Origin of the sequence: Thalassomonas sp. RHCl1 (assembly GCF_947387555.1) — a bacterium.
In the GTDB taxonomy this organism is placed as follows: domain Bacteria; phylum Pseudomonadota; class Gammaproteobacteria; order Enterobacterales; family Alteromonadaceae; genus Thalassomonas.
The window spans coordinates 807,400-865,070 of sequence record NZ_CANDNZ010000002.1; the positions used below are offsets into that span (position 1 = coordinate 807,400).

The window sequence follows — 57,671 nt, forward strand, 5'->3', positions numbered from 1 at the left end:
AATAACTGACTTCTGAGCATCATCAGGCCGTCAATAACCTTTAAGCCCTTATCACTTGCCCTGTGCAATAAGCCATTTGGAAATTGATTGTAAACAAAATCAATATAAATCATTTCCTTGTGCAGACAGTCCGGATCGAAAGTCATATCTGAGTCTTGCTCGAAAGGTATGGTATTGACCAGCACATCAAAGGCGTCAAGTTGTAAATCGGTAAGGGATAAGCAAGGTAAATGAAGTAATTTGTGCGCCAGGGCCGCCCTTTGCACCCCGCGATTAAATAACGTCACCTCCGCCCCTTGCTCATACAAGGTTTGTGCAACAATTCGTCCCGAGCAGCCACACCCGAGCACGGCTACCCGTTTACCTGATATCTCAACGTTATGCTGCTCCAGCAACAGTGTCAGGCCGACATCATCTGTAGTATCCACCTGAATTTGGTCATTATCGACTTTCAAGACATTGGCTGAGCAGGTACGTTTGACCAGCTCCCTGCTGGCAGGATAATTCTGGCTGATACTGCCTTTAAGCGGCGCCGTTACCGTTAAACCGCGCAAGGGTAAGTTGATGGCGGCCAATCGCGAAATATAATTGTCTAAAGTCTGCTGGCTGTGAATGTTAAAATGCAAATAAATTGCCGGATATTGCAAGGCCCTCAAACCGGCATTGTGGGTCAAAGGAGAAAGGGAGTGCTTAATGGCATCACCTATAATGCCGTAAACACCGTTGATATCCTCGGGCAAGGTACTGAGACAATAATTTTTCTCCATCGCTATTAGCGACAACAAAGAGCTTGGCTGCAAGTTGGCAAAAATAACCCTGGCGCCTTTATAAAAGGCACAAATGCGGCTCCAGCCCTCCTGTTCGGCTTCATCATATGCCGTGACTTTATCGCTATCGTTATAATGCAAAAACTCCAGCGCCGTTAACCCTTCGGGGCAGATAAGGCGATAGATAAAAGCATCAAAGTCGCTGTCGCTACGATATTGCTGGGCGAGGGTTCTATAACCTTTGGTCTGCCGTGCGGGTATGCCGGTATCCGGGTGTTTGGCAAGCGTCGATATCCTGCGGGTAATGATGCGCTTCTCGGCCGGGATCAAATTCAGCAGCGGAGTGACCAGATCAAATTCGGCATCAAGTTCAAAAAAGTCCACTCTGTCCATGACTTTAATAATATGGCTCTGCAGTGCGAATAAGGACAGCTGGTCATGGGCACAGGTAAGATCTTCTTTTGCCCGGATAGACATAGAAAGTTTCACTGCCGCTTGCCCGTGTGTGCCTTTGACTAAATCACTTAGGCGGCGAATATCTTCTTCGCTGGCAAGGCCATCGGTAAAGTGAACAATATCACAGTGGGATAAGGCCAGTTGGCGGGATTTTTCATCCGCTAAAAAATGCGATACAGAGGTTTCAGCGATAATCGTCCTTGTTGACATCTACTTCCCTTATTATCTGTTTATCGACCGTAAAATAAGATCGAATTTTTAAGTCAGGTAAATAACCCGCTGGTTGACCACACGCAATGATCACCAATGGATTATGATGAAATGTAGATGAGAATTTTTATTAGCACAAGTAATCGGCAAGGTTTACAGGATGTAAATAAGGCGTGCTAGCCTGAAATAGCGTCTGAGTTTATCCCGCTGATTATCACCAGGGCTTTCACCAAATGAAACAAACAATCACAGGTGAAAGCGCTAGTTTTATTTTCCGGTGCAACACCGGCTTAAATAATATTCACTCCCGTTACCTGTTCCAGCGCCGCCATCAAGCCCCATCCGCCAAAACCTTCGGTTACCGCAAAAACAATATCGTTTTGCCCGGACTTTAACGGCAGGAATACACTGTCAAATAAGCCTACCGTGCCGTAGAATCTGTCGTCCTGACTTTTAAAAGTATGATCGCTGTGGCTCAGGGCTTGACCATTAACAAAAAGGGTCAACCTGTCGCTAAAGCCATATTGTAGCCTGAGCAAACGTGCCTGATCTGAAGCAAGGGTTAGTTTCACGAGCAAGGTATTTTCAGTTTTAGTCCGCCCGGCAACCCTGGCCAGATTTGCCATACCCAGCTCATTCACTGGTAGCTGTGTCCAGTTTTGCCTGTTTATCAGGGAAGGCTCCAGCATGCCTTTTGCTTCAACGTCATCACTTGCTACCGCCATGGTAGCAACGGAAAAAACAGACACCAGGTTTTCAGGTAACGGCTTAAGCGCGACAGCAGTGCCCCTGGTTTTTACCTGCTTTTGATGGCTGATACGAATATTGGATAAGTAATAATCATCCAAGGATCCCTGGAAGGAAATCCCCCCGGCAATATCGCCATGGGCCAGCTTTTCAATATGCAGCACCGGCTTTTCACTATTGATATAAACATCCATTTTTTCCCCGCTGACCACCAGCTTGACCCGGTTCCAGTTATCATAGTGATAACTCACCGCTGCACCATAACGGGCGCCGGTATAAAGCTGCCAGGCAAAAATATCGTTAAATGAAGGGGTATATTGGTTTGCCGAGCTTGTACCCGAAGCATTTGGCCTGAGATAAAAAACTTCGCTATTGCCCTTTTCGGATTCGCGAAAATGTATCCCGGGAAACCCCCTTTTATTACGTATGCGGATATCGAATTCAATCACACCGTTATGGAAGTTTTCTCCGATGAGTTTTACCCTGGCCCTGTCCGAGACTTTGATGCTGGGTCGTCCCTGATAATCAACAAACCTGGCTTGGTCCTTTGAAAACTGCCAATGCTGGTTATCCAGAGGGATAACACCGGCGAACAATTTACCGGAGAAAAGCAGCAAATTGGCAAAAACTAACATTAAAAAAGATTTCATATTTTCCTCACTAATCAAGACTAAAAAATGGATAAGCAGATAGTAAAAGCCAGTGGCAGGACAAAACAGGCCAATTAAGTAAAAAAAACCGGCAAACTTTTACATAAGTTTTACAAAGGCTGCAGATAAAACTTTGTTATAGTGGCGCAAGCCAAAAGTGTGAGTGAAGTGGAGTTCCCTTGAATAGAAAACCCCGGTTATTGATAGTCGAAGATGAAATCAGCATACTGCACGGTTTAACCGACCTGTTTGTTTATCATGGCTTTGAGGTGGCAACCGAGCAAGATGGCAACAGCGGGCTGGAACAGGCGCTCACGGGAGGGTTTGACTGCATTATTCTTGATGTGATGCTGCCGGGACTGGATGGTTTTAGTATCTGCAATGCCATCAGGAAAGCCTCCAGAGAACAGCCCGTGGTGATGCTCACGGCAAAAAGTTCGGAAGAAGATATCATCAACGGCTTGACCTTAGGGGCCGACGACTATATTGCCAAGCCTTTTTCCGTACAGGAGCTGGTCTTGAGAATTAAGACCATTTTACGGCGCAGCGGCTGGCACGAGGAAAGCGACACGCTGGAACTCGGGGAAAATATTATCATAGATGTCTGCAATTTATCCGGCACTGTCTATGGAAAACAGCAGGTATTCACCCGGCGTGAAGTGGATATCCTCAGTTTATTGTATCGTCGTAAACGGCCTGTGCCGCGCAGCGAATTATTAACAGCGGTATGGGGCTACAGCAAATCCGCCGAGCCGGATACCCGCACCGTCGATATTCATATTGCCAAACTGCGTAAAAAAATTGAATTAAATGCTAAACAGCCAAAAATCCTGGTAACCTTTCGCGGCGAAGGTTACAAACTCATGCTTTAGGCCAGCCCGCTGGAGACAATTCTTGATATTTGCCAAAAAACATATCGCCATCTTTCAACAAAACATCAACCATTTACGCCTGGTGGTAACACTGTTTTTCCTGGGGCTGGTGATCCCTTTAGCCATCATTATTTCATACGGCTACCAACAATTTGAAAGTGAAATGTATTTTCAGTACCGCTGGAAATCTTCCAACGCCCAGGCGCAAGTCAACAAAATACTCAAACAAAGAATCAAGGCACAGGAGCAGCTGTCCCAGGAAAGTTATAACTTCTATCAATGGCTGGAAAGCCCGGTTGACCTGTCCTGGCGTAAGGCCTTATCTCCCCTGGCCACCCCGGAAAACTACCCCAAAGATATCGGCTTTATAGGGTATTTTCAAATCGATACAACCGGTACTTTAACAACCCCATTGCTGCCTTATTCCAGCCGCGGAGAAATCGCGACAGAAAATAGCCAATTGCAATGGGATGAAATAGAGCAGCGCCTGACCAGCCAAAGCAGGATAAAACAGCTGGTACAGGCAAGCGGCCTGTTACAGGCAAAGCCGTTGCCGGGCACAGAACAGCTGTGGCCTGAAGATGAAGAGCACCAGGAAGAAAGTCAGCTCTCATCCGGGCAAGAGATAACAGCAAACCAGGAAGCTTTTCAGTTAACCAGTCTGGATGGTGAACACCTGGTTTTCTACCGTAATATCTGGTTAAGTCAGCAAAGGCTCATTCAGGGGTTTGTTGTCAATAAAAGTCAATTTTTACAGCGCCTGCTGCTTGATTATTTTAACCTGGCCCGTTATGAAAATACCGTACTACTGACAGTCACCACCAGGAGCGATGAAAACGCAGACAAGCAATATTTTACCTATCAAATCGACCAAGCCGGTCAGTCAGGGATCCGGGCTTTAACAGCAAGCGATTCCGCCATGATCGATGAGCTAAAAAATACCAGGCTTTACCAGGGAGCTTTAGCGGGACTATTCCAGGATATAGAGCTGACCTTTAGCACAGATACCCTGCCGCTTGGGCCCGCTTCTGTTTATGTATGCTTTTTTATCGGCCTGTTATTTTTGATCATTATCACAGGTTGCCTTGGCTTTTACCATTTAGGCTTAAAGCAAATAGCCCTGGCAGAGCAGCGTATGAATTTTGTCTCCTCCGTCAGCCACGAACTGAAAACGCCGTTAACCTCGATTTTGATGTATTCTGAGATGCTCAAATCTGAGATGGTGACCGACAAAGACAGGCAAAGTGTCTATCATCATTTTATCTTTGATGAAAGCGAGCGCCTTGCCCGGTTGATCAACAATATCTTGCAATTATCCCATATCAGTCGCCAACCGGCCCGGGTAGCGCTGGAATATATCAAAATTGATACCCTGGTGGATATGATCAAATCCAAGCTGGACTCACTGCTGAGAAAGCATGATTTTCAATTAACCGTCTCCCTGGATAAAGGGTTAACCGGCGGTGCACGCCTGAGTGTCGACAGTGATGCCTTTACCCAGGTGATGATCAACCTGGTGGACAACGCGGTAAAGTTCTTTAATACCGCCGAAATTGACGATAAGCAACGCCGCGGCATAGCGCTGAATTTTATCTGCAGCAAAGCGGATAAAATCCAGCTGGAAATCCGCGATTTTGGTCCCGGCATTTCCCCCGACCAGCAAGATAAAATCTTCGAACTCTTTTACCGCTGCGGCAATGAACTTACCCGCACGACACCGGGCACAGGTATCGGCCTGGCGTTAGTCAAACAACTGGTTTTGGCGCAGCAGGCCAGCATTACTCTGATACCCAAAGAAATCGGGGTAGCTTTTGCCATTGACTTCAATGCCCGGTATTAACGGAGTTTTCTAAAGACAAGTTTCTCACCAGCAAGCCAGGTCGGTAACCCTATCATCCGCCTGGAGACAGCGCCCGGTCCAATAATGCCCGATCACTGGCCATTTTTGCCTGCTGATAATTGATAGCGGCCCAGTGTTTTGCCTTGTTGCTGTCGGGGTGAACATCCAGGTAATAGCGTGCAAGCTGCGCGCCATGATCGTTTTCGCGGCGGCTTTCTCTTAACTTCACCCGCTCGGCCATCAGCGCTTGCCATTGGCTGTTGTTTGCTGTTTGTGTCTTGCTGTTTTTTTCGGCAATCGCCAGGCGCAGCAATATGGCATCAGGCAAACTCTGGGTTTGTGCTTGAATGGCTAAAGCGGGAAGCCTTGTTAGCAGTAAATCATCATGTCCCAGCGCCAACTCAATATCTGCCCACAAGGCGATCAAACTCACCGGTGCCCGGGAAAGGGCTATCCCCCTCAGGTGTTGCTGCGCAGCCAGGGGCCGGTTTAACCTCAGTGCCATCTCCGCCAACACCTGATTTGCCCACAGCAGTATCGCTTGCTCCGGCTGTTTGTCTTTTGCCAGTAAATTTATCAAACTTTGATAATTTTGCTTAAGTCGGGCCTGCTGCCCCAAATCTTGGCTGTCAGCATCCAGGGCACAAATGGCAACAGCTGTGAGTGCGATATGCCCGGTTAAGGCCAGACAGCTTTGTTTGGCCTTATGATAAAACCCCTGTACCATCAATATATTAGCCTGAAGCAAACGGGCATTGGCCTGCTCGGGCGCCTGTTCCAGCAAGGCAGTCAAAACATCAAGCGCCTGAGAAAATTTATGCTCGCGCTGCAATAACTTGGCATATAAATAAGCACTTTTGATACCCGGCTCCTGGTGATAATAGCTGTGTATCTGGCGTTTGATCTTAACAGCCATCCACTCCGACTGACCAAGCAGCTGCCCCCGTTCAAGTAACACTGCCAGCTCTGCCAGGGACAGCATTTCCCGGGGGCTGCCGGTGACGGCCCCGGCGGAACTCCCCCAGCTATGCTCGGCATCGGCGGCAGGAATATAGCCGTGGCCCTGGATTAACCGGCTATAACAAATAATGCCTATCAAGACATAGCCGCTTAAGATAAGACATAACTTTTTCATATCAATTCCTCTGTGCATTTGGCCGTCCCTGGCCGGTTGAAATTAACGGCCAACTATCAAGTGTTAAAAAACAAACAAGTCCGCATAAAAATCGCTCGAGTCGATATCATAAGTAAATATCCGGCCGTTGAGCTTTACAGGCACATCGTTTGCCTGCTGCGCAAAGGCATCACGGCTAAAACGGGAGAAATCCACCATGAGCGCGGTAATGGTGATGCTTGCCTTGGCCGTCACCTCAGGATTTACCCCGTCACTGACACTAAAAATAAAGCTGTCACTGCCTGTCGTTTCCTCATCGGGGCTGTAGCTAAAACTACCGTCTTTTGCCAGGGTTACCCGACCTAAAGCAGGACCTTGCACCAGGGTAAAACGTAACGTCTGCCGCTCGGGATCTTGCGCCACCAGCTTATCCCGGATCTCCCTCTCGGTTTGCGTACTAAAGGCTTGCGCCATCACCTCGGGCGCCAGGTTTACCGGCTCATCCGAGGCACCTTTCTGATTTTTGCTACACGCAGATAACAGCACCAGGGCAAGAGATAATGCCAGCAGTTGGTATGACTTACTGCTGGTTATACTTTTAAGATAAATCATGAGCTGCTCCTTACCTTGACCCCGGAACGGGCTCGGCTAAATAGGGAAAACGTGTTTTCATCATACCGGCATGACCGGGAGCGCCATCGGTAAAAGGCGCCAGGCCGACACTGGCATCAGAAGGCGTACACAAGCCCAGCTCAACCGCTGTGCCATTAACATCAATCGGATAACACAAACGACCCATGATCACACGCAAGGCGATATCAACCACGTCATCTCCCGGGCGGCGGCCATTTGGAAAACCCGACAGATCGCCGTCAATAACCCCCAGCGGAGATTGCTGATTTGCTGCTATCGAAGGGATTTGGGTATTGAGCCTTAACATTTCCGACGGGGTGATCTCAGCGAGCTGGTTAACCCCGAAAAAACCGGTTAAAAACGCGGTGACTAAGTCATTGCGGGGAAAATTTGTCGGTGCCAGAGTGGCGATGTCCGTGCCTAACGTCTGGTTTACGGCATCTTTAAACAAGATATTTAACAATTCCGCCAGACTGGGATGGGTGACATAATCAACAAACTGGCCATCGTTTTTCGGCTTGGCGCTGGAGAAACGATCTTTATCTTTTAAGCCAATCACTAACTCATTCACCAGCGGCGCTCCCAGGCGGGAAACCTGGGTTTTTGCACCGCCGCTGATATCGGGCCGGGCAAAGGTCGCCCTGGGATTTAAAATGCGTACCTGAGGCATCCGGGCACTGGTCCAGGCGCCGATACTGCCGTTGCCCTTACCGGTCAGGCAAGACTTAGGGACTTCAATGGCAAGGGAGGTAACGTTTTTATCGATTAAATCATCGTTATCCGCAGACTGGGTGATGCCACCGGGAAAGCCGCCGCCGTCACCGGTACCGGGCGCGCTGTCCCCTTCTACCGGCACGAAATTCACCAAATCAAAGATTTTTCCCAAATTAACGACAAAGGGATCTTTTCTTTGCCCGACAAAGACCTTCGCCGCGCCGTCGCAGCCGGGAATATCCAGCGGGTAAATAAATTGCTCGGCATAAGCCTGATAGCCCCCGGCAGCGCCAAAGGTTTTAAAGCCGATATAATCCAGCGGCTTATAAAAGAAATCCTGACTATTTTCCGGGTTAGTCAACGGAGTTGACTTGCCCTTTTCGCCGTAACGTATGCTTAATTGATAGGACTCGATAAAATTTGCCGCGCTTTGATCGGCAAAACTGATTGCACCGATATTTTTTAACGGCACCGCCACGGTTTTCAGATTATCTTCATCACCTATGGTTAATGCCAGGCCCTGCTCGTTTGATGAAGGAACTGCTGGCAAAGCATTGTTAAATTCAAAGGCAAAAGTGATATCTTCAATGGCATCACCGTCGTTATCAATATGTATGTTATAAACCGCATCTGCGTCCATGGCGAAATAGTTGGGGCCGCCGTAGGCATCCTGCAAAGGGATATAGTTTGCGATCAGGGTCACATAATCCTCCCGGCCGGCTTCATAACTGTTAAAAGCAAAAAAGTCCGTTGAGTCCAGGGTCGGGAAGCGGCTGATATTAGGGGCTTCGCGGTGACTGGAAGCCTGCACTTGCCCGGCAATAAACCCGTTACTGATAAGAGCACCGGCAATAACAGCGCCGGCAAAGGCCCCGAAGGCAATTCCCCGAGACAAGCTTGAATAAAAAGTTTTCATGACGGTTTCCTTTTTAGCTGATGGCGTCATAACTAGTTACGCGGCAAAAAGAAAAGCGGATGCACAAAAAGATATTTTTAAAAGAGAATAAACGGTTGACGGAAAAAGCAGCTCCGGCCCTGTTTCAGGCCGGAGCAAAACGATTTTACAGGGAGATCAGTGGAGTGGTATACAATACTTGACTCGGCGCTCCCGTTGGTGAGCCGCCCAGCGGTTCCAGGCTTACCGCCAGCAAGCTAATATCATCGGCGCTAAATTGTGGTTTTTTCACTAATATACGGCTGCCGGTTTTTGGCAATAAACCTAAAGAGACCGGGTTATCCTGTCCCTTTAATACCATCCACAACTCATAATCTTTGTCGCTATAAACCGTCAGGAGGGAGCTTGCCTTGATATTAAGTTGCGCTTCTTTGACATCAATCAGCCATAACACTTGTTGTTGCTCATTTTGTACTAAAGCCACCTGTTCACTTTCAACCGGCACACTTGGCTGCAACAGGAAAACAAGCAGCACCAGGCTTGCCGCCACGGCAGTAATGGCAACCCCTTGCCACAAACGAGCAAGCGCAGGAAATAGCTTAACAGGCTCGGCTTTAACCGCTTCACTTACCCCGACTTGATGCGGATCAATGCGTTGTGAAATGTTCTGCCACACCTTAGGGTTAGGAGGCACGGCAGTGATGCTATTGCCCATTTGATTTAGCTGGTGCTCCCACTGCCAGGTTGCCTGGCGTACCCGGGGGGAAGACAACATCAGGCGCTGGAACCTTTGCCGGGCACGCCCGCGTAAGGTCCCCAAGACATATTCGGCACTGAGCCTGTTAATCAGCTCGGGATCCTCATAATTCATAGGGATAAACACCTCTGCAGTTGTAGCAGGCCACGGCGGATCCAGCTTTTAACCGTACCTAAGGGAGAATGAATATATTGCACGACTTCATGGTGACTCAAACCTTTAAAATAAGCCAGGTGAATCGCCTGTTTTTGCTGCTGCTCCAGGGCCTGCATACAGTCGGCAAGTTTGCTGTGCTCTTCATAACTAAGCTCATCCTCAAAGTTATTTGCGCCATGCTGACTGCTAACTTTGTGATTCACACCTTCCTCATCCAGCGCCAGCTCTTTTCTGACGTTTTTCTGGCGTAACATATCCAGGCAGCGATAACGTACAATACTGGTCATCCAGGTCATTACCGCCCCCTTCGCCGCCTGGTATTCTCCGGCGTTATGCCAGATTTTAACAAAAGCATCCTGCAGCGCTTCTTCGGCATAAGCCCTGTTGCCAAGGATCTTTAAACAAAGGGCAAATAATTTACCTGCCGTGGCCTGATAAAGGGCTGAAAATGCCTTTTTATCTCCCTGTGAAGTGGCGCTGAGCAGGGAAAAATACTCTTGTGGATCCATTTGGCTCCCGGGTATTGCAGATTTGCCTCAACTAATCTAGAAAATTATAGCCATGTTTTTCAGGGCGGTTGGATAATTGGTAAAATTTCGGCTTTAAGGGAGATAGTAAAAAAACAGAAATGATGATCAGCCGCCGCCCCGGAAAATAACGGGAGCGGCGTATGTTTAAACAACTTCAGTCAGTGCTTGTTGTTTTCAAGTTGCGATTCAGGCTGAGGCAATAACTTTTGATACTTTTCAGCTAAGGGATAATCCGGATTGGCGGCGACAAAAGCCGTTAACTGCTCAACAGCCTTTGCCTGTTCGCCGGCTGCAAGCAGTTGATCTATCTCGGCTAACCAGGCGGCAATACGCTTTTGCTGTAGCAAATCATGGCTTGCTGCTGTTTTTTGCGAAAAGCTCATTGAAGTTGCCTTAACTCCCAGCTGCTGACTGTCCTGCTTTGCTTTATCCTTACTTTGCATTTTTGCCGGGCGATCATAGACTTTCGTGGCTCCGGTTCTTTGAGCCGGGGCTGTAAAAGCCTGTACCTCGGGCACTTTTGCCGCAGCCTCCTGGCCTGCCCCGGCAAATTCGGCTTTTAGCCGGACTTTATCCAATTGCGTATCGGCCGCAGGTAATAACTGCTCAATCTCGGGCTGTGAGCGCAAGCGACTTTGTGCCCGGGTCTCAATTTGTCTTGCTGACGGTTTTTCATCCAGGACAACACTTTCTTGTTGCTGCTCTATGCTGTCTCTGGCCTGCTCAGCACCTTGATAGCTTTCAACTTGTTCAAACCCCCCCGTCTCTTTTTGGGCTTGTGCCGCAGAAGAAGCCGGTGCTGATTGCAATGTTTGTTCAGCTTGCGGTGTGACATGATCATAGTCACCTGACTGGGGGCCGTACCTTTTTGGCACCAATTCCTGACGCCAGTCTTGCAATAACACTACACTGCCCACCAGCACCACAGAAGCCGCCATGGCCAGCGGACCACTGCGGGCCTTAATTCGCTCAATTAAACTGACAGGTTTAACCTCGGCTTCAGCCATTAACACATCTTTATTTCTTGCCAGATGTAAAATGGTATTATCCAGCTCCGCCGGTGGCTGTTCTTTCGCCATTTTCCGGTACAAGTTGCTAATTTCCTGCTCAGCGCCTGCCCTGTTATCACTTTCATGGTTATCTTTCATCAGCGGCCCCCTGCATTTTACCGGCAATACATTCACGCAACTTTTGATAGCTATACCTTAATCGGCTTTTAATGGCCTCTTGCGATACTTCAACAATTTCAGCGATCATCGCGGCGCTAAAACCCCCTTCTTCTTTTAACATAAAAACATCCAGCTGCTTGGGCGGTAATAACGACAGGCACAGTTTTAAATAGCCGAGTTGCTGTGCCTGTTCGCTTTGCTGCCGGGGATCTTGCCCTTCGGCGATAACCGCCTCTGGCATATTTTCTTGCGCCGGGCTGTTAAACTTATTGGCTGTTTTTAAGGTGCGGCTATGATCTACCATACGGTTATAGGCAATACGGTACAGCCAGGTAGTAAATTTCGCACTGGGCTGATAGCCTTCGCTTGCTTTTATTACCCGGCTCCAGACATCCTGGTATAAATCTTCCGCCAGGCTTTTTTCACGGCACTGACGCAGGAAATAACGGTATAAGGGTCCCTTATGCCGGTGGTAAAGCATATCAAAGGCAGCTACCTGCCCCTGTTGATAACATGCCATAAGCTCCTCGTCGTCGAGTGACTCCAGCGGGTGTTCTGTAACCTCATTTTGCATTAAATTTTTTGCCTTACCTTGCCTTTTCAGCCCTGCCTGAAATGTTTGCATCCCCTGTAAAACCTGCATCATCACTTATTGCCTGTCGCTGATGCCTTTATCTGTCAATGCCTGCGTCGTACGCACCAGTTGTAAAAACTCTCCGCGATAACCAAAGTTATCCGGGCCTTTAGCACCGTTTACCAGGGTAATGACCTCATTATATCCATAATTTTCAGTAAAATGCCCGCCTTTTAGTAATTGTCCAAAGGCGGCAACCGCACCGGCAAAACGAAAATCATCACTGGCCCGGGACAAGTCTTTTGCTGCGCTTTTAAAGGTAATGGCATGTTCAAGCAATTTACTTGAGCCGCCTTCCGGTGCTTTATAACGCAGCCTCAGGTAGGCAACTTCATCCCCGCTACCGGGCACTGTGATTTTGGCATCGGCGGCTTTAGTTTTGCGGTAACGCAAATCGTCGATACGCAACGCCTCACTACCCACCATGGTCAGCTCATACAGGGCGGTCACCGTATGGCCGGCGCCGATTTCACCGGCATCTATTTTGTCATTATTAAAATCTTCGCGTTTTAACAGCCGGTTCTCGTAGCCGATCAAACGGTATTCAGCGACAAACTCAGGATTAAATTCCAGCTGGATTTTCACATCTTTGGCAATGGTTTGTAAGGTCGAGCTGATTTCATCCACCAGCACTTTGCGCGCTTCGTTTAAGGTATCTATATAGGCATAATTGCCGTTGCCGACATCCGCCAGTTGCTCCATTAACATGTCGTTGTAATTACCTGCGCCAAAACCTAAGGTGGTCAAGCCGATCCCCGCTTCACGTTTGCGGGCGATCAAATCTTTTAAGGTTTCAATATTAACGGTACCGACATTAAAATCGCCGTCTGTGGCCAAGATCACCCGGTTGACACCGCCGGTAATAAAATATTGCTGCGCCAGCTGGTAGGCCTGCTCTATGCCTGCCGAGCCATGGGTTGAGCCCCCGGCGCGCAACTTATCCAGGGCCATGGCGATTTTGGCTGTTTCATTGCCTTTGGCATTTTCCAGCACCACGCCGCTGGCACCGGCATAGACAACAATGGAAATACTGTCGTTTTCGTTAAGCTGCCGGGTCAGCATTTTCAGGGATTTTATCAGTAAGGGTAATTTGTTTGCCTGGTTCATCGAACCGGAAACATCCAGTAAAAATACCAGATTGGCCGCCTTAATCTGGCTTTTATCCAGCTCATAACCTTTAAGGCCTATGCGCAATAGCTGGCGTTTTTCATTCCAGGGGGCCGGCGCCATTTCTGTGGTCACGCTAAAAGGTGCTGCCTTGGTATCCGGCACAGGATACAAATAAGAAAAATAATTGATCAGCTCTTCTACCCTGATAGCATCCCCCGGCGGCAACCGTCCCTGATTGATCATACGGCGCATATTGCTGTAGCTGCCGGTATCAACATCAATGGAAAAAGTCGAGACCGGGGTTTCATCTACCCTGAAAACGCCGTTTTCATCCATCTTGGCATAATTTTCCCGATCAACATCGCCAGGAAAGCCCGGACCGGGTAATGGTGGCCTTGGCATACTGGCGGGACCGCGATATTCCATGGTGGTGACCAGACGTTGTGCCTGGCTGCGTTTAACTTTTTTATCCGCATTCGCTTGAACCGTGTCAACGGCCGCTATTTCAGCAACCGATGCCTCGGGTGTTATCTCAACGGGAGGTTGTGGCTTGGCTTGCTCTGTTTTCGCCGTTTGTCCACCAACCTGCTGCGTCTGGGTTGTTTCTTGCTGCTCATTTTTTGCCGGTTGCTCCTGATAGGAACAACCGGTTGCCAGCAAAGTGCTCAAAATGACTGCGGGAATGCAGCTGCCAGATGCTTTATCTGAGCCTTTATCTAGAAATGATACTTTCATAATTTTTGCTTCTTCTTGATAACTGATACCCCTATAAACGAAACAAAAAAGTAAAAGGGTTAAAAATTTTGATAAAAAACTTATTTTTTATTTTTCTCCTTTTTTTGTCGCTTATTTATCAATAATGCCGCCCTAAGTTATTAACAAGCAAAATGATTAACCGATTGGATCAAATAACAAAGAGTTTGGGTTTATTTAATGGCAAGCACGAGGTAACATGCTTTTGTAGATACTTTGTTGTTCTGGCATAAACAAATTGTTAGCTGTTCACTCGCAGAAGTGGCTGATAAACGCCGGAACCAGAAGTGCCTGTAGCCAAAAATAAAAATAGCTTGGCTGTAGACACCAGAGGAATATCCTATTCATCCGTTATCCAGGTAAACACGTACTTTTCGGAGGGCTTAAACAGACTGTTTTAGGGCAAAGGCTGTAAAACATTTGTATGGATACCAATATGTTGCAAACTAATAACAAGAAATACGATACAAAACTGATCAATGCGTTAATTCCCATTACCTGTAAGAACAAGCTTGAATCTACTTTGATCAGTTTGACGCCAAAAGAAAATAAAAGCACCCGCTTTTTGATCAAAATGGAGCTGGCACGGTTAAAAACCGCTTGTGTCCGCGCCATAGATTTACGCCGTAAAACCAAAGAAGCGTGCGAAGATTATGTTTTTGCCGACATCACCCATTACCTGGATCAAAAATCCGTCAGTATTTTTGAATATCTGATCAAACAATATGGCGGCGAATACACGATTGGTGTCTATGAAGCCGTGCTTGCCGCGGCAACGGATCCTTCCAGTGCCAATGTCTTGCAGGAGCTGGAGCAAGCTTCACAAAATTTCGAACGTTTTGATGTTGAGCATTTATATTTTGGCGACTACCGCACCCGCAACGAAGACCGTATCCACTTTCGCTCTGAAATCCTGCTGGCCGTAGATGAGCAGGAATTGACCACTTTTACAGCAGATATTTCCACCGTCGGTATCCGCTTTTTATTGCCGGAAGAGGCCAAGCTCGCCAAAGGTCAGGAATTTAAAATACAGTTTGCCGAAATAGCCAAAAATTATGTCGGCGAAATATTGGAGAAGTTTGTCAATTATAAAGTAGTCTCTGTTGACAGCAATGACGAAAAAACCTGGATACGGGCCTTGCGTACCAGCTCTAATGCCAAGCTGGATGAGTTTTTAACCACTTTTATCAAGTCTCAAAAAGTATTTAACCGGGTAGACGCCTCGGATCTTGAGCCGGTATTGCTAAACAAGGGTTATGAAAAACTTTATATGCCAAAAAGCAGCGCCCTGCCGCTATTTTTCAATGGCCAGGGGCAGCTCAATTATATCCTTTCTTCCGAGCGGAACCAGGAAGCATTGGACTACTGGCATAACCAGAACAAACAAAACATTTTACCCTTCGCTTTAACCCCCAAGCGCATTAAACTGCTGCTGCAACAAAATAAATCAGGCATTACCACGGCTTTGTACGGTTTTACCCTGGTAAAACAAAACAGCCGCCTTTATTTTGTCGCCACCGAACAAGAGCTTGAGCAAACCGGGCTGTTACCCGCCTTTATCGCGTTGGGATTAAAATATAAAAGCCTGCGCGTATTTAAACTGCAGCTGGCCATTATCAGCAGCCGCTTTGACCAGTTGGGGCTTGAAGCCGACGGCCTGGCGCCGATAGCCAAAGAAAGGCTGCAAAAGCTGCGTTTTTGCGGCGCCATCACAGATATCACCCACGACGAGATGCTGGCAGATTATCAGGCAAAAGCTTTTAGCGCCAGCTCGAAGGATTTGCAGCAATTACGCCGCTTTATGGTGGCGGGTCAGTCAGGAGCGACGGATATTATTCCGGTGAAATTTATTTCCAAGCGCAAAGAAGCCCGTTACGACTACAAAATGCAGCTAAGGGTTATTAAAAATGACAGCCGCTATATCGGCTACAGCAAAAATGTTTCGGTGCGCGGACTGCAGGTGGAATTAGAGTCCGCCATTACCGCCAAATCGGGAGATTTGCTGACCATAGAACTGCCGGGAAAAACACCGGAAGATGGCAGCTCCCGTCCGTTTGCTATAGTGGCCATCAATGAATCAAAAACCATTTTGCATTTAAAATCCGCTTCGCTTGAACACAATATCGATAACCAGAACTTCTTCCACCTGCTTAAAGATTATGTCGACCAGCAAGTGGATAAAACCCCGACCAAAAACAAAGGCCTGTCGGAAGGTTTATGCCGCTTGTACACCAAACACGGCCAACTTAACCTAGTGTTTTTATCGAAGCAAAAAAGCCGTTACCAGGCCTCGCGTTTAGCCACTCACAGGAATAAATCGCCATTAAACCAGCTATTGTCGGTATGCTCGGCGAAAAGCATCGCGAAAAACAAAGCACAGGCCAATAAAAGCGCTGAGCCGGTAAAAAAGAGGACAAACGAGGCATTGCCCGGCCAGGCCAATACCGATTTTAACCTTTACCCGATTTTAAATTCACCGCTCAATGACATCATGCAGTCGACCCAGTTTAAATGCCTCAGCCATAAGCACCAGCCGTTAACAGCCAGGTTATTTATTTTTGTCGATAACAAAAACAAGGATGAAATCAAAATCATCAGCAAGTTTTCATCGGAGCTGACCTCCCCTAAGCTCAGGGAGATCTTTTTAAGTAATGCCCGTACCCGCGGCGAAGTCTATGTGTTGCAACTTGAGTTGTTAAAAACGCCGGAAGTTGACTGCCAGTTTATCGACGACCGCATTGCCGGATTAAAGACCTATTCCCGCTATCGCATCGACGGTATCAAAGACGAGTTGGCTAAAGTGGAAGGCGTACTCAATATTGTCGATATTACCGCTGAAACCTTGCAGCGCATGGCCTTAAAAACACAGCCGAAAACAGCGGCAAGAAACCCGAGTTAAGGGAAAATTTGGCTGAGTTCCTACTGTTCCTTGAAGTAAAAGGTTCGTTACACTGTTGATACCGACAAGGTAGTTATCGGTATCAACAGTGTGACAGGAATACATTTTACTTATCAAGGAAGATTATATGAAACCAGCAAAACTTGCTATCTGGCTGCTCGGATATGCTTTAGCGGCCCCGGGACAGCCATGGGCTCAAGAAGTGCGTGCCTTGTCAGAGAGTAACATACAAGCGGTCAACGTAACCCCCGACGGCACGTCTTTTGTTATCCTCCATCCGGGAGATCATAACGGTGACGGCAGCGTACGTTTATGCTTAACCCCGGGGCGCAGCGATTGCGACTATATCAGCGATGAACTGACCCCGCAGCAAACCCTGGCGGTAAAATTGCCGTTTAAAGGCCAAATAATTATGCCTCATGAGATCACCTATATTTATCCCAGCGATCTCGACCCGGCAAACATTCCCGGCAGCATGGATGAGGCCACCAATATTTACCTGAAAAATGATACCAGCAATCCGGACGCCCCCCGGTATCGCGGCCTGAACAATGGGCAAAAGCACTTTTCCGATTACCTGGAATTTGAAGTTGATCACGTGAATAAACGTACCATCATTTATTGGGATATCACCCAGGATGAAGGGCTTTTAGGCGATGCCATCAACATCGATTTTCAAAGTGCCAGCGACTGGCATATCAGTTTTGCCATGTCCGGTTTCCCGTATTTCGACCACCGCCGTCGTACAGAACCGAGCAATTTTACTTTTTCCATCTCATCTGAACAAGCGGCGGGGTTGCCACATTATTACACCCCAACCCTTGAACAGATTGAAATCGTCTATTAGTGATTATAGCCTGTGCCGGTATTTAACCGGCACAGGCTGTCACTGTAGCAACAAGGCAAGCTTGAGTGGTTATCGCCTTCAATTAAATGCCGATAACTGCATACCGCCGTTGATTTCTATGCTGTCGCAGGCAAGGCGAATTTCTCCCGAGCGCCGTTCGATGGCCTGCGGCAATGCCAGGCACTGAGGCGCTGCACTGATCAGCTGTTTTCTGAAACGGTAGATCTGGATATTAATATGATTTTCATTGAGTTTAAGCATCTTGCCCAGGGCTTCTTTATCCAGCCAGCCCTGATCGGCTTTGATCAGGCCCGCCTCTTTATCGGTCAGGCGCTGACGGGCCAACAGCAGCAATAAATAGTGGTGATTACGCTGCTCCAGATTTATCTGGTGCTCCCCCATCTGCACCGTCAGGGCAACATGTTCTTCATCCTGGCTGACATCAAAAGTCATGCCCAACCGGGTCAACTGCTGGTAATTACCGCTGACAACCCGGGTCGCCTCACTGGGTTTGGTTTCAACAAAACGCCAGATATGCTCTTGCGTCCCCACCAAATCACCGTTTTTTAACTCAGAAATTCCGGCCGCACTTTCACAAACCCAGTTGCCACAGGTATTTTGATACAAGGTAATTTCAGGAGACTCTTCGCTGGGCAGCACCATAATATCTTCAAGCATAAGCCGCTCAAGTCCCGGTGTTTGCGGCACCAGCATACTTTTGGGGGCATCAAGATTAAGCATTTGCCAGGTTTCCGCCTCCAGGCTGCCAAAATTGAGCTTATCATCCAAAGATAAAGGCATTTTTATGCCCTTAGGGACAAGCTTGCCGTTAACGAAAGTGCCGTTGGTACTGCTGTCTTGCAATAACCAATGTTCGCCGTCCCATAAAATAGTGGCATGCAAACGTGAGGCGTCCAGGTTGGTTAATTCGGTATTGGTTGCCCCGCGATGACGGCCAAAAACATGCTGTACTGACAGATTCACTACATCTTGCGTATTAAGATTGAGTAATATCGCCATCTAAGTTCCCTTGTGTTTTTATTTATGCTTCGAGCTTTAGCTCAAGTTTACTGTTTTCTCGGATGAAGTAAATTATTTAATCCGCATAGCCTATATTGAAACCTTGATTGCTAAAGCTTTCCCTGTGTTTTATAAACTCAGGCTAAAGTGTTTTTGCAATACCATTAAACTGCTCAAATGCATAAAAACAGGATCCAATCCGGCCTGCTCTGCCAGGTCTAATTGGCAGGCTTCAAGATAAAGCCTGGCCACCTTCTCTTTGCAATAGCAATCCGGCAGATAAGCCAGATCAAGAAAATATCCCTGAAAAAGCTCTGCCAAAGGCCCCTTATTATTAAGGCTTGCCGGTGCACCGATAAAAGGTCTTTTTACCTGTCTGGCATAACTTTCCGGTATAAATTTGCGGGCAACTTGACGTAAGATACGCTTATCGGTTAACCCGTCAAACTTATAGTTCACGGGTAAACCATGAATAAAGGCCACCAGGGCATTATCCAAGAACGGTGGCCGCCCTTCAATACCATTGGCCATCTCGGTTCTGTCTGCCAATGCGCCTAAGTTATAACTTTGAAAGACCGACTGATAATGTAACCGTTGCGATAGCTCGATAGGGTGACGGGCATTGCCGAGCCCATTACCAGCACTAAAAGATAAGGATGCGGTATTTTCGCCATCAACTCTTAACCCGGCTAATATCGATGCTACCGGCAAGGCATGCACGACCTGGGCAGGCAATTGCCCGGTTTGTTTTTTCAGCAGCTCTAACGTTTTGTGCCAAGGTTGCGGAAAGACATGTACTTGGCTATACGGCCCGGTCAGATCTTGCCTGAAAAAGCCATAACCCAACAGGGATTCATCCGCCCCCTCCCCCGTGAGCACGGTTTTATGGCCTGCAGCGGCTAATGTTTTGCTTAAATAGAGTTTGGCGGCGACATTAATGTTTGGCACCGGCATTTCGCAGTGAATAACGGCATGGGCAAAGTTATCCGCCAGCACAGTGTCGTTAACTTCAACAATGTGATGGTGAACCCCGACTTCCCCGGCAAAAGCTTGCGCCTGTCGGCTTTCATCCAGGTGCCGGTTTTCAAAACCTATACTGTAGGCATTTACCGAGCCGGTTAACCGGGCCGCTATTGCCGTGATCACAGAGGAATCAATGCCGCTGCTTAAATAGGCCTGATTACTTTTATCCTTTAACAGCCGCTTATCTATTGCCTGAAACAGCAAGCTTTCAAACTCGGTGCAGGCCTGTTCAAAAGTCGCTGACACCGGGGGAAAAGCCGACGGCTCCAGCGGCGACTTTTCCAGATAGGGAAAATGTTCAACTCCTGCTTGCGAGACTTTTAAAAGGTGTCCCGGCGGCAAGCTGTAGATGCCTTCCACAAAGGTTTGATTGCTTGTCTGTACAAAGTATTCCGCCTGCTGCAAATAGTGCGGCTCCCATTTAGCCGGCACACCATAAGCCAGCAGGGCCTTTATTTCTGACGCCGCCAGTATTTGTCCCTGGTATGAACAATAAAATAAGGGTTTAATGCCATGGCGATCCCGCCCCAGATAGGCCGTTTTGCTGTCCCTGTCCCAGACGGCAAATGAGAATTCGCCGTCAAGGGTCTTTACTGCCTCGATACCTTTAGCGGCAATTAAATGCAATAAATACTCGCTGTCGCTTAACGTGGTAAATACCGCTCCCAGGTTTTCCAGTTCGTCCCGGTTATTGTAAAGCTCGCCATTGACGGCAACTGTCAGGCGGCCATCAGCAGAATGCATCGGCTGATGGCCGCCAATTTCATCATTAATCGCCAGCCGGGTATGCCCGATAGCCGCCTGGTTTTTTTCAGCAAACCAGAGCCTGAGATCATCCGGCCCTCTATGGGCCAGGGCAGAGACGGCGCTGCGAAACCTTTCTCTGATATCGGATGTATCACAGGCAGGAGGTGAATAACAAAAAACTATACCGCACATAAAATACCGCACATAAAATAAAACCTTTAGATATAAAGCGCTTGCTGGTTAATGCTCGATTCCGTATTGGCCTTATCCAGCCAGCCTAAAGTTAACGGCGCCTGATACAAACGTTCGTTCGCCAGCTGGGGCCAGATATGGCAAAGTCCGGGCACAAAAACCTTCACCGCTTTAATGGGTAAAGGTGCACGGGAGTAATTCACCGCCAGGGTTTCAAAACCCAGGGTTTCAAGTTTTGCCACGATATTGAGGATATCGGTTTTAAGATCGCCGCTTGATATCAAGCTGTCCTTGATGGTTTTTGCTTGCTGCGCTGGCAATAAAAAAGCTTCTTCCCTGACGGCATTAAAATCAAAAGACGCCCCCTTTTGCTCGCGGATGGGGATAAGCTGGCATAATTCCGTTAACGCCCGCTGCGCTGCCAGCTCAGGTTGTAAATGACAGCCAAAGCCAAAACTCAACCCTCCAGCTTTAAGGTCCCGGGCAACAGCCGCCATCACCGGCACCCCGATATCATGGCTTAGGTCCAGCACCCAAAAGTCATACCCGCCAAGGCTTGATTTCAGTTTATCAAAATGTCCGCTATCAAGCCTGTTCAGGTCAAATGCCGGTCTTTCAAGCCGGTTATACCACCACAAGGCAGTTGCATCCCGCTCTATTAATTCAAATAACCCCTGCAGTATCGCCTCTTCCAGGTTATTGCCGGCGGCACAGCCATTAGAATGCCAGCGGCCAAACCTGTCATCATCAAAGGGAATATTGGCAAAACAGGATGCCAGCGGCACATACACCTGATCTTTTGTGGTCAATGACCAGCTGGGAAGCCAGTGTATCTTGCTGCCGTCATATCTACGGGCCGCCTGCTTTAACTGCGCATCCGCATGTTTGGGATCTGCGAACTTTTGATATTGTGCCTGACTGTAGGGCGCCAATTGCTGGAAGTCATAATAAGGTTTATCCAATTCTTGAGCTGCAGCCAAATGCAGCGGCTCATCTCCCTGGTAAAGGGCGCTGTAACGCTCTATGGTTTCACATAAAGCGCTGACCCTGGATTGGACGTCACCGACCCCTTTACCCATGCAGATCTGTACAAAACGGTTGTTGTCTAGTTGCAAACCATCTTTTGCCGCCGGGGATTTAAAAAACGCCGCCGAATAAATTTTAATGGCATTGCTTTCGGTGCCTTTCACCGGGCGAAGATGTGTGATCACCCCGGTCAGCGGACTGATAAACGGCGTAATGTTTTGCAATGTCTGCTCCGCAGCAAGCGTGCGGGAGCCGCCATCTCGGTTAAATGCCAGCGGACAGCTCTGTAAAAGCAAAGGTTGGAGGATTTGCCTGGAAAAATCCTCATCACCTTCCCCGGCTAATACTAAAGGATGGGCCTGGACTTGATTGCCGGCAACTTCCAGAGAAATCAATTGCTGCTGAGGTGAATGGATTTGCGCACTCAGCAGGCGGGTGAATATCCCTTGCAGCTCGGTGCTATATTGCCTGCCGACGGTAAAGGGAATACATCTGCTATCACCGGGAAATAGACGTTTAACCAGCGAAAGTACCGGGTTGTTATCCGTGAGCCGCTTTTGCAATGCCCGGCAAAAACGGCCGGCACTTGCTCCTGGGATCAGCGGAGAAACCAGGATTTTCTCCCCGGTCACTTTAATAAAGCACAAATCATAGTGCTCAATATCGCCGAGCCCGGTTGTCAGCTGGCAAAAGCTATCCACCAGCACAAAACAGAGCCTGCGCTCAGATGTGCGTTTTATTTTAACGGCAGTAAACATATCCGCCAGATGGGCAATATTCTCCGCAGTTTCCTGGGACAGGTTGATAAAATAAAGCTCACCCGATTTTTCAATAACCCCCCGCCTTGCTACCGTTTGATTAATATAACAGCTTACTTCCTGGTTAGTTGATAAAATCTGCTGATGTTTCAACACCTTTATTTGTTGCAGAAAAGCCGCCCCTTTATCCGGCTCAAGCAGTAAACCGGATAATATATCCGGCAAAGTATTGATGCCGTCGATGAGGTTAATACCGGGAAAGTCGATATGACTGAGCATAAAGGAGTCGCTTTCACTGACCAGCAAAAGATCTTTATTTTCCAGCACATAAACATTAAATTTCGGATGCCAGGTGACAGTTTCTTGCACAACTACCTCAATATTCACTACTTGTTATCTTACTTTTATCGCCCGGACCTTAAATTAATAAGGCTTGTTGGTTCAATGACAATTCATCATTTTCCTGCGTTAACCAGCCCATCTCAACCGGCACTTGATATAGGCGTTTCGCGGCAAAATAAGGAAATAAATGGCAGGTACCGGGAATGATCACCTTAGCGGTATAAAGCGGCATATCCTGACGGGTATAATCCAAAACCAGGGTTTCCAGCCCCAGGCTTTCTGCCCTAGCCTGGCAATAACGGATATCATCCAGGATATTGCTATGTTCCACCCGGGCATAATCAGCAAAGCTGACGGTTTCCGCCGGGCCCGGCGTTAAATAGGCTTCCCGGCTGATGGCATCAAAATCAAAAGGCGCGGTATTATTGTTCCTGATCTCCGTGATCTGGCAAAGTTCGGTAAAAGCACGCTGGCTGGCAATAACAGGATCAAGATGACAACCAAAGCCAAAACACATTTTCTGCTGCGTTTTATGCCGACTGATCGCGGCAATCACGGGAATGCCAAAATCATTAGTCAAATCCAGCGCCCAGTACTCCCATTCCCCCCCCAGGGTGTGGGATAACTGCCGATGTAAAACATCACTCATGCCGGAGAAGTCCATCGCCGGTCTTTGCAGCTTGTTATACCACCAGATGGCAATCGCATCTCTTTCAACAATTTCTAAAAAGCCTTGTAATACCGCTTCTTCCAGGCTGTTGCCGGCGGCGCCGCCATTATGATAAAAACGGCTGTACTTTTGCTCTTCAAAGGGGGTATTGGCATAACAATAACTTAAAGGCAGGTAACGTATTTTTTCTTGTGATAAAGACCATACCGGCGTCCAGTAAAGGGCACTATCTTCTTTGTGTTCAGTCGCTGCGTACAGCTTATGCTCGCTAAGCGGCTGCTCGATAAATGCCCGGTATTGCCGCTCGCTAAAGGGAGCAAGTTGCCGGGGAAAGATATAACTGTCATGGTGATAAGACGGCGCAGCATAATGCATGGCTTCATCCCCTGTATATTGAGAGGCCAGCCTTTCAATGGCTTCACTTAATGCACTGGCCTGGGACTGCTGATCACAGATCCCCTTGCCCATAGTAGTATAAATGAAATTGGCATTGGACAGTGACTCAGTCGGCAGATGATGTAAATTGCCCGGATATTGGAAAAAGCCGCTGCGGTATATTTTATTTATCTTATCCGAGTCTCCCGACAGACAGTTTATATGGGTCAACAAACCGCTGACCGGACTGATAACCCCTTTGAGCTTTTCTACTGTTAACTCAGGAGGCACACAGCGTACGCCGCCGTCTTTGCCGTCGGTTTTTTTTACCGGCTGCAGACTGAGCTTACCCCGCTCAAGCGGATTTACCGCGTTGCAATCACACTGGGGGCGGAAAATAACCGGATGACGGATAAGCTCATCCCCGGCCAGTTCATAAAAGTGTTCGGTTATTTGCCCTGATAGCAGGTTATCAATATGGGATAAGGCTGTTTTACAGGCTTTTTCAATGGCATGATGCTCAAACCTTACCGGTACCGGACGTGTCAAAGAAGGTATTCCCTGCCCCTGCTCGTAACTGATACACCTGAGGATTTTATTCGCCTTCATACGATAATTAAGGCATTGCCAGCAGGCATTATCCTTTTCAGGAAGAAAATAAGGCCCGATAAAACTGCTTTGCCCGGTGAACTTGAGCAACAACCAGGGCTGGCCGTTTGATAAAAACTGACGGTTTATGCTTTCCAGCCTGGGATCCAAATAATCATCGCAGAGCACCAAGCTGATATCATAGTCGGCCGTCAAAGCCGCCAGGGTTGATTTGAACGCTTCGCCAAAAGCATACCGGGACAGGTAAATATTTCCACCCGGGCAAGTAGTGATATCATCCTCAAAATTAATCAGGTGATACTGCTGATTTTCCCCGCAGCTTTCACTAACCTCTTTAACATATCCAGAATTGATAAAACCAACCAGCTGCTGATAAAGCGGTACCTGCTGTGCTGCTATGGCTTTTTTAAATACTGCCAGCAAGGAAGTATCCGTTTGAATAACAGCCTGAATAAAGTCATAAAGCTCACGAGAGATGAGCACTTCTTCATCATCAGCAAGCAGCAGCATATGCTCGGGATCTAAAGGGCTGATCGAATACTTTTCATGCCAAAAAAAATGGCTCTGTGCTGATTTCATCATCTTTACTTACATGATTTACAAAAAGGCCATGCTCCCTTATCGGGGACATGGCCATTACCGGGAAACGAGATTAACAGGTAAAGGGGAACGCCGAATCATCTATGTTATAGCGGTTTAATGCTACCGGTGCCATAGCGTCAACTTTAGGCGGCACAGGTACCACAAGCTCCATCCCCTGCAGAGGTAATTGCGGGTTTTCATAGCGGGTATCCGGGTTGATCTGACCTTCTGTAAAGGCATTACAGGTTTGCTGATCATATTGCCAGGTCCAGTTACCCTTGCCGTTTTCATCTTCAGCGTATATGGCATCTTCATCTTCAAACAGGATCAGATCTAAATGGAACGGATAATCGTATTCCAAAATATCTTTAAGCAATTTAATGGTTTGCCCAGGCTTATGACAATCAAGATCTTTGGTGATAAACAAATTTCTCATGTCTTCATTGGTCCACAACAAAGAAACTAAATTGGCCATAACCGCACCGAATGAGATATACAGGGAGGCATCATCGGATAAGTCATAAGAAGGTCTTGGCACCTTAGGATCCAATACCGTAGGGATCAATTCCACCGGGCTGCGACAATCCAGGGCCTTATTATATTTCTTCAAATAAAAGTCCTGGTAGGCCGCTGAAAAATATACACAATATCTGCCATAGGCTTTAATAAACAAGGCACAGTCGTAATCAAAAAACTCTTCAACCAAAGATAAGTCGCCCAGAGAACTGGCGCCTGAAGCTTTGTAAGTCAGGGATTGTTGCGACTCAAGCTTTTCATTGAACATCCAGGGAGATTCATGGATAAAGGAAGCAATGGCGCGAGTTAAAAAGTGACTCTCAGTAGCGGGATCCGGAGCAACCGGTTTTTTTGGTAATTTCAGGGTAATGCGGTTATTCAGATAAGGCTGTAACATATACTGACCGCTTAATTCGTTATAATACGGTGCTATTTCCTCATACCAAAACAGGTAGGTATTATATTCTCCTTCGGCATCTATCTGTTGTATCTCAACGCTTTCTTCAGGATTTTTAGGCCCCAATTGCAGCAACATTTTAACCCAATATTTGTCTTTGAAAGATTCTCCGTTGAAACTTGAAGGATCTACAGTTCTGAAATCCAGATTTTCCTTGTTACACTGAGCGATAAAACGTTCGATATCATCACTGTCAGTCCAGATTTGCGCAATAGATTGCAGATGAAGATCTCTTAATCTTGTTAAGTCCGTCAGTATATTGAGTGGTTTAATCATTTAGCTTCTCGTTTTTATTATTTAACAGGGTTGAAATATCAGTAGTAATTAAGTGTTCGCTGTATTTTGCACCTATGTCTTGCGCCACGCTTAATCCCTGGCGTAATTCAGTTAAGGCCAAATCTTGTTCATGTTCAAAATGCTGTAACCGGCACTGGGCCAGTTTCCAATAAAGCTGGGGTAAATAATAATACTCCCCTATTTCCCGGCACAACTCGATACAAGCGTTATAGCGGCTCACCGCCGATACCGGGTCGCCATTGGCGATAAAGACATCCGCAATCAGGGATGAAAAATAAGGCACCGCATGTTTAGAGTAATTGGCATCGAGTATTTCCCGGTAATCCGCTTCTTTACTCATATCGCCGCTTGCCCATGCCTGAATTAAACCGCCGTAAGCCTGATAAATCGGCAACTCATATTCATCAGAGAGCGATACCAGCTCACTGGCCAGCAATAAAGTTTTCTCCCGGTTACCGACATACTGGTTGACAATAGCGGCATACATCAGCGCAATAGCAACCGATGGAATATGCGCGATTTCTCTTGCCTTTGCCAGCCCCAGCTCGGCATGCTCCAGTGCCAGAGACACCTCCCCTAAGTCCCAGTAAATACGCCCTAAGGTGGATAGGGCAAAAACCCGCGAATTCCAGCCATATTTACTTAAGTGCTCGGCATCGGTGTCATCAAAAGCAATTTTACTCGCCGCCTCCATGGCCTGCCTGCCCCCCTGACAATCGCCGCCGGTATAGCGAAAGTAACCTAAACAGCTCAGCGCCGCGGCCCGATCTGAATCACTGGAAAAACGGCTGATATCCTCAAGCTCGGCTTCAACATCAGCCAAATCGCCTCTATCGCCAACCACCAGGCCATAAATGAGTTTCCACCACAGATGGGTAACAAAATCACTGTTAAGCTGACGGCTTTGCCGGTAATCTTCCCCTTCGCTTTTTAGCAGGGCAATCGACGAGTCGGTATAATATTTAACTTCTTCCGCCGCCCAGCCGCTGACCTGCATATGGGCCGTGGTCAAAATCGAATTAATCTGCAACTTATGAAGCGTTTGCTGCCCGCCAGGCAATTGTTCAAGCCACACCAGAGCCGTCTCCGCCTGGGTAATAGATTCCTGCGAGGCCGACTGTTTTAACATACTCTCAGCCGCTAAGATGCCAAACTCTACCGCTTTAGCAAAAACTTCTGCCAAAGCATAATGTTGCGCAATCAGGCTGAAATTTATTTGAGATAAATCAAACAAATCCGATTCAAGCATACTCGCCACCACGGCATGGGACTTAATCCGTTGCTCTTTAAGCATGGAATCATAGGCTGCATCCCTGACCAGGGCATGCTTAAAGATATAACTGTCGCCGGCAACCTTGCGCTGCAAGATGATCAGATCCGCTTCGATTAATTCATTCAGATCAGTTTGCAGCTGGGCTTCACTGTGATTAGAAGCGGCGGCCAGCAGCTTATACTCAAACTCCCGACCGATAGTTGCCGCCAGCTGGGCCGTTTCCTTGGCATAAACCAGGGTGTCGAGCTTTTGCTGTAAAGAATCACGTAAACTGCCCGGAACTTCATTGATATTATCGGGGTCAACAAAATCGGTAATGCCGTTTAAATGCCGTACCAGGGATTTTTGTTTCAGCATATTCACCAACTCTTCAATAAATAGCGGAATGCCATCGGTACGGCTAACCACCACATCCAGTAAATTTGCCGATACCTGTTGCTTATCAAACAGGTTGACAACAAACTGTGCTGTCTTTTCCTGGCTCAGCTTATTCAGGGCTATCGACTTTACATTACTGGCCGTCAAGACCTCAGGCAAAGGCTGACGGGAAGTGCTGATAAACACATCCCGTGCCCCTTGACTGGCAGTGCTCAGCCGGGCAATAAATTCCAAGGTCGTCGGATCCGCCCAATGCAAATCTTCAAATAAAAATAAACGTCTGTGGTGTGTTTCATTGGCATCCCCCGGGTCATCACCGAGTAATAAAGCCGCTAAGGCGTCAAATAAAATTTGTTTCTGCATATCCGGGCTTAAGGGTTTCACCTGAATATCCTGCGGTAACGGCAGGCCCAGCCAAGAGCATAAGATCAAAAATGCATCCTCACCCTTGCTGTCCTGTGGATCTAAGCCGAGCATTTCATCACGCAGTTTACCGGAGCCATCTTCCGGTGCCAGCGTATCAAGGGAATACTTATATTTGATCAGGTTTAACACCGGAAATAAGGCATTATTTTGATATTCGGGCAGACACTGAGTCACATAATGGCTAAAGCTTTGGGCATCATTTCTTAACTCAAACACTAAACGGGACTTACCTATCCCGGCCTCACCAAAAACATGGGCGCATCTGACGGCGTTGTTTTGATTGTTCCCCTGGTTTTCAGCGGTATCCACCAGGGATTTGAGCCAGGCCAACTCTTGTTCCCGGCCGATAAAGTCATGATTGTTCTTATTGCCGCGCAAAAAGCCAAATGCTTCAACCTGGCGCTCACCAATCAGGGAATACAAAGGCCTGGGTTGTGGAGTAATGCCAACAATTTGCACTTGTTGCGGCTGAAAAGTTAAATAGCTGTCCAGTAACAGTTTACTGTTTTGTGTAATTAACACCTGATTATCTGCAGCTAAACGGGCAAGATCCAGGGCTATATTGGCAGTATCTCCTTCAGGTGTAGCATCGGCATAGGTGGTCACAATCCCGGTATGCATGCCCATATGAAGGCGGATTTCAATGCCCTGATTTTGTCTTAACAATGAGTTTCGATGGCTCAGCTGGCTACTGATTTCCAAGGCCGTGCGGGCACATAAACGGCTGTCATTATCACTGACCGCAGGGTAACCATAATAAAATAACAGGGTATTGCCTAAACTACCGACATGAAAAGCACCGTAACGTATGGCGGTATCGATACACTGGGCTTTTTGATCCCTGTGAATGGCATCGACTACCTCGCCATCGGGCTGGGTATCACCAATCGATTTAACATTGAGCACAACCGCCAGTGCCGTGATTTGCTTACGCTCGGTTAAGCTGGCATAGGTTGAGTGAACAGCACTGTTGTCAGTGATCAAGGTTTCATTGATCAGGGTTTCATTATCACCCGGCTGCACCACTAAGGTATTATCGGTGGAAAAATGCTCGCTGGTATGCTGGTTAAGCTCTCCCACCAGGGTAGAAAAATTAAGCTGATGGAATTCATGATAAAGTTCGGCAGCATCCGCCGCCCTTTCTGAGGCTTTCTTATTCAGCACCCGACGCAATAAAGCACTGACACTGTGCCCGGCAAGGGAAGCCGGCAAAGGTACATTCGACTGACTTAACTGCTTGTGAAAAACCGATGCCAGGCTGGTGCCGGAAATGGCGGGCTGTCCGGTTAAGCATTCGATAAACACTAACCCCCAGACATAAATATCGGTTTTAGGTGTCGGCGGCTCTCCCCGTAACTGCTCCGGTGCGCTATAGGACGGCGTGCCCAGTGTTTCCTGGGTCAAGGTAATGCTTTTATAATCAAGCTGGCGCACTTCGTTGACTAAAGTACCGATACCAAAATCGAGCACCTTGGCATGAATTTTAGCACCAACTTTGGTCAACATGATATTCGCCGGTTTGATATCCCGGTGGATCACCCCCTGTTCATGGGCATGGGCCAGTGCATCGAGTACCTGCCCCATGACGGCAGCGGCATCAAGAGGAAGCAAGGCGCCGGAGTCTGCCAGGGTTTGTTTTAAGGTTTTCCCGTCCACATATTCAAATACCGCATAAAGCAGGTTGTCATGGCAACAGCCCTTATCAAGCAGACGAACAATATTGGGATGCTGCAAGCGGCTGCATAACAGGGTTTCCCGATCGAAACGTTCGATATAGCGCTTTTTCTTGGCCTCATCAAAATCGCTGCTGACCGATAAAAACTTAATGGCAACATCTTGATTAGTATTAAGTTGTTTGGCCAGATAGACCTGACCGAAGCCTCCCTGACCTATTTTTCTGACCAGACGATAGGCATCTGAAACAAAGCCCAGCTCTGCTTCTAGTGTATTTATTGTTATTGTCATACCACTATAACCCTGAAGCTTAAACAACAAGCAGCCGACCTTATTGCAGGACTGTAATGCTAACTGTGCTTGTTTTACTAAACGGGCTTTGAGTGTATCACTATGTTTTTATCAGTTTCAATCAGTTATCTGTTTAATGTCAATGGGCTTTTTCAACCATTCATTTTCCCCCCAATTCTTGTACAAAAATTATCTTTTTGGCTAAAAAATAACGCCACCATTGGCCATGATAAAATGAGGCGTGCAGATTCAGCCGTAAAGATAGCATTAAAACCTGTAGTTATATTGCGCCGACACTAAGGTCGCATCCCCGTTTGAGGTAAATTGCCAGGCCTGGCCTAAGTCATCGGTTTCGGTAAACTCCACTTCTTCCCCCTTAATAAAGCTCATGCCAAGATCAAAAGACGAGGCATTTTTAAAGTGATAAGTCATGCCCGTGCTGTACCAGATGCGATTACTGTCGGGAATGGAAATTGAGCGGTAGGCCTGCTCTATCGGGGTTTCATCATAGGCAAGCCCTGCCCTGAGAGTCAGCACATCTTCCAGGTTATAGCTGATGCCGACGGCCGAACGCACCGAGTTTTCAAAATATTCATCTTTTTCAAATACCGGGCTTTCTACCCCTTCGGCATAAGCTTCCAGTCGCTCGAAACTGCTCCAGCCGGTCCACTGCACGCTGTAATGCAGGGCCAGATTATCGCTCAACTGATGAAAGCCGGATAATTCTGCAATATCGGGTAAGGTAATTTCCAGCTCCCCCGCCAGGGTTTCTCCCGCCAGGCCGCCAAATGAAAGCGGCAGGTCATTGCTATAATCACCGGTTAAGATCAGATCAACCTGGCTACGATAGGCCAGAGAAATCCTGTGGTTGTCGTTGATTTCATATAACACCCCGACATTATATCCGTAGGCGATATCATCCCCGGTCATATTGGCCGCTTCTGTTTCCTGGGCTATGCCGTAGGGGTTGGCGCCAAAGTGCCTGATCAAAGTGGCATCGGCGTAGACCAGGTTAACGCCGAGCCCCAGGCTAAAGTGCCGGTTGAAGCGATAGGCACCGCTGGCATTGATATTTATTGTCGTCAGGGAAGTTTCACCGGCGAGCTGGCCTGCCGGATAATCATCGGGGAGTTCGGTAGCTAAGCCAAAATTTGAAAAAGCGCCGAGTCCGACAACAAGGTTTTTATTCAGTGGCTGGATATAATACAGCGCCGGGATCAAAGCATCGGGAGCAATACTGTCCTCATCAAGCTCGTTATTACTGCTGCCTTCAAGGGATATATCCGGCCCGATGGCGGTGCCGACCACAGAAAATTCCGCTTGGCTGAACATGGTCATGGCACCGGGATTTCTCGCCATTACCGCGGCATTATCACTGACGGCCCCTTCTCCGGCAAATGCCCGGCCAAGGCCGGAGGCGCTGTGCTCATTGAGGGCAAAGGCAGCGCTATATGCCTCAAAGGCCAACAGGTTTAGGGTCAGCGCCAGGACTGTTTTTTTCAAATTCATTTATTTTTCCTTTTCACGGCAAGGGACAACGCTGCCAAGGTAAACACAGGGGTAAAAACAAGCCAGGGGAGATCAGCTCAATGGTACATTTGTCTGCTTTAGCGGTAAAAAAGAGGCAATAACATCAGCAAGTCCGAAACGGACTTATTATCGAAAAGACGTTTACCAGCGATGGAATAAACCTATGCTTCACCCCCTTTTTCTTAAGCAAAGCACAGGTTATCGCCGGTCACACCGTTTGCCAGCGCCCTTTGATCAAAGGCGCATTACGGCGGGAAACGGGAATCGCCACGTCGGAGAAATCCCTGATTTTTAGATACATACGCCGCATGACACTGTAATAGGCAAAGATTTGTTCGCTGTTGACCACATATTTCCTGTGCACCCGCAAAAACTGCTCCTGCTCCAGCTGCTGGTGCATAAACTCCAGCGGGGCATCGCTGAGTACAGAATCGGTATTATGATTTTTTTGCCCCTTGAGGGTTAACACAATGCGGCAGTAGCCGCTTAACGCTTCCAGATAACAGATCTCCGAGGCGTTAATGATCACCGTCGCCTCCCCTTTTCTGACCGCCAGCTGCTGCTCGTCTTTTTGCCCGTAAATTTTATCCGCCAGCTGCTGCAGGTGCGCCACCGGAATACGCTGCTGCAGGGCCGCCACCTTTTCCAGGCTCTGGTTAAGTTTGCCCAAAGTCACAGGTTTAAGCAGATAATCTACGGCATGGGTCTCAAAAGCTTCAATGGCATAGTTATCAAAGGCCGTCACCATAATCAACTGATAATGTTCGTCCCGGGTATGCATCGCCACCTGCAAACCGTTCATGCCCGGCATTTGTATGTCCATAAACACCAGCTCCGGCTGATATTGGCGGATTTTTTCCACCGCATCATCGCCGTCGCAGGCCTGGAGCAGTTGTTCAAAGCGGCAGGTTTTCGCCAGCATGCTTTCCAGTTTACGCCGGGCAGCCGGTTCATCGTCAACGATTAGTATGGTTTGGTAGTCTGTCAGCATAGCCTTATCTTATTTCCGTTTATCTTGATTCGCTGTGTTATTAATCAGCGTCTTAAACCTGGCCCGAGAGCTGATCAGCGGGCAGTTCTATGGTTATTTTCGTTCCCCGGCCCGGTTGTGATTTGATCACAAGTTCATGGCCGCTGCCATAGAGCAGCTCCAGGGTATCGCGCACTATCCCGACCCCGTGACCATAAGTCTTGCCTTCAGGGTTAAAGCCTATGCCGTTATCTTCGATAGCCACATATAAGGTATTGTTTTTACAATGTATATCCACTTTAATAACACCGGGTTCTTTTTTAGTAGCAAAGCCGTGGACAATACAGTTTTCAATAAAAGGCTGCAACATTAACCCCGGCACCTGTATCTGCAGACAATCCGGGGCAATATTTAATTCATATTCCAGCCGCTGCTCAAAACGCATTTTCTGGATCACTAAATAATGTTGGGTCAGCTCTATTTCCTGAGACAAGGGCAGCAGCAGTTGATTTGAGCTGCGCAGTACCCCGCGCAGCAATTCAGATAACTCATCCAGCAGCAAACTGGCATTATCCGGGTTATGTTCAATTTCCGAGGAAATGAGATTAAGGGAGTTAAACAGCATATGGGGATTCAACTGGGCCTTCAACGCCCGAAACTGGGCTTCTTTGTAATTGGCATTAAGCTCCATATGTTGCTGTTGTTGCTGTAAAATATATTTAAGCGAGGCAAACAGCAACACTTCGATATAGGAGAACATCAAAGGCCCCATCGGCGTTTTCGCGGTAAAAGGCTCCGGCACCAGGGGAAGAGAAAAGCTGTTGAGCACCATAAAACTGGTGGTGCCGCCAACAGTGGCGCATAAACAGTATTTGCTGATAAAGCCCTTGGTCGAATCACTGTTAAGCTGGGTAAAAATTTCAAGAAATTTAGCAAACAGCAGGCACAGCAGTGCAGAGCTCCACATATGCAGGCTTAACCCGGCCGCAAGCTCCAGCGAGTAAAAACCGAGATTGGTCATGGCCAGGGAGAAAAACAGAAAATTAAACAGCGGTACATAAATCAGGAGAATCATCCTCCTGGAATACCATTGACTGAGACGGTAATCGGCTATCACAAAATAAAGCTCTAAATTATAGGAAAAAATAAAATGGGATAAGCCAGCATATTACCTAAATGCCCCATCTGCGTCTAACCCGGAATTAAACTGTACTATCGCCCGGTGAGTCACTATGGCGATTACAAATAATTGAGTTTAATGCTGATAGCAGTGTCGCCGCGCACAGAGACTTTGGCATCGTCAAACCCCGGCAGGGAAAATTTTACCTGTAAATTATTGGAAAAAGCCACGCCTTCTTCCGGCACACCAAGAAAGTTACGATCAAGCAGTTCATTGGCATTTTCATCATGAAAAATAACCACGGCATAATCACCGTCGGCCAGATGATTAAAAATAGCGCCACTACCGGCATCATCGGCATCAATGATCTGCTCCCGATAAGGTTTTTTGGTAAAGTCATCTTCATTATCAAACAGTGCCAGCACGATTTTCCCCCGGCTGCTTTGTGGCCCCGTCACCACAACATGCAGCTTGCTGAGTGCGCCTGTACTGACAGGCTCAACACCTGATGCTGTAACACGCTCGGCAGCACCGACACACCAGGAGGTAAATAGCAAAGGCAATAGTAAGCCCGATAAGCTCTTATTCATTTTTATGCTCTCTTTTGATCCTTGTTAATCATCAGGCCTGCTCCGCCGGCCATCTTTAACCAGTGTATTTTCCCCGCTTAATCAGCACCAGCAGCAATTACCCCAGTGGTACACCCGGCAGATTGAATGGTACATAAATCGTGAATATGTACTTTTCAGCCGCCAATTTGTACCACTGGCAGAATAAGAAATTGCCCCTTGAAATAAGAAAGCTTATTTTTGCTGTCAGATGAAAAGTAGATAAGAGTATTGCCAACACGGCGACTCTTTGCAGTTAAGAGAGAAAAGAGGCAGCGCAATGCAAAACTCCATTTTACTGATAGATAACGACCGGGAATTAACTGCCGAGCTAAGCCATTATCTTGCCAGCGAAGGTTTTGACCTGACCGTGTGCAATGATGGCCTCTCAGGTTTGCTTGAAGCCAACCGGGGACAATATCATTTAATATTATCAGATCTGATGCTGCCTAAGCTCAGTGGTTTCGAGTTTTTGAAAAAGCTCAGGTCCACCAACCAAACACCGGTGATGATGCTAACGGAGCGGGACGATCAGTTTGACCGCATCTACGCACTGGAGTTAGGCGCGGATGATTATTTATGTAAACCCTTTAATCACAGGGAACTGGTGGCCCGGATTAAATCCATTGTCCGTCGCATGCTGTATTTCAAGCCAATGGAAATGCAAAACACGATAAAAAGCAATGAACTGGTATTATCCACCACCACCCGCGAGGTCTATTGCCACGACAGCGAGCTGAATTTAACCGGCTTTGAATTTGAAATCCTGGCCCTGCTGATGTCCCATGCCGGCACAGTAGTAGACAAGGATAAAATTGCCGATCAGGTATTAAGGCGCCCGCTGTCTTCTTTTGATCGCAGCATAGATATGCATATCAGCAAAATCCGCAAAAAAATTGCCGAGATCACAGACCAGGAGAAAATCAAAACCGTTCGCGGCGCCGGCTATATTTTCCTGACCGGCTCAGTCGCACGTCATTTAAATTAAGCCCGGCGACAACCTATCAAACCGGAGCTAGTTACCATTGCTCCGGTTTAAAGCTGCAGTTAAAAGCCTAAGCAAACAAGCCCACGCTTGTATCTCGCCATTATTTCCATTTGAATTTACACCTTCCCCACCGGTATACTCGCCTAACCTGAGTTAACCATAAATGACCGCTTCCCCTGTTAGGAAAGACTTGATGTCACACGCTTTTTCCCATAAATCTCCGTCAGAAATTTACTTATTATCATTACAGTCAACCCAGAGCCGGGTCACCATGAGCTCGTTATTAAATATCGTGGCCTATAAGCTACAGCAGAAAAAAACACACCAGCAGGTGGACTGGTCCCTGGTTAATTATGAACAAATCCTAAGCTTATTGTCTGATTTAAGCCAGCAGGGAAAGTCCCCCGCCACCATGAATGTTTATCTGTCGGCACTAAAAGGTGTCGCCAAAGAAGCCTGGCGCAAAAAACTCATTGATGTCGAAAGCTACCAGCATATCAAAGAGATCAACCGTATAAAGGGCAGCCGCAGCAGCAAAGGACGGGCGCTGGAATTAGATGAGCTTAATGAACTCATTGATTATTGCATGCAGCAAGAAGGCGTACTCGCTATGCGAGATGCCGCAGTCATTGCCCTGGTTTACGGTGCAGGCCTGCGCCGCCATGAAGCCGCAGGCTTAATGCTTAGCGATCTCGACCTAAGCGATGGCACCATCAAGGTGCTGGGCAAAGGCAATAAAGAACGCATCAATGCCCTGCACAACCGTATTCTCGAAATAGTGGAAGTCTACCTGGAAGAGCGTTTAACGGCTCCGGGGCCGTTGTTTTTAAGGGCTAGGAAAGGTAACCGACTGATTAATGAACCTATTTCCGGGCAAACCATTTACGATATTATAATACGCCGCTATAAAGAGGCGGGATTAAAGCGTTTAACCCCGCATGATCTGCGCCGCACCTTTGCCACTAAACTGCTCGAAGGCGGCGAAGATGTTTTCCTGGTGCAGGATCTGATGGGCCATTCCTCGGTGGAAACCACCAAAAACTACGACCGGCGCAGTGAGAAAGCCAGGAAAAAAGCCGCCAAGGCGCTGCCGTTTTAAACCTGATTTAAAGTGGCTCACATTTTGCTGGTAATATCACTCCCTAATATTAAACTCCCTAACCGGAAACATTATATGAAAAAAATTTTTACCGTATTTATAATAACACTATGTAATCTCTTAATTTCTTCACATGCCTGTGCCGCCCTTGTCTCTCTGGATTTTGATGACATAACCGGTAATAACGTACTCTGGCAAAGCGACAGATATCTGGCAAATAAAGAGGTTTTGTTTCAAGCAAACGACGCTGATTTATACGCCTACGATGATCCGTCTCCCGGTCATGGCGGGGAAAATGTCGCCACATCCGGGTTAAGTTATATTTACTCAGGTACGCCAGGTCACGGCAATAGCGCTATTACCGTGACCTTTTTTGACCAGGGCAATTTGGATAGCTTTGGCGTTACCAACTTTCTTCAATTTGATGTCGTTGATTATGCCAGTGAAAATACTGCTTTATGGAGCTATCGCGTATTTGATATCAATGGCGACACCTTGTTTAGCGAAACCGGTACCGCTTCGGGTGAAACGGTGCAGATTTCAACCAATATACCGCTCATTCACGGTTTTACTTTTACCCCTTCCATTGATACCGAAGGTTTGGACAGCTTTGTTTTTGAAAACGTTACTGCTGCCAACAGTGCCAGTGTACCTGAGCCTGTCACTGCGCTTTTATTCGGTTTAGGCGCTTTAGGTCTGCTCACCAAAAGAAAGCTATCATCGCCGTAACAGCTTTCCCAGCCTTGATGGCCGGGGATTAGCTCTATCAGGAAAGAATCAGAACCTATGGCCCTGCGCCGTCGCAACAAAAGCAGGCCATAGCGGTTCATTACCTTTAAACAGTGGCGGTTTTCCAGGTGATTCAACAAGATAATACCATTTATGGCGCAGGGGAAAATTCTCTGCGCTGCTATAGCCAACAGATAAAACTGCCACAAAGCTCTTCACACTAACACTTAAACGGTAAGTTTCATGGGCTAAACTAAGCTTGTATTAGCCGAATGCTAAAACAGGCAATCAATAGCTAAAACAGATAGCCGCTTTAAGCCGGATCTTGAAAACAGGATAAATCCAGCGCTATGCTCTCCCCCAGCCAATAGACATATTCAGTATGATCCCTGAGATCGTCACCGGTTACGGCATGAACAAGCACGCTCAGTTGATTGCGGTTTTTATCCAACCAGGGAATAAGCGTATCAAAGTCTTTATCATTAAAACTAATTTGGCAGCTCCACTTGGGATGCGGGCCAACAGGGTTCTGATTCACCCGGCCGATTTTCAAGCCAAAACGTTCACCTGCTTGTTCGCATAAAGGAACAGCTAAATGTAAAGTCTGCTGCTCAAAATAAACATGGGCATGATAAGCCTGGTGGATATTCACAGGGCGATTAGGGTTGTTCATATTAAGCTCTCAATCACTAGTATCTTTATTTGCTCTTACACTTGTCGGGTATTTTAGCCAAGTTGACATCTTCTTATCGCCAAAGCGGCGAGAGATTAAAACATGGCTTGATCCCCTTTAAAAGCAAAAATGAGTAACTCAATTTACTCAAGCCGGGATTTACCCTGTTTATTGCGGACTATTCATCACATGCCTTACCGGGAAAAAGCCGCTCAAGATTTTAAGCGGCTTTTAACGGTCAAGTCAGGATCTGGCCTTTTTAAAAGCCCTTTCATGGACAATGCGGTATAACACCGGCAACACCAGTAAAGTTAACAGGGTCGATGAGATAATACCGCCAATCACCACAGTGGCAAGCGGCCGCTGTACTTCGGCGCCGGTACCGATATTAAGCGCCATGGGCACAAAACCCAGACCGGCCACCAGAGCCGTCATCAGTACCGGACGCAGCCTGATCATGGCGCCATCGACTATGGCTGAGATCAACTCGCTTCGCTCTTTGCAAAGATCACGAATAAAGGCCAGCATAACTAAACCGTTTAACACCGCCACCCCGGACAAGGCGATAAAACCGACCCCGGCCGATATCGATAGCGGCATATCCCTGAGCCACAGGGAAATGACGCCACCGGTAAGGGCAAAAGGAATACCGGTAAAAATAATCAAAGCATCCTTGATTGAGCCAAAAGCCATCACCAGCAGTCCCAGTATCAAGGCCAGGGTCAGCGGCACCAGAATCGACAGGCGATCGCTGGCAGATTGCAGCTGTTCAAAAGTACCGCCATAGGCTAACCAGTAACCGGCAGGGAGCTTGACCTCCTGCTGAATACGGCTTTTTGCCTCGGCAACAAAAGAGCCGAGATCTCGTCCCCTGACATTGGCGGTTACCACGATGCGCCTTTTACCGTTTTCACGGCTGATCTGATTCGGCGCAGGCGCTATCGCTATCTCGGCCACTTCCGATAAGGGGACATAGCGAGCGGTACTGGCCGCCAAAGGATTAGCTCCCGGCAATGGCACCGGCAAGTCTTTAAGGCGCAGGACATCCCGGCGCAGCACTTCAGGCAATCTCACCACCAAGTTAAAGCGGCGATCCCCCTCAAAAATAACTCCCGAGGCTTCACCGCCGATGGCCGTAGCAATCAGATCCTGCAACTGGGAGACATTCAGGCCATAGCGGGCAAGTTGTGACCGTTTAGGCACTATCGACAACATAGGTAAACCCGTGACTTGTTCCACCTGGATATCGTTGGCACCGTCAATTTTTTCAATCACTTCCCTGATGGCATTGGCGGAGGTTAACAGTTGCTCAAGATCATCACCGATCACTTTAATACCGAGATCTGCCCTGACTCCGGAAATCAGCTCATTAAAACGCATTTCAATCGGCTGGGTTAACTCAAAGTTATTGCCCGGCTGGCCTTCAACCGCTTCAACAATTTCTGCCGCCAGTGCCTGATAGCTCATCTCAGGATCCGGCCACTCCTGACGGGGCTTTAACATAATAAAAGTATCGGCGATATTCGGCGGCATAGGATCGTTGGCCACTTCCGGGGTGCCGATTTTTGAGAAAACATTCTTCACCTGCGGGAAATGTTTAATGCCGTCTTCCAGCGCCTTTTGCATCTCTACCGCCTGCTCCAAGCCGGTGCCCGGGATACGGATTGCCTGCAGCAGTATATCCTCTTCATTAAGCTTAGGAATAAATTCAGAGCCCAAGGTCGTTGCCAGGTAAATGGAAAAGGCGACAAAAGCGACAGCAGCTGTTACTACCAGATAACGCAGCTTCATCGCCGCCATCAGCAGCGGCTGATACAGTGACTTGGCAGCAAGGATCACCCGGCTTTCTTTTTCGCTGATTTTCCCGGTCATAAACAAGGCGACGGCGGCGGGCACCAGGGTTAACGAAAGCACCAGTGCCGATAACAGGGCCATTACCACGGTAGCCGCCATAGGGTGGAACATTTTTCCTTCAACCCCGGTCAGGCTAAAGAGCGGGATATAAACCAAGGTGATAATGATCACGCCAAATAAACTCGGCCTGATCACTTCATTGGTTGCGGTATAAACCACATGTAAACGTTCTTTTCGTCCCAGCTTGCCGCCCATTTGCTGCGCCTGGGCCAGTCTCCTGGTGGCATTTTCCACTATGATCACCGCGCCGTCGACGATCAAACCAAAATCCAGCGCGCCTAAACTCATCAGGTTGGCGGATATGCCTACCCGTACCATACCTGTGATGGTGGCAAGCATAGCCAAAGGGATCACCGCCGCCGTGATCAGCGCAGCCCGGACATTGCCCAGCAGCAAAAATAGGACCGCGATAACCAGCAAGGCCCCTTCAAGCAGGTTCTTTTGCACCGTATAGACCGCCTTATCCACTAAATCGGTTCTGTCGTAAACCGCTTGCACTTTAATGCCCTCGGGCAAAGAAGCTTTCACTTGTTCCAGCTTAGCCGCCACGGCTAAAGACACTGCTCTTGAGTTTTCACCGGTTAACATCATGGCACTGCCCAAAACAGTTTCCCGGCCATCCCGGGTGGCAGCGCCGGTGCGCAGGGCTTTACCTATCGCCACCTCTGCGACATCGCTGATTTTCACCGGAATTTGCTTGATATTTTTAACCACCACCTGCTCTATGTCTGAGATAGTTTTCAGCTGCCCGGGAGAGCGTACCGTGAGTTGCTGACCGTTGCCTTCAATATAACCGGCGCCGCGATTGCTGTTATTGCTTTTCAGCGCCCTGGTGATATCTTCAAAAGAAATGCCAAAAGCGAGCATTTTTCTCGGCGATGGCGTGATGTGATATTCTTTGTCAAAGCCCCCTATGGTATTGATTTCCGTGACCCCGGGCACCAGCGCTAACTGGGGTTTTATAATCCAGTCCTGGATTTCCCTTAAAGCCGTGGCATCATAGGGACGGCCGTCTGCCTGAACAGCCTCATCACCAGCTTCTATGGTGTACATAAAAATCTCCCCCAAGCCGGTAGAAACCGGCCCCATCTGCGGGGCTAAATCAGCGGGCAATTTGCCTTTGATGGCATTTAACCGTTCATTGATCAAGCTGCGGGCAAAATAGAGATCTGTGCCTTCTTCAAAGACAACCGTTACCTGAGACAAGCCGTAACGGGACAAAGAGCGGGTATAAGCCAGGTTGGCTATGCCGGTTAAGGCGGTTTCCACCGGGTAAGTGATGCGCTGCTCGGTTTCCAGCGGCGAATAACCCGGCGCCCGGGTATTAATTTGTACCTGAACATTGGTGACATCCGGCACGGCATCTATCGGCAGCTTTTGATAACTCCAATAGCCAAGGGCGGTTAGCATCAAGGCCAGGGAAATCATAAGCCAGCGCCTTGCAATCGACAGGCGCAAAAGTGATTCGATCATTTTTCTGTTTCCTCGCCCTAGTGGTGGTGTCCGGCGCTGGATTTTTCCAGATCCGCCTTCAGCAGATAGCTGTTTTCAACAACATAGTGCTCGCCAACACTCAGCCCCGAAAGCACCCGGGTAGAGATGCCGTCACTTTGTCCCAATTGCACAGCGCGGGTTTGAAAGCCTTGCTCTGTGCTGACGAACACCACCTGCTGCCCCTCAACTTCCTGCAGAGCACGGTTAGCCACCACAAGCGGTACTTCGATTTGACGCAACACGATTGAGCCTGAGAGCAACACACCCGGTGACCAATTCCCCTTGCTGTTATCCAGAGGCACTCTGGCAATCAAAAAGTCCTGGTTTGACCGGCCGGGTAGCAGGTGTTTTATGCTAGACTGAGCTTGCTCAAACCCGGACGAAACCGTAACGGCTTGCCCTGATGTAACCGTTTGTGCCTGCCCGGGAAAAATTTGGTATTCAACCCACAAGCTGCTGTAATCCGCCAGGGTCAACAGTACTTGACCGTCGGCCAACTCCCCCGGATTAGCGTTACGCGTTACCACATTTCCTGAAATCGGTGCGGTTAACGGATAACGGGTCAGGCTGGAGTTAGACTCTACTTGCGCCAACACGTCACCCGCTTCAACCCTGTCGCCGACATTAACGTTAAGCTCAGTGATGACGCCAGAAAAACGTGCCTTTATGTGGCTGATCCGGCTTGGCTCAGTAACAGATTTTCCATATACGGTGACGGTTTGTTTTATTACGCCGCTACCGGCAGGCATGGTCTTGATACCTGCCTTTTGTGCAAGCAAAGGGGTGATTTCAATAAGCCCTTCCTGCCCGCCGTGCTCATCACCATGCTCGTCTTTATGGCCATTACCATGTCCATCACCGTGTTCGTCGGCATCTTCGTGTGGCGCTGAGTGCTCATGATCACTACCGGAGAAAGCTGCTCCATAACTCTTTTGAGGAAAAGCCATCACCAGAGTCCCTAAAAATAAGGAGATTAATGAAAAGGAGGAAAAAGGCTTCATTGTGTTAATCCTTGAAATTTATTTTTTACACTATGTCCGGATAGCTCCGGGCTTACAGCGGCAGACAGCGGCTCAGCAATAAGTTGCTCTATATCCGCACCATAGGATAGAGCGGCAATACCGGCTTCAATCAACGACCTGCGGGCAAACAGTAATTCTTGTCTTGCCGTAATATAATCCAGATAACTGTAGCGTCCGCTTTGATAGGCAACTTGTGTTTCATCAAGTGCCTGTTTTAACGTGGGTATGATGGTATTTTGCAAACTCTTGGCGGTAAAAATCGCCTGTTTTCTGCTTGAGTAGGCCAGAAAGAGTTGACTGTGCAGCTTGAGCACCGCGGTTTCTTTTCGGGCAAGCACCTGTTCACGCTCTGCCCGGGCCGACACCAGCGTGCCATGATTGCGCTCAGGGGCAAATAACGGCAGGCTAAAACCTGCAATGAGTGCGGTATCATTAAGTTCCTGGTTTTGTTTTACCCCCACCGACCATGTGATATCGGCCTTTGCCTGCGTGCGGGCCAAACGTATTTCGGCTTCTTTTAAGCGCTCTTCACCGGCCAATAGCAAAATCGCCGGATTTTTTTTCACTTTGGCGAATAAACGGCTGAATTCGATATCGTCGGAAAAGTTGAAAAGCTGCCCCTGTACCCGGGAAAATGAAGGCTGGGTTTCCTGCCACATCATGGCTAAGGTCAGTTTGGCCTGCTCCAATTGTTGCTGCTCGCCCGAGACGGTCAAAGTTGCATTGCCGACAGCCGCCCTCGCCCGTTTAACTTCTGCCCCGGGGGCAGCACCGGCGTTAAAGCGCTTTTCAACTTCCTGCAGCGCCTCTTGTGCCAGCGCTCTGGCTTCTTTAGCCAAAAACACTCGCTCCTGTGCACCAAGCACAACTATATACCTGCGGGTAACCTCCCCCAGCAAGTTTAACGAAGCAAGCTTTCGCTCGGCTTCATTAACCAGGCTGCGGTTATTGACGATTCCGAGGCGTGCAGAGCGCTTGTCCCCCATTTCCAGCACCGAAGATAAGGAAACCGTAAGAGCGGCAGCGGTAATACCGCTTAAATCCCCGGTTCCGGCAAAGTTTTCCAGCTCAACCCCCAGTTCATAACCCGGCGTTAAGGCCTGCGTTTGTTGTTGACCCTCCAGAGCGCTTTTCCGGTAATTAAACACTTTTAAGGACGGGTGTTCTTTAAGTGCGCGTTTAATGGCCGAGGCCAGAGTTAAGCGGGTTTCTTTAACCTCATCCTGGGACAAGTCCTGTGACCTGTTTTCGGCGTTTGACCAAGCGCTGAACAGCAATAGACTAACAGCCACTAAGCATTTTGCTGCCGGGCGTAGCAAGTCTGCGCCTTTAACAGGCACATAAAAACTATAAAACATCTGTGTTTTATCCTGCGTAATCCAATGAAAATAGTGGTTTTTTTAAATAAACCACCCGGTATTAAATAACTCATTCAAAAGAGAGTTAATAAATTTACAGGATCAAATTTTCGGGGGCCGCAACAACAAATAATAGGGACTATCAAACCGTGCCGGTTCAAAAGCAGAGATAAAAGGTTCAATACTATCAAATTGCGGAAACAATGACGCCAGTGCAAAAGTCACATTTGAACAACAAGGACAAGATTGGCAACTGCATTCAGCACAATCTTCATGGACAGCTTCCTGCTCTGATATATCCAGCTGCTCGGCTTTCACCTGACTGTGATTCTCACCAAAATCACAAAAGTCTGTCGCAGCAAAAGCCGATTGCAGGCTAAGAACAGCCACCAGCAAATAACCCCATATAAAAGGCATTAATTTCACCAATGGCTGAAAAAGGCAGGCTAAGCGACTCATGTGCTGTAAAAAATAAGGGATAAAACCCGTTAATATTTGAATTCATCAACTAATCCCTGCATCATAAACCTTCCAGTTACAGTAAGGTCAAGACTTTTGAAAATCAGCCAGCTCGCTAAATTAGCCCAGGTTCCCAGTAAAACCATTCGTTATTATGAAGATATCGCCCTGTTGCCGGCTCCCTGCCGCAATGCCAACGGCTACCGTGAATATCAACAAGCAGACGTTGAACGTTTGATCTTTATCAGGCGTTGCCGCGAGCTGAAAATTCCCCTCGAAGATATTAATACCCTGATACAGGTGCAATCGGATAAAACTTCCTCCTGCCACGGGGTGGACTCGCTGATTGAGCAACAACTGGAAAAAGTCCGGCGCACCATCTCAGAGCTTACCCAGCTTGAACAGACCCTGCATGCCTTATCGACATCCTGTCCCAATGATATTGTCGGCGAATGCCAGATTTTAAAAAACCTGCATCAGGATAATTAGACATTATATTTTCTCAAGGGAACAACTTATCCTGCTCTTCCCTTGTGAAAAATTTCGCTAACGGCTTAGCCGTATAACCTTAGCTCTGCCATTAAATTATCATTTATGATATTTTATATTTATCATAAAGAGATCAGTAAATTAGAGTATCACTTGATAAAACTTACCCATATTAATTTCAGCCGGATAACTCCCTCTTGTAACGGAGTGCATGCCATTAACACTTTAGCGGTATTTAGCTTATGACGGCCCCTTTGAATAACATCAAAGTTATTGACTTAAGCCGCATCTTAGCAGGCCCTTGGGCATCACAAATGCTGGCAGATATGGGGGCACAGGTGATCAAGGTTGAGCGCCCGGGCAAAGGTGATGATACCCGTTTATGGGGCCCACCGTTTATCTCTCCTGCCGCCAAGCAAACTGCCGTAAATAAAAGGTCGACAGGATCAGCAGCAGAAAGTGCCGCTTACTTTCATTGCGCCAACCGCAATAAACAATCGATGGCCGTCGATATCACCACAGCACAGGGGCAGCAGCTCATTAAAGAGCTGATCCTGCAGGCGGATGTGGTGATCGAAAACTATAAAGTCGGCGGTTTAAAACAATACGGGCTGGATTATGCCAGCCTCAAAACACTTAATCCCAAGCTTGTTTATTGCTCCATCACAGGTTTTGGCCAAAACGGCCCCAGCGCCCATAAAGCCGGTTATGATGCCATGATCCAGGGGGAAGGCGGCCTGATGAGCCTGACCGGTGAGCCGGACGGTGTGCCGATGAAGGTAGGGGTTGCCCTGGTGGATATCGCCACCGGCTTATATAGCTGCAATGCCATTTTAGCAGCCCTGCTCGCCAGGTATTCAAGCAACAAAGGATACGGGCAATACATAGATATTTCCCTGCTCGATGTCCAGCTGGCCATTTTAGCCAACCAGGGCATGAATTATCTTGCCACCGGTGAGAATCCGCAAAGGCTGGGCAATGGTCATCCCAATATCGTGCCCTACCAGACATTTGCCACCCAGGACGGCAACCTGATCCTGGCAATAGGCAATGATCAGCAATTTGAGAAATTCTGCCGCCTTGCCGGTTGCGCCGAGCTGGCAGAGTCGGGCCGCTTTAGCACCAATGCTGCCCGGGTTTTAAACCGTAAGCAGCTTATTCCTATCATAGCGCAAAAACTTGCCAGGCACACCACAAGCTGGTGGGTGAATGAACTGGAACAAATCGCGGTGCCCTGCGGCGCAGTCAATACCCTGGAACAGGTAGTCAATCATCCGCAGATCAAACACAGAAAAATGATCAAACAGGTGCCGGATGAAAACGGTGATTTGATCAAAACCGTCGCTTCACCGATAAACTTATCTCAAACACCGTTGCAATATAAAAGCGCATCGCCGAATTTGGGCCAGCATACCCGGCAATTGTTGACTCAAGAGTTGGGTTATAGCCAAAGCCAAATAGATCGGCTGTTTGAGGCCGGTATTATCTCCTGATGAATACTGAATATCACGCCGGGCTTAATACCACCCGGCTTATATTTTTAACTTAAGCGGCTAATAAAGCCTGTCATTTGCCTCAGCACCACAGCTTGTGCTTCCAGATGCGGCGTATGCTGGCAATCTTGAATAATTTTGCCCTCTGCCGGCCCGGACGATTGCTGCACTATGGCATCCACCTGGGCAATTGAACCGTATTGATCTTCTTCTCCCTGCAGTGCCAGCAAGGGCACGGTAATTTCAGGCAGTAAAGCTTCGATATTCCAGTGTTTAAACCAGCTGGTCAGCCAGGTATCGGACCAGGCCTTAAAAATATTTTCGGTCTTATCGCCGTGATATTTAGCCAAACCTTTAAGTTTGCCCGCCTGCCAGGCAAGATCCGCGGCTTCTATCCCGGCAATCGTTTCCGGCTCGACAAACACATGGGCCGCTTCGGTGATGATACCTTTGAGTAAAGGCGCTTGCCTGTCTTTATGATGAGCCCCGTAGATAAGACTGATACTGCCGCCATCGGAATGGCCGATTAAGATAAAGGCTTTCCCCGGGATCACCGCTTCCAACACCCAGGGCAATTCTTGCCGGGCATAATCATGCATATAATCGATAGTACGTGTTTGTGTTAACGGCGATGACTGACCGTAGCCCAAACGATCATATACCAGGCCGGGACATCCCGTGGCCTGACAAAGCAGCTCGGGAAATCCCTTCCACATCGCCTGGCATCCCAGACCTTCATGTAAAAACACCAGATATGGCTTGTTATCATCTGCAGCCGCAGGAATTAACTGATAACGGATAAAGTCGCCGTTGGCGAAAGGAACAAACTGATGATTTGCCAGAGCACTTGCTGAATCAGGATACGACAAAACTTTTCCTTACTTTACTTAAAAGAATATTTTTATTTAAAAACATGGGGTGATAAACAATTAACTAGTCAGTATTAATTGACCAAGCGTTGAGGATCTGTGCCAGTTGACCGCTATCACGCATTTCGATCAACGCCTGATTAAAACGGGCAAACTCATCGGCAGATACCGAGGCCTTACTGAGCATAAAGTGAATATCACTCTGATAGACAACCATAGGGTGTACTTCAAACTCCTCTTCCATAGCATACCTTTTGCCAAAAGCCTTCATGGTATTGGGATCCACCAGAAAGCCATCAATTTGCCCTTTTACCAGCATCAGCACATTGCCTTCGATATCAACGGCTTCTCTGAAGTGGGCACTAAACTTAGGGTCTTGCATGAGTCCGGCAAAAACTTCACCGTAATAATAACCTCCCTCAATCCCTATCATATAATCACTCAAGGTAATATCCGTCAGAGAATTAAGGGTAAACTTTGCTGATTGCTCCTTTTTCAGGAACAAGCGGATCACTTCAAGGCGGTATGGCACTGAGAAATAAGCATCTTGTGCCCGCTCATCGTTATAGGAGACCCCCATGGCAATATCCATTTCGCCGCTTTTAACAAATTGCAGCAGACGCCGCCAGGGGATCTCACTATAACGGATATTAAACCCGGCGCGTGCTGCCGCAGCATTTAAAATATCAAAATCAGCACCAAGGAGTTGCTGGGCTTTATTACGATACTGGTAGGGATACCAGATTTCCCAGCCTGCCGATATGGTCCGGGCCTGGCTATAGAGAGGGAGAAAAATTAAGGCAACCAATAACAGCGATTTTATCATGACAATAAACATTCTTGTGTCGGCTGCCCTAAGGTTATTATAGCGGATGAACCTTTAACGCCAATGCCGGATCCAGACGGACATTAAACCAGTTAATGCGCCAGTCCAGATGGGGGCCGGTTGCCCGGCCGCTTTTACCGACCGCCGCCACCACCTGGCCCTGTTTAACCTCATCCCCGGCTTTGACATAGGCATCGCTTAAATGCAAAAAGGTCGAGGTGATACCCTGGCCGTGATCTATGATCATAGTACCGCCGGAATAAAACATGTCCGGCACATATAACAGCACTTTACCCGATGCCGGGGCTTTAACCGGATCGCCGACATCTCCGGCATAATCCAGGCCAAAATGCGGCCGTTTAGGCTCACCGTTAAAAACCCGCTGACTGCCGTACACACCGGTAATCGTTCCCTTTATCGGCGGGATAAAGCCGCCGGCAAAGCTGGTGAGACTGCTGGCGGTTTTCCTTGCCTGGGCAATTTGCGCATTGTCTTTTTTCGACCGGGCAACCGCTTTGGGGTTGGGCTGCATGATGCTTTTCTTGATACCTTCAATGCGCTGAATATTATATTCACGTTTAGCGGGCGTCAGGTATTGCTCCCGGATAGAACCGTTTGGTGAAATCACCTGTAAGCGATATTTTTTACTGTCGTCCCGGCCAAAGCCAAACACAAATTCCCCTTCAGGCGAGAGTTGCAGCTGTTGATCATCAAGTTTGACGGTATTAGCCGCCGAGGTTTTCCCGACAACCAGGCCCCCTTGCGAAATTTCACCAAAAAGCTCCAGGCGGGTTTGGCTTTGGGCTGTGCTGTGACCTTTATGGTCTTCACCATGGGCACTAACAGTTACAGGCGCTGCGGTAAAGAACAGACCCAAACAAACAACAGAAAGCAGTTTTCTAGACATCGGCTATCGCTCCCTTGGCTACTCCTTCAAAAGCAACCACTTTAAAGTTATCTTGTGGCGAGGTTTTTTTCAGCTGACGGGCAATATAATCCGCCAACAATTCCACGGTGGAATCACAGTCAACCACTTCAAGGATGCTGGAAGGCACGGCAATATCAAAACGTCCCTGGGGCGCATGGTAGGCGAAATATTGGTGACCGGACACCCTTTCATCTTGAGCAGAGGCTTCTTTGTCCAGCGCTGCTTTTGCCTGGGCCGATAGCTGGATCTGTTCAAAACTGCTTCTGTCTTCTTCACTGGCCAAATAAATATCCTGCCAGCGCTGACACCAGTTTTTCTCTAACGAGATAGAGCGCATGTCATTTTTATAAAGCTGGATTTTAGATCTGTGGCCATGGGCAATACGCTGACAGTTGCCGTCATGTTTTTTCAAACCATGGGTGTAGTGGTAATAAAATCCGTCAATTTTTTCCGGACGCAGGTTCAGGGTCAATCCCTGGATATTGCCGGGTAATTGCTGCTTGATAATGGTTTGCAAATGGGCGGTCACCGCTTCAATTGTCACCGCCTCGCTGTCAATTTTGGCAAAGGCACATTTAGGCGACTGCAGGTAATAACTGCCCACCTCCGAGTCAAAATCCACGTATTCATGCTGGTCATTATCAATAGAATCAGTAACGCGTAACCTTGATTCTTTGTTAGGTAACAACAACTTATGATCTACCGCGTCATCGATGATGGCTTTGATCTGTTTTTTGACAATGGCAAAGTCCAGCACCATGCTTTGCTCATTTAAGTCGCCATCGAGCAAGACATCCACTATCCAGCTTTCACCCACTATGCCCCTTTGCTTACACAAATAGGAAAAGTCGATCACCGTTAAGTCATTTACAAATAATTGCATCTTTACTCCCTTAACCTTTCACTTGCCAGGTGATGGTATCGTCTGCGCGGATCGGGATAACCTTGTCTTCGCCAAAAGGTAAACTGGTCGGCACCTGCCAGCTTTTCTTCTCTAAAGTGATTTTATCACCATTGACCGGTAAGCCATAAAAACGCGGACCGTTAAGGCTGGCAAAGGCTTCAAGTTTATCCAGGGCATCCGCTTCTTCAAACGCTTCGGCATAAAGTTCAATCGCGGCATGGGCGGTATAGGCGCCGGCGCAGCCACAAGCGGCTTCTTTCGCCTGCTGGGTATGCGGGGCCGAATCTGTACCCAGGAAGAATTTCTCACTGCCGCTGGTCGCCGCTTCTATCAAGGCCTGCTGATGGATATTACGTTTCAGGATAGGCAAGCAGAAATAATGGGGACGTATGCCGCCAACCAGCATATGGTTGCGGTTGAACAATAAATGGTGGGCGGTAATGGTAGCGGCAACATTGCTGCCGGCTTCATTGACAAATTCCACGGCATTTTTGGTGGTGATATGCTCAAGCACTACTTTTAAATTGGGGTACTGGGCTACCAGAGGTCTTAAGGTTCTTTCAATAAAGACCCCTTCACGGTCAAAAATATCAATATCATGGTCGGTCACTTCACCGTGAATAAGCAGCAGCATACCCAACTGCTCCATGGCGGCAAATACCGGTCCCAGCTTACTGATATCGGTAACACCGGAAGAAGAGTTGGTGGTGGCACCGGCCGGGTAAAGTTTAGCGGCTACCACCAGCCCCTGCGCTTTGGCGTCGATAATATCTTGTGGTGTGGTTTCATCGGTAAGATATAACACCATCAAAGGGGTAAAATGAGCTTGTGGGTTTTGCGCCATGATCCGATCGTAATAGGCTTTGGCTGAGCTGGCATCGGTGACCGGGGGGACCAGGTTTGGCATAACAATCGCCCGGCCAAAATAACGACTGATATCGGCTACCGTATTGGTTAAAACCGCGCCGTCGCGCAAATGTACATGCCAGTCATCGGGACGGGTAATGGTTAATGTTGTCATGGATCTTACCTATTTATTTAATGCTGTTTAATGCGGCCGTAGCGGAAAACAACCTTTGCTACGGCAAAAATGAACCATATGCCCAGGCATATGGACTAATTCTCTAACTAAAAGAACAAAATCTTTATTCGCTAACTGCTGTGCAATTAGCGATTTTATCATAATCCGGCGGGATTATTCGCTTTCTTCTTGTGCGCCCTGCTCGGTTTTTAATAAATTAAGCAGCTGATCTTTTAAATTAGGCGGCACTTTATGTATGGTTAACGTTTCCTGCACCGGATTATAAACCACATCCCGGCCAAAGTGACCCCGGTCGAAACTGACACTGATGCCGTTACCGTAACCGGAATATTTGGTGACCTTGTTGATCACCGCCTGGTCATGGGGAAAAGACTCTTCGATCGGATAGGACTGCTCCTGGCAAAACTGATAAAAGTCCTGCTCTTTTTCTTCGCTGCCCATCACCTGGGACACTTCTTTTAAGGAAACATCCTGTCCGGTTTCTTTTTGCTCTTTACAGTAACTGAGCAGCTCTTTACGGGTTTGCTGCTTTTCATCCGGATCAAGCTGGTTAACGTTGACATAATCTTCCACCGCCTGCACTAAGGTCTGGCTTTGCTCTTTAGCATCGACGCCTTCTTCACAACCGAGGAAGTCTAAGAAGAAATCCGAAACCTTACGCCCGGCGCGTCCCTTGATGAAGGAGATATAGCGGTTGCCCTGGGGGTTTTGCTGGTAGTCGAATAAATCAATGCGCGCCGCCAGCTGCAATTTTTCCGTGTCTAAGTGCTGATCGGCGGAGATATTAAGCTCGCCGTCAACGCTGTAATGCTCGGATACCGGAATCACCGCCGCCAGCAGATAACGGCCGCCCATATGTTCGTAATGGCAAATTACCAAATAGCCGGTTTCCGCCAGATCATATTTACCCAATTCGTTTTTCAGCATATTGGCGCCCTGCACGCTGAAATTATAAAAATTTTGCACCTCAGAAAGATAACTTTCCATAATATCGACAAAACTGGCGCTGTCACCGGCGCCGGAGTTGGTGGCAAAATTACCGTAGGCTTTACTGCCCTTGGCGTTATAAATGCTATGCAGCGCATCAACAAAGTTCTGGATCTTCTGGCCGATTTCTATGGATTCTGGGCCAAATTGCAGTAAAACTTCGCCAGTTTCTTCTTTTTTCGATAAAAAATGCAGGGCGATATTGGAAATTATTAAGCTCATAGGTAAAGGTCAGTATTATATTGTTCAGGCATTTGATAAACTACGCGCCAGTTTATCATCAGCAATTAAGTGTAAAAGATGCCCATTGTATCCAAGTATTCCAATGAACGTGTAGAAAAAATTATCCAAGATTTATTAAATGTTTTAGTTGACGAGGGCGCAACCCCCGATTTAGCTTTAATGTGCCTTGGAAATACCATCACAGAAATTTTAAATAATCAGGTTCCTGAGCAGCAAAGAGAAGCAATAGTAAACAATTTTACCAGTGCTTTGAAAAAGTCTGTACAAAAATCACATTAAAAACCACTATTTAGCTAATAGTATTTTCCATTTACCAGAGAATAATCATCATCCATGCTGTCATTTGACCGAAAAACCTACAGCAAGCGATTATTGCAATTAATCAGCTGGAGCCACTGGTTCACGTTTTTTAATATTGCCATTACCATCGCCCTGTCTTCGTTTTATTTGTTTAGCGAGTCGAGTCCGGAATCCCTGCTGGGTCAGATCTATTTAGTAACCACCTGGCTCAGCCATATGGCGTTCCTGACCTTTATCAGTTTTGTGCTGATCGTGTTTCCGTTAACCCTGTTGTTTCCGTATACCCGGTTTATCCGCACCAGCGCTTCACTGATCTTTACCCTGGGATTACTGCTGCTCATTCTCGATGCCTTTATCTATACCCGTTTGGGCTATCATTTAAATGCCTCGTCGAGCGATCAGATCCTGGCGTTGATTAGCAATCAAATACAAGATGATCCCAGGTCTTTCTGGTTTATCTCGATAGTGTTATGCCTGGTTATTCTCGCCGCTGAACTTGTGATCAGCAATTATGCCTGGAAGCATTTAAAGCAATTACAAAAAACCGTGTTCGCCCGCCCTATCGTTTTAGGTTTAGTCGCATCGTTCTTTTTCAGCCATATCACCCATATCTGGGCGGATACCGAACTCAATTATGATATTTTGCGCCAGGATACGGTACTGCCGCTTTCCTACCCGACCACCGCAAAAACCCTGCTGACCAAATACGGTATGTTTGACCAGCAGGACTATGTTGCCCGAAAGACCAGTCCGTTATCTTTTTCTTCGGCAGTGCCTCAATATCCGGCGCTCACCGGACAATGTACTAATCAAGAAGCCCCGACGCGTTCAGCCTTTATTATCTTAACCCGGGATATGTTATCGGATAAACAAAGCCGGCAATTTGCCCAACGGGCTTCATCACCGGCGATTAAATTGCAGCATCATATAGATAACGCCGCAGGCGATGATGCCTGGTTTAATTTATTGTACAGCTTGCCGAGCATTTACCAGCAGGAAATCATCAAGCAAGGCCAGGAGCCGGTCTTATTCCAAAAGCTTAAGCAATTAAACCTGGCGAGCAGTTTTACCCGTATCGGCGATGATAAATCAGAGCAAAGAGATGCCTTGTGGCTGGAAAAGCTGTTTAACGAACACAAAAAGTTAAACGATATCTCCAGTTTGATTTTTGCCAAAAAGCTCAATAATTTACAGCCGGGACTGCACCTGATTTATTTTTCGGACCAGGATCAGTACCAGTTTGAACTCTTTATGGATGCCCTGCTGCTGGCACAACGCCAAAAACAGCAACAGGATATCATCTGGGTCAGTTCAATCGGCAATACCGGCAAGGATAGCGGACTGTCGATAAAACCAGCGCTCTTGCTTTGGCCAGACGCTAAAGCCAGCAATATCAGCAGCCTTACCAGCCAGATGGACCTGCAGCCGACCTTATTTAAAAACTGGCTGGGATGCGACATGGATACTGGCCTATACAGTAACGGCAGCGATCTTTTGACCCTGAAGAAAAACCGGGTGATTGCCAATACCACAGACGACGGTATTATGGTGTTTAACAAGGATAAATCTGTTTTTATCGACCAGAACGGTAATTTCCAAAGTTATTCAAGGCAATTGCAGGCACCGATCACGGTAAGCTCCGACTTCCCGCTGATGATAGACGGTGTGCATTTTATAAAACAATTTAGCCAATTAAATAAGCAAACACAGTGATTTAGGGCAATAAATCAGCAAACAGTTAATAATTAAGTTTTTTTCATTGCATTCATTTAATAAATCATTATTATACGTCTCGCAAACAAGGAAACACATTAACTGTTTGCCAGTCGGGGTGTAGCGCAGCTTGGTAGCGCGTGCGTCTGGGGGACGTGAGGTCGCAAGTTCGAATCTTGCCACTCCGACCATATTTTTTCTGTCTTAAGCGACAGATAAAAAAAGCTTAACTGATACTATCGGTTAAGCTTTTTTTTTGGCTTTTTTCTACTGACCACTGCCCTCGGGCACCAGCATCGGCAAGTCCATGCAGCCATAATCAATACCCAGTTGACTCAAAATGCAAGTTAACTGTCCCCTGTGATGACTCTGATGATTAAACAGGTGCTGGCAGACATCGGCGACACATTTATTAATCAGCTCCCCTTCAGTGCTGGTATAAGACATTAACCGGGCGCACTCATCGTCAGTCAGGCATGTAAAAAACTCAACAATGACTTGATCCACCTGCTCTCTTAAAGCACGAATATCCGTTAACTCCTGATGATAAATATCTTGCGGCGACACCGGCTCAGGAAAAACATCAAAATCAGTAACGGTAAAACCGGCCAGATTATTAGCTGCCAGACGTTTTAATAAAATCAAATCGCCAAATAAAAGATGGTTCCAGTAGCTGATCACATTCGGGAAGAAAGAATGGCTTTCTTTGGTTAATGCCTGTGTACTTAACTGTTCGCAGCAACTAAGCAGTTGCCTGTTTATCCTGATATTATAACGTGACAACATCCGGAAATTTTTAACTAAACTCAAGGGGAAACTCCTTTTCATTTGATTGAATATCAATGACTATTTTTTTTGGGCTAACAATTTTTGCCAGCTTTGCTCAGATATTTTTTGCGGTAGTGTCAGGTGAAAATGTTGCTGTAACATCTCACGGTACAGCCCAGGCTCGGTGCATTCAGACTCCCGGCGCACATTATCAAGGGTTTCAATAAAACGGCCGTTGGACATTGTCTTGCGCCCGCCCGGCGTGGCTACAGAGCAGAGCGACTTTTGGGTGAAGCTCGATTGGGGCGAACTCTGGTGATATAGGCACATGTCATCAAAAGCACTTATTTCAAATGCTTGCAGTGAAAAAAGATATTGCGCCTGCCAGGTTTGCGATGGCTTTTGCTGCATCAGCACCAGGCCGTCCTCGGTCTTGACCACTTTATAATTGACCTGCCGCTGGCATACGGCCTCCGGATTCAGGCAGGTAAATGAAACTGAATCGGGCTTCTTGGCCGCGTACACCTCATCTCCCCGCATCAGGCATAACGGCTGTATAAAAGAGTCGCCAAAACCCACATCAGCAATATATAAGGCATTATCAAGGCGAACCGAGAGCAGCATATGATCAAATGCCGGTCCGTACCCCTTTTCACCATGCACACGTGCGGCATGCAGATGAACGTCAAAACCTAATGTCGATAGCAGGCAGGCAAAAAGTGAATTAACTTCATAGCAAAAACCACCGCGCTTCCCGAGAATGACTTTAGCAAACAATGGTTCAAGCGACAGTTCAATACGGTGTCCCAAAGCAATATCAAGGTTTTCAAACGGTACATTTTCCATGTGCGCCTGATGCAAGCTTTTTAATGTCGTGATATCGGTCAGACACTGCTCCTGATAATTTAAACGTTCAAGGTAGAGCTGAACTTCCCTGGCGGTTAAAGCCTTTTTGACCAAGACATTTTTTAACATCTTATTTGTCCTTGATAAATTCCCACCGTTATTGTCAGCACCCGGTTAACCGGGATAAACCTTTTGGCGGCTCAAAACAGGCAAAAATATTAACAGCTGAAAATTGAAAATAAAAGCGAAGGACAAAGAGAATTATTCTTTGGATCACTTCCGTCCGCCAAGGATCTTTTGCTGATCCAAGCCGTTCTTATTCAAGGTTAACGGCCCTTTCCAATATAAACGATCCTCCAACACAGCCTCTGATAACTCCATAGAAATCGGCCTCAACTTAACAACAAGCCTGAGAAGAGTTTTAAAAAACAACGAAAGGATCTCAAAAAGATCCTCTTAAGTTATATGCGATCCCAAGTAAGTGAATAAGTGCATACCAACCAAACCGACATCCTCCTAAAGGGTTATCAGAGTTATTAGCAGGCTCGACGGTGGAGTTATTGGAGTTACAAATAATTTTCACCAGGGAGTTATTAGGGTTATGACCGCTCTTGTATTTAGAGTTATAAGAGTTACAATGAAATTTGTTCACTTTTAGGCCAATGTTCAATTTCATTAAGGGAAGTGTGTATGAAATATCCGGTGAAGTTTGAAAAAGAATTAACCGCCGATCACTACCAGATCACGGTACCCGATTTGCCCGGTTGCCAGGCAAAAGCCAGAACCATAGATGAAGGATTAACGAAAATAGATCAGGCAGTCGCCAGTCATATGAGTATATTGGCAGAATACGGTGAAGCGATCCCAAATGCTCGTTCGGTAGATTACTACGTTAATCAGGCAGGTCAGTTTGCCCAAAGCAATCACGCTATTTGGGCCATCATAGAAATCGACATCTCCCCTTACCTGGGCAAAAGCCATAAAATTAATGTCACCCTGCCGGAGTTATTGATCAAGAAAATCGATCACCAGGTGGCCCAATCGCCCGCTTACAAGACACGATCGGGATTTATTGCCACCGCATGCCTGAGTGAATTACAAAAATAATAAAACAACGGGTGAGTTTAGCGACAATATTTTGTTAAAATCTTTTTATTTATCGTAACGGCAAAACATCACCTCCCGGGACTTTTGCCAAAAGATCTTTTATTTACACTTTTTATTAAAGTAAAGCCAAGGACAACAGCCAAAACATGACAAATGCCCATTTATTACTGCTGAGCAGTTCACGTGCAAAACAAACCGATTATCTGAGCCATGCCAAAGAGATGATCAAAGAACATCTTGGTGATATAAAAGAATTATTGTTTATCCCTTATGCCGGTATCACCATCAATTACGATGAATATACCGAGATGGTGCAAACCGCCCTCGCCGATCTGGATATTAAAGTAACCGGCATACATAGCCATGACAATGCTGCGGATGCTGTACGATCAGCACAAGCAATCGCTGTTGGCGGCGGCAATACCTTTCATTTATTACACCAGTTATATCAGCATGAGTTGCTGGCGGTGATCCGCGAGAAAGTAAACTCAGGTATGCCTTATATCGGTTGGAGCGCCGGTTCTAATGTCGCCGGATTAAGCATACGCACCACCAATGATATGCCGATCATTGAACCGCCAAGTTTTAATGCCCTTAACCTGGTTAACTTCCAGTTAAACCCGCATTTTACCGATTATAATCCTCCGGGCCATAACGGTGAGACCCGCTCACAGCGCCTGGCAGAATTTATGGTGGTAGACAAAGAAACCCCGATTGTTGCCATCGTTGAAGGTACCGCGCTTAAATTCAGCCAAGGCAAACTCAGCCTGATCGGTCCCGAGC

At 47.4% G+C, this 57,671-nt stretch carries 46 protein-coding genes and 1 tRNA gene (2 of these 47 only partly in view); 14 read left to right on the forward strand and 33 right to left on the reverse strand.

Annotated elements, in window-relative coordinates:
- On the reverse strand, positions 1 to 1,433 hold the 5' portion of the coding sequence (locus QL234_RS09545) for a hypothetical protein (RefSeq protein WP_281557586.1). The gene continues 184 nt to the left of window position 1, outside the view; only the first 1,433 of its 1,617 coding nucleotides appear in the window; its start codon is at positions 1,431 to 1,433; the stop codon falls past the left edge of the window.
- Between the two features lie 290 nt (positions 1,434 to 1,723).
- Complete coding sequence (locus QL234_RS09550) at positions 1,724 to 2,830, reverse strand: hypothetical protein (RefSeq protein ID WP_281557587.1); 1,107 nt, start codon at positions 2,828 to 2,830, stop codon at positions 1,724 to 1,726.
- A 179-nt stretch (positions 2,831 to 3,009) separates the two neighbouring features.
- Here QL234_RS09550 and QL234_RS09555 point away from each other — a divergent pair, with 179 nt between their 5' ends.
- Together QL234_RS09555 and QL234_RS09560 are read left to right on the forward strand one after the other, a co-directional pair.
- Positions 3,010 to 3,702: a response regulator transcription factor gene (locus QL234_RS09555; protein ID WP_281557588.1), complete on the forward strand. Its 693-nt coding sequence runs from the start codon at positions 3,010 to 3,012 to the stop codon at positions 3,700 to 3,702.
- A 22-nt stretch (positions 3,703 to 3,724) separates the two neighbouring features.
- Complete coding sequence (locus QL234_RS09560) at positions 3,725 to 5,542, forward strand: HAMP domain-containing sensor histidine kinase (RefSeq protein WP_281557589.1); 1,818 nt, start codon at positions 3,725 to 3,727, stop codon at positions 5,540 to 5,542.
- 52 nt (positions 5,543 to 5,594) lie between these two features.
- Here the strand turns inward: QL234_RS09560 and QL234_RS09565 are convergent, their stop codons facing one another.
- The 8 genes from QL234_RS09565 to QL234_RS09600 form a co-directional block, all read right to left on the reverse strand.
- Entirely contained in the window at positions 5,595 to 6,677 is a 1,083-nt protein-coding gene (locus QL234_RS09565) for a hypothetical protein (RefSeq protein ID WP_281557590.1), read from the reverse strand.
- A gap of 63 nt (positions 6,678 to 6,740) precedes the next feature.
- Positions 6,741 to 7,268 (reverse strand): Ig-like domain-containing protein, encoded by a 528-nt coding sequence (locus QL234_RS09570; RefSeq protein WP_281557591.1) that lies wholly within the window; start codon positions 7,266 to 7,268, stop codon positions 6,741 to 6,743.
- A gap of 10 nt (positions 7,269 to 7,278) precedes the next feature.
- Entirely contained in the window at positions 7,279 to 8,919 is a 1,641-nt protein-coding gene (locus tag QL234_RS09575) for a DUF4331 domain-containing protein (protein ID WP_281557592.1), read from the reverse strand.
- A gap of 145 nt (positions 8,920 to 9,064) precedes the next feature.
- Positions 9,065 to 9,769: an anti-sigma factor gene (locus QL234_RS09580; protein ID WP_281557593.1), complete on the reverse strand. Its 705-nt coding sequence runs from the start codon at positions 9,767 to 9,769 to the stop codon at positions 9,065 to 9,067.
- Complete coding sequence (locus tag QL234_RS09585; protein ID WP_281557594.1) at positions 9,766 to 10,320, reverse strand: sigma-70 family RNA polymerase sigma factor; 555 nt, start codon at positions 10,318 to 10,320, stop codon at positions 9,766 to 9,768. Before QL234_RS09585 ends, QL234_RS09580 begins: the two co-directional genes overlap by 4 nt.
- Positions 10,321 to 10,499: 179 nt before the next feature.
- Positions 10,500 to 11,489 carry a hypothetical protein gene (locus QL234_RS09590; protein WP_281557595.1) on the reverse strand — a complete coding sequence of 330 codons (990 nt, stop codon included), beginning with the start codon at positions 11,487 to 11,489 and terminating at the stop codon, positions 10,500 to 10,502.
- Positions 11,479 to 12,084 (reverse strand): sigma-70 family RNA polymerase sigma factor, encoded by a 606-nt coding sequence (locus QL234_RS09595; protein ID WP_281557596.1) that lies wholly within the window; start codon positions 12,082 to 12,084, stop codon positions 11,479 to 11,481. The genes QL234_RS09590 and QL234_RS09595 overlap by 11 nt, the downstream gene beginning before the upstream one ends.
- Before the next feature lie 75 nt (positions 12,085 to 12,159).
- Positions 12,160 to 13,989: a VWA domain-containing protein gene (locus QL234_RS09600; protein ID WP_281557597.1), complete on the reverse strand. Its 1,830-nt coding sequence runs from the start codon at positions 13,987 to 13,989 to the stop codon at positions 12,160 to 12,162.
- A gap of 454 nt (positions 13,990 to 14,443) precedes the next feature.
- On the opposite strand from QL234_RS09600, the gene QL234_RS09605 reads away from it, so the two are divergent.
- Both QL234_RS09605 and QL234_RS09610 read left to right on the forward strand, forming a co-directional pair.
- Entirely contained in the window at positions 14,444 to 16,906 is a 2,463-nt protein-coding gene (locus tag QL234_RS09605) for a PilZ domain-containing protein (protein WP_281557598.1), read from the forward strand.
- Positions 16,907 to 17,033: 127 nt separating this feature from the next.
- A complete protein-coding gene (locus QL234_RS09610) occupies positions 17,034 to 17,753 on the forward strand; it encodes a hypothetical protein (RefSeq protein ID WP_281557599.1) in 720 nt (239 codons plus the stop codon).
- A gap of 78 nt (positions 17,754 to 17,831) precedes the next feature.
- Here the strand turns inward: QL234_RS09610 and QL234_RS09615 are convergent, their stop codons facing one another.
- The 10 genes from QL234_RS09615 to QL234_RS09660 all read right to left on the reverse strand — a co-directional run bounded on the left by QL234_RS09615 (position 17,832) and on the right by QL234_RS09660 (position 34,619).
- The gene (locus tag QL234_RS09615; RefSeq protein ID WP_281557600.1) at positions 17,832 to 18,773 is read right to left on the reverse strand and encodes an FHA domain-containing protein; all 942 of its coding nucleotides are present in this window, start codon (positions 18,771 to 18,773) and stop codon (positions 17,832 to 17,834) included.
- Positions 18,774 to 18,902: 129 nt separating this feature from the next.
- Positions 18,903 to 20,735, reverse strand: a complete 1,833-nt coding sequence (gene asnB / locus QL234_RS09620) for an asparagine synthase (glutamine-hydrolyzing) (RefSeq protein ID WP_281557601.1) — start codon at positions 20,733 to 20,735, stop codon at positions 18,903 to 18,905.
- 26 nt (positions 20,736 to 20,761) lie between these two features.
- Positions 20,762 to 22,888 (reverse strand): YcaO-like family protein, encoded by a 2,127-nt coding sequence (locus tag QL234_RS09625; RefSeq protein WP_281557602.1) that lies wholly within the window; start codon positions 22,886 to 22,888, stop codon positions 20,762 to 20,764.
- Positions 22,889 to 22,937: 49 nt separating this feature from the next.
- Positions 22,938 to 25,097 carry a TOMM precursor leader peptide-binding protein gene (locus tag QL234_RS09630; protein WP_281557603.1) on the reverse strand — a complete coding sequence of 720 codons (2,160 nt, stop codon included), beginning with the start codon at positions 25,095 to 25,097 and terminating at the stop codon, positions 22,938 to 22,940.
- 70 nt (positions 25,098 to 25,167) lie between these two features.
- Entirely contained in the window at positions 25,168 to 26,346 is a 1,179-nt protein-coding gene (locus tag QL234_RS09635) for a hypothetical protein (protein WP_281557604.1), read from the reverse strand.
- Complete coding sequence (locus tag QL234_RS09640) at positions 26,339 to 30,409, reverse strand: TOMM system kinase/cyclase fusion protein (protein WP_281557605.1); 4,071 nt, start codon at positions 30,407 to 30,409, stop codon at positions 26,339 to 26,341. Before QL234_RS09640 ends, QL234_RS09635 begins: the two co-directional genes overlap by 8 nt.
- Positions 30,410 to 30,676: 267 nt before the next feature.
- A complete protein-coding gene (locus QL234_RS09645; protein ID WP_281557606.1) occupies positions 30,677 to 31,918 on the reverse strand; it encodes an outer membrane protein transport protein in 1,242 nt (413 codons plus the stop codon).
- A 229-nt stretch (positions 31,919 to 32,147) separates the two neighbouring features.
- A complete protein-coding gene (locus tag QL234_RS09650) occupies positions 32,148 to 32,930 on the reverse strand; it encodes a LytTR family DNA-binding domain-containing protein (RefSeq protein ID WP_281557607.1) in 783 nt (260 codons plus the stop codon).
- 52 nt (positions 32,931 to 32,982) lie between these two features.
- Positions 32,983 to 33,984, reverse strand: a complete 1,002-nt coding sequence (locus QL234_RS09655) for a histidine kinase (RefSeq protein ID WP_281557608.1) — start codon at positions 33,982 to 33,984, stop codon at positions 32,983 to 32,985.
- Between the two features lie 164 nt (positions 33,985 to 34,148).
- On the reverse strand, positions 34,149 to 34,619 hold the full coding sequence (locus QL234_RS09660) for a DUF2141 domain-containing protein (protein WP_281557609.1): 471 nt from the start codon (positions 34,617 to 34,619) through the stop codon (positions 34,149 to 34,151).
- A 298-nt stretch (positions 34,620 to 34,917) separates the two neighbouring features.
- Between QL234_RS09660 and QL234_RS09665 the strand changes: the two genes are divergently transcribed.
- From QL234_RS09665 to QL234_RS09675, 3 genes are all read left to right on the forward strand, one after another.
- Positions 34,918 to 35,625, forward strand: a complete 708-nt coding sequence (locus QL234_RS09665; RefSeq protein WP_281557610.1) for a response regulator transcription factor — start codon at positions 34,918 to 34,920, stop codon at positions 35,623 to 35,625.
- Positions 35,626 to 35,818: 193 nt separating this feature from the next.
- Complete coding sequence (locus tag QL234_RS09670) at positions 35,819 to 36,724, forward strand: tyrosine-type recombinase/integrase (RefSeq protein ID WP_281557611.1); 906 nt, start codon at positions 35,819 to 35,821, stop codon at positions 36,722 to 36,724.
- A gap of 75 nt (positions 36,725 to 36,799) precedes the next feature.
- Positions 36,800 to 37,453, forward strand: a complete 654-nt coding sequence (locus tag QL234_RS09675; protein ID WP_281557612.1) for a PEP-CTERM sorting domain-containing protein — start codon at positions 36,800 to 36,802, stop codon at positions 37,451 to 37,453.
- A gap of 313 nt (positions 37,454 to 37,766) precedes the next feature.
- On the opposite strand, the gene QL234_RS09680 is transcribed toward QL234_RS09675, so the two are convergent.
- The 5 genes from QL234_RS09680 to QL234_RS09700 form a co-directional block, all read right to left on the reverse strand.
- A complete protein-coding gene (locus tag QL234_RS09680; RefSeq protein ID WP_281557613.1) occupies positions 37,767 to 38,126 on the reverse strand; it encodes a DOPA 4,5-dioxygenase family protein in 360 nt (119 codons plus the stop codon).
- 243 nt (positions 38,127 to 38,369) lie between these two features.
- Positions 38,370 to 41,513: a CusA/CzcA family heavy metal efflux RND transporter gene (locus QL234_RS09685; RefSeq protein WP_281557614.1), complete on the reverse strand. Its 3,144-nt coding sequence runs from the start codon at positions 41,511 to 41,513 to the stop codon at positions 38,370 to 38,372.
- 17 nt (positions 41,514 to 41,530) lie between these two features.
- Positions 41,531 to 42,535 (reverse strand): HlyD family efflux transporter periplasmic adaptor subunit, encoded by a 1,005-nt coding sequence (locus QL234_RS09690; RefSeq protein ID WP_281557615.1) that lies wholly within the window; start codon positions 42,533 to 42,535, stop codon positions 41,531 to 41,533.
- Positions 42,532 to 43,914, reverse strand: a complete 1,383-nt coding sequence (locus tag QL234_RS09695; protein ID WP_281557616.1) for a TolC family protein — start codon at positions 43,912 to 43,914, stop codon at positions 42,532 to 42,534. The genes QL234_RS09690 and QL234_RS09695 overlap by 4 nt, the downstream gene beginning before the upstream one ends.
- Positions 43,915 to 44,016: 102 nt before the next feature.
- Complete coding sequence (locus QL234_RS09700; RefSeq protein WP_281557617.1) at positions 44,017 to 44,331, reverse strand: hypothetical protein; 315 nt, start codon at positions 44,329 to 44,331, stop codon at positions 44,017 to 44,019.
- Positions 44,332 to 44,469: 138 nt separating this feature from the next.
- Between QL234_RS09700 and QL234_RS09705 the strand changes: the two genes are divergently transcribed.
- On the forward strand, positions 44,470 to 44,862 hold the full coding sequence (locus tag QL234_RS09705; RefSeq protein WP_281557618.1) for a Cd(II)/Pb(II)-responsive transcriptional regulator: 393 nt from the start codon (positions 44,470 to 44,472) through the stop codon (positions 44,860 to 44,862).
- Between the two features lie 242 nt (positions 44,863 to 45,104).
- The gene (locus QL234_RS09710) at positions 45,105 to 46,355 is read left to right on the forward strand and encodes a CaiB/BaiF CoA-transferase family protein (RefSeq protein ID WP_281557619.1); all 1,251 of its coding nucleotides are present in this window, start codon (positions 45,105 to 45,107) and stop codon (positions 46,353 to 46,355) included.
- A gap of 47 nt (positions 46,356 to 46,402) precedes the next feature.
- Here QL234_RS09710 and QL234_RS09715 read toward each other — a convergent pair whose 3' ends face one another.
- The 6 genes from QL234_RS09715 to yejK all read right to left on the reverse strand — a co-directional run bounded on the left by QL234_RS09715 (position 46,403) and on the right by yejK (position 52,133).
- The gene (locus QL234_RS09715) at positions 46,403 to 47,224 is read right to left on the reverse strand and encodes an alpha/beta hydrolase (RefSeq protein WP_281557620.1); all 822 of its coding nucleotides are present in this window, start codon (positions 47,222 to 47,224) and stop codon (positions 46,403 to 46,405) included.
- A 64-nt stretch (positions 47,225 to 47,288) separates the two neighbouring features.
- Positions 47,289 to 48,050 (reverse strand): transporter substrate-binding domain-containing protein, encoded by a 762-nt coding sequence (locus QL234_RS09720; protein WP_281557621.1) that lies wholly within the window; start codon positions 48,048 to 48,050, stop codon positions 47,289 to 47,291.
- A 37-nt stretch (positions 48,051 to 48,087) separates the two neighbouring features.
- Positions 48,088 to 48,957: a M23 family metallopeptidase gene (locus QL234_RS09725; protein ID WP_281557622.1), complete on the reverse strand. Its 870-nt coding sequence runs from the start codon at positions 48,955 to 48,957 to the stop codon at positions 48,088 to 48,090.
- Positions 48,950 to 49,861 carry a 6-carboxytetrahydropterin synthase gene (locus QL234_RS09730; RefSeq protein ID WP_281557623.1) on the reverse strand — a complete coding sequence of 304 codons (912 nt, stop codon included), beginning with the start codon at positions 49,859 to 49,861 and terminating at the stop codon, positions 48,950 to 48,952. Before QL234_RS09730 ends, QL234_RS09725 begins: the two co-directional genes overlap by 8 nt.
- 10 nt (positions 49,862 to 49,871) lie before the next feature.
- Positions 49,872 to 50,903, reverse strand: coding sequence for a dihydroorotase (pyrC, locus tag QL234_RS09735; RefSeq protein WP_281557624.1), 1,032 nt, complete (start codon positions 50,901 to 50,903; stop codon positions 49,872 to 49,874).
- A 174-nt stretch (positions 50,904 to 51,077) separates the two neighbouring features.
- Positions 51,078 to 52,133: a nucleoid-associated protein YejK gene (yejK, locus tag QL234_RS09740; protein ID WP_281557625.1), complete on the reverse strand. Its 1,056-nt coding sequence runs from the start codon at positions 52,131 to 52,133 to the stop codon at positions 51,078 to 51,080.
- Between the two features lie 78 nt (positions 52,134 to 52,211).
- On the opposite strand from yejK, the gene QL234_RS09745 reads away from it, so the two are divergent.
- From QL234_RS09745 to QL234_RS09755, 3 genes are all read left to right on the forward strand, one after another.
- Positions 52,212 to 52,433 carry a DUF1414 domain-containing protein gene (locus QL234_RS09745; RefSeq protein ID WP_044832772.1) on the forward strand — a complete coding sequence of 74 codons (222 nt, stop codon included), beginning with the start codon at positions 52,212 to 52,214 and terminating at the stop codon, positions 52,431 to 52,433.
- Between the two features lie 54 nt (positions 52,434 to 52,487).
- Entirely contained in the window at positions 52,488 to 54,167 is a 1,680-nt protein-coding gene (locus QL234_RS09750; RefSeq protein ID WP_281557626.1) for a DUF3413 domain-containing protein, read from the forward strand.
- 114 nt (positions 54,168 to 54,281) lie between these two features.
- Positions 54,282 to 54,358, forward strand: a tRNA-Pro gene (locus tag QL234_RS09755).
- Between the two features lie 76 nt (positions 54,359 to 54,434).
- On the opposite strand, the gene QL234_RS09760 is transcribed toward QL234_RS09755, so the two are convergent.
- Positions 54,435 to 54,977, reverse strand: a complete 543-nt coding sequence (locus QL234_RS09760) for a DinB family protein (protein ID WP_281557627.1) — start codon at positions 54,975 to 54,977, stop codon at positions 54,435 to 54,437.
- A 36-nt stretch (positions 54,978 to 55,013) separates the two neighbouring features.
- Entirely contained in the window at positions 55,014 to 55,910 is an 897-nt protein-coding gene (locus QL234_RS09765; RefSeq protein WP_281557628.1) for an arylamine N-acetyltransferase, read from the reverse strand.
- Between the two features lie 561 nt (positions 55,911 to 56,471).
- Between QL234_RS09765 and QL234_RS09770 the strand changes: the two genes are divergently transcribed.
- Together QL234_RS09770 and pepE are read left to right on the forward strand one after the other, a co-directional pair.
- A complete protein-coding gene (locus QL234_RS09770) occupies positions 56,472 to 56,888 on the forward strand; it encodes a type II toxin-antitoxin system HicB family antitoxin (protein WP_281557629.1) in 417 nt (138 codons plus the stop codon).
- A 146-nt stretch (positions 56,889 to 57,034) separates the two neighbouring features.
- Positions 57,035 to 57,671, forward strand: the 5' portion of a protein-coding gene (gene pepE / locus QL234_RS09775; RefSeq protein ID WP_281557630.1) for a dipeptidase PepE. It continues 74 nt past the right edge of the window; only the first 637 of its 711 coding nucleotides appear in the window; it begins with the start codon at positions 57,035 to 57,037; the stop codon falls past the right edge of the window.

What these genes read in the sequence shown, in the direction of transcription:
- pyrC (WP_281557624.1), bottom strand. Translation starts at nt 50,903, where the DNA reads ATGACAACATTAACCATTACCCGTCCCGATGACTGGCATGTACATTTG.
- QL234_RS09585 (WP_281557594.1), bottom strand. Translation starts at nt 10,320, where the DNA reads ATGGATCCACAAGAGTATTTTTCCCTGCTCAGCGCCACTTCACAGGGA.
- QL234_RS09605 (WP_281557598.1), top strand. Translation starts at nt 14,444, where the DNA reads ATGTTGCAAACTAATAACAAGAAATACGATACAAAACTGATCAATGCG.
- QL234_RS09685 (WP_281557614.1), bottom strand. Translation starts at nt 41,513, where the DNA reads ATGATCGAATCACTTTTGCGCCTGTCGATTGCAAGGCGCTGGCTTATG.
- QL234_RS09765 (WP_281557628.1), bottom strand. Translation starts at nt 55,910, where the DNA reads ATGTTAAAAAATGTCTTGGTCAAAAAGGCTTTAACCGCCAGGGAAGTT.
- QL234_RS09600 (WP_281557597.1), bottom strand. Translation starts at nt 13,989, where the DNA reads ATGAAAGTATCATTTCTAGATAAAGGCTCAGATAAAGCATCTGGCAGC.
- QL234_RS09630 (WP_281557603.1), bottom strand. Translation starts at nt 25,097, where the DNA reads ATGATGAAATCAGCACAGAGCCATTTTTTTTGGCATGAAAAGTATTCG.
- QL234_RS09690 (WP_281557615.1), bottom strand. Translation starts at nt 42,535, where the DNA reads ATGAAGCCTTTTTCCTCCTTTTCATTAATCTCCTTATTTTTAGGGACT.
- QL234_RS09700 (WP_281557617.1), bottom strand. Translation starts at nt 44,331, where the DNA reads ATGCCTTTTATATGGGGTTATTTGCTGGTGGCTGTTCTTAGCCTGCAA.
- QL234_RS09590 (WP_281557595.1), bottom strand. Translation starts at nt 11,489, where the DNA reads ATGAAAGATAACCATGAAAGTGATAACAGGGCAGGCGCTGAGCAGGAA.
- QL234_RS09565 (WP_281557590.1), bottom strand. Translation starts at nt 6,677, where the DNA reads ATGAAAAAGTTATGTCTTATCTTAAGCGGCTATGTCTTGATAGGCATT.
- QL234_RS09680 (WP_281557613.1), bottom strand. Translation starts at nt 38,126, where the DNA reads ATGAACAACCCTAATCGCCCTGTGAATATCCACCAGGCTTATCATGCC.
- QL234_RS09580 (WP_281557593.1), bottom strand. Translation starts at nt 9,769, where the DNA reads ATGAATTATGAGGATCCCGAGCTGATTAACAGGCTCAGTGCCGAATAT.
- QL234_RS09770 (WP_281557629.1), top strand. Translation starts at nt 56,472, where the DNA reads ATGAAATATCCGGTGAAGTTTGAAAAAGAATTAACCGCCGATCACTAC.
- QL234_RS09675 (WP_281557612.1), top strand. Translation starts at nt 36,800, where the DNA reads ATGAAAAAAATTTTTACCGTATTTATAATAACACTATGTAATCTCTTA.
- QL234_RS09725 (WP_281557622.1), bottom strand. Translation starts at nt 48,957, where the DNA reads ATGTCTAGAAAACTGCTTTCTGTTGTTTGTTTGGGTCTGTTCTTTACC.
- QL234_RS09635 (WP_281557604.1), bottom strand. Translation starts at nt 26,346, where the DNA reads ATGATTAAACCACTCAATATACTGACGGACTTAACAAGATTAAGAGAT.
- QL234_RS09550 (WP_281557587.1), bottom strand. Translation starts at nt 2,830, where the DNA reads ATGAAATCTTTTTTAATGTTAGTTTTTGCCAATTTGCTGCTTTTCTCC.
- QL234_RS09670 (WP_281557611.1), top strand. Translation starts at nt 35,819, where the DNA reads ATGTCACACGCTTTTTCCCATAAATCTCCGTCAGAAATTTACTTATTA.
- QL234_RS09640 (WP_281557605.1), bottom strand. Translation starts at nt 30,409, where the DNA reads ATGACAATAACAATAAATACACTAGAAGCAGAGCTGGGCTTTGTTTCA.
- yejK (WP_281557625.1), bottom strand. Translation starts at nt 52,133, where the DNA reads ATGAGCTTAATAATTTCCAATATCGCCCTGCATTTTTTATCGAAAAAA.
- QL234_RS09575 (WP_281557592.1), bottom strand. Translation starts at nt 8,919, where the DNA reads ATGAAAACTTTTTATTCAAGCTTGTCTCGGGGAATTGCCTTCGGGGCC.
- QL234_RS09750 (WP_281557626.1), top strand. Translation starts at nt 52,488, where the DNA reads ATGCTGTCATTTGACCGAAAAACCTACAGCAAGCGATTATTGCAATTA.
- QL234_RS09695 (WP_281557616.1), bottom strand. Translation starts at nt 43,914, where the DNA reads ATGTTTTATAGTTTTTATGTGCCTGTTAAAGGCGCAGACTTGCTACGC.
- QL234_RS09610 (WP_281557599.1), top strand. Translation starts at nt 17,034, where the DNA reads ATGAAACCAGCAAAACTTGCTATCTGGCTGCTCGGATATGCTTTAGCG.
- QL234_RS09595 (WP_281557596.1), bottom strand. Translation starts at nt 12,084, where the DNA reads ATGCAAAATGAGGTTACAGAACACCCGCTGGAGTCACTCGACGACGAG.
- QL234_RS09650 (WP_281557607.1), bottom strand. Translation starts at nt 32,930, where the DNA reads ATGCTGACAGACTACCAAACCATACTAATCGTTGACGATGAACCGGCT.
- QL234_RS09660 (WP_281557609.1), bottom strand. Translation starts at nt 34,619, where the DNA reads ATGAATAAGAGCTTATCGGGCTTACTATTGCCTTTGCTATTTACCTCC.
- QL234_RS09710 (WP_281557619.1), top strand. Translation starts at nt 45,105, where the DNA reads ATGACGGCCCCTTTGAATAACATCAAAGTTATTGACTTAAGCCGCATC.
- QL234_RS09570 (WP_281557591.1), bottom strand. Translation starts at nt 7,268, where the DNA reads ATGATTTATCTTAAAAGTATAACCAGCAGTAAGTCATACCAACTGCTG.
- QL234_RS09745 (WP_044832772.1), top strand. Translation starts at nt 52,212, where the DNA reads ATGCCCATTGTATCCAAGTATTCCAATGAACGTGTAGAAAAAATTATC.
- QL234_RS09730 (WP_281557623.1), bottom strand. Translation starts at nt 49,861, where the DNA reads ATGCAATTATTTGTAAATGACTTAACGGTGATCGACTTTTCCTATTTG.
- asnB (WP_281557601.1), bottom strand. Translation starts at nt 20,735, where the DNA reads ATGTGCGGTATAGTTTTTTGTTATTCACCTCCTGCCTGTGATACATCC.
- QL234_RS09720 (WP_281557621.1), bottom strand. Translation starts at nt 48,050, where the DNA reads ATGATAAAATCGCTGTTATTGGTTGCCTTAATTTTTCTCCCTCTCTAT.
- QL234_RS09645 (WP_281557606.1), bottom strand. Translation starts at nt 31,918, where the DNA reads ATGAATTTGAAAAAAACAGTCCTGGCGCTGACCCTAAACCTGTTGGCC.
- QL234_RS09655 (WP_281557608.1), bottom strand. Translation starts at nt 33,984, where the DNA reads ATGATTCTCCTGATTTATGTACCGCTGTTTAATTTTCTGTTTTTCTCC.
- QL234_RS09665 (WP_281557610.1), top strand. Translation starts at nt 34,918, where the DNA reads ATGCAAAACTCCATTTTACTGATAGATAACGACCGGGAATTAACTGCC.
- QL234_RS09615 (WP_281557600.1), bottom strand. Translation starts at nt 18,773, where the DNA reads ATGGCGATATTACTCAATCTTAATACGCAAGATGTAGTGAATCTGTCA.